Raw genomic sequence first — 57,671 nt, 5'->3', positions numbered from 1 at the left:
TCGAGCCACACGGCCGCGCGTTCGAGCGCCTCCTTCTCGGCGCGGCGATAGGCCGGCGTCGCGAACAGGCCGGGCAGCAGCCCCGACTTCACCTTGCGGTGCTGCGCGACGAGCAGGTTCTCGACGACCGTCAGCGACTTGAACAGGCGGATGTTCTGGAACGTGCGCACCAGGCCCTTCACCGCGATCTTGTGGCTCGGCAGCCCCGCGATCGGGTGGCCGTCGAGTTCGACCGCGCCGCCCGTCGGCTTGTAGAAGCCGCCGACGCAGTTGAACACCGTGGTCTTGCCCGCGCCGTTCGGCCCGATGATCGCGAACACCTCGTCGCGGCGCACGTCGAAATCGATGCCGTCCACCGCGAGCAACCCGCCGAAGCGCATCTGCAGCCCGGCGACCTTCAACAGTTCTGCATTCGTGCTCATTGCGGCAGCTCCACGTGGGGACGGCTCGCGGGCAGCAGGCCCTGCGGACGCCACATCATCATCAACACCATCACGAGACCGAAGATCAGCATCCGGTACTCGGCGAAGCCGCGCGCGACTTCCGGCAGCACGGTCAGCAGGATCGCCGCGAGAATCACGCCGAGCTGCGAACCCATCCCGCCGAGCACGACGATCGCGAGGATCAGCGCCGATTCGATGAAGGTGAACGATTCAGGATTCACGAGACCCTGGCGCGCCGCGAAGAACGCGCCGCCGATGCCCGCGAACGCCGCGCCGAGCGTGAACGCCGACAGCTTGATGCGCGTCGGGTTCAGGCCCAGCGACCGGCACGCGATCTCGTCGTCGCGCAGCGCTTCCCACGCGCGGCCCATCGGCATGCGGATCAGGCGGCTCGTCACGAACAGTGTGAAGCCCACCAGCAGCAGCGCGATCAGGTACAGGAAGATCACCATGTGCTCGCCGCTGTATTCCAGCCCGATCAGTTCATGGAAGGTCTTCGCGCCTTCGACGCTCGCCGAGCGCGCCATCTCGAAACCGAACACCGTCGGCTTCGCGATGCCCGAGATGCCGTCCGGGCCGCCGGTGACGCTCGTCAGGTTGTTCGCGAGCAGGCGGATGATTTCGCCGAAGCCGAGCGTGACGATCGCGAGATAGTCGCCGCGCAGCCGCAGCACCGGGAAGCCGAGCAGGAAGCCGAACGTCGCCGCCGCGATCGCGGCGAGCGGCAGGCATTCCCAGAACGACAGCCCGAAATACTGGTTCAGCATCGCGTACGTATAGCCGCCGACCGCGTAGAACCCGACATAGCCGAGATCGAGCAGCCCCGCGAAACCGACCACGATGTTCAGCCCGAGGCCGAGGATCACGTAGATCAGCGCGAGCGTCGCGACGTCCACCGCGCCGCGCGAGCCGAAGAACGGCCACACGAGCCCGACCGCGAGCAGCACCCACACGACCACGCGCTGCTGCTGCGCGCCCATCGCGGGCATTGCCGGCAGCTTCACTGCCGATTTCGCACGCACGAGCCACGGCTTGAACAACTGGAACAGGAACACGGCCGCGACCGCGATCCACACCGGCCGCCAGTGCGGCGTGAGCACGACCTGGTAGCCGTCGAGCTTCAACTGCAGCCCGAGCACGGGGATCGTGAGGATCGCCGTCAGGAACGCGGCGGCCACGGCATTTTTCAGCGCCTGGCCGAACGATGCGTCGGCGGCCGGGCGGCGAACGGAAATGACTGTACTCATCTGCGTCTCCGTCAAACCTTTTCGATGTCCGACTTGCCGAGCAGGCCGGTCGGGCGGAACAGCAGGATCAGCACGAGCAGGCCGAACGCGACAACGTCCTTGTACTCGGCCGGCATGTAGCCTGCAGCGAAGGTTTCCGCGAGGCCGAGCAGCACGCCGCCGAGCATCGCGCCCGGGATGCTGCCGATCCCGCCGAGCACCGCGGCGGTAAACGCCTTGATGCCCGCGACGAAGCCGATATACGGATTCAGCTTGCCGATCGTCAGCCCGATCAGCACGCCGCCGACGGCGGCCAGCATCGCACCGAGCACGAACGTGAACGAGATCACGCGGTTCGTGTCGATGCCGAGCAGGTTCGCCATCTTCATGTCCTCGGCGCACGCGCGGCACGCCCGGCCCATCCGCGAATGCGAGATGAACAGCGTGAGCGCGATCATCAGCACGAGCGTCACGCAGACGATCATCAGCCGCGAGTACGGAATCGTCACGTCGAAGTCGCCGCCGAGGTGGATGTCGAACGCGCCGGAGATCAGCACCGGCACGGACACGTCGCGTGCGCCCTGGCCGATCTGCACGTAGTTCTGCAGGAAGATCGACATGCCGATCGCGGAGATCAGCGGCACCAGGCGCGGGCCGCCGCGCAGCGGCCGGTACGCCACGCGCTCGACCGCGAAGCCGTACAGGCCGGTGACGATCACCGACACGATCAGTGCGGCGCCGAGCACGAGCGGCAGCGGATAACCGGCGGAGACGCCGATCGCGGTCAGGGTCACGAGGCCCACGTACGCGCCGATCATGTAGATCTCGCCGTGGGCGAAGTTGATCATGCCGATGATGCCGTAGACCATCGAATAGCCGATGGCGATCAACGCATAGATCGCACCCAGCGTCAGGCCGTTGACCAGCTGCTGGGCGAATTGAGGAAAGAAGTCAGTCATGTGCGGGAAGCTCCCGTTGGCGCTGGGTCGCGTGCCGCCGCCGGATCACGGCGTTCGGCCGCGCGCAACGCACGGTGTCGTCTCGGGCCGCCCGCTGGCCGCGCAATGGACAGATGCGCAGCCAATACGCACCCGCCCCGTCCGGGTCTCGGACGGGGCGGATTGCGCGGGCGGGTACTCCGTGTTACTTGGCGGCGGTCTTCGTCGCGTCCTTGTGCCACGTGTAGACGACGAACTTGAACGCCTTCAGGTCGCCCTGTGCGTCATACGCGACCTTGCCGATCGGCGTGTCGAACGTCGTCTTGTGCATGTACGCGGCGACCTTGGTCGGATCGGTCGTCTTCGCGCCCGCGATCGCGTCGGCGATGATCTTCACCGCTGCGTACGACGGCATCTGGAACGGGCCGTTCGGATCGCGCTTCTTGTCCGCGAACGCCTTCACGAGCGCCGCGTTGGCCGGATCGGCCGAGAAGTCGGCCGGCAGCGTGACGAGCATGCCTTCCGAAGCCGGGCCGGCGATCGCCGTCACGTCCTTGTTGCCCACGCCTTCAGGGCCCATGAACGTGGCCTTCACGCCCTGCTCGCGCGCCTGGCGCATCAGCAGGCCCATTTCCGGGTGGTAGCCGCCGAAGTAGACGAAATCGACGCCTTGCGACTTCAGCTTCGTGATGATCGCCGAGTAGTCGGAATCGCCAGCGTTGATGCCTTCGAACAGCACGACCGGGATCTTCGCGGCTTCGAGGTCCTTCTTCACCGACGACGCGATGCCCTGGCCGTACGACTGCTTGTCGTGCAGCACGGCGACCTTCTTCGGCTTCACGTTGTTGATGATGTAATGCGCGGCGGCCGGGCCTTGCTGGTCGTCGCGGCCGATCGTGCGGAAGATGAAGTGACGCTTCTTGCCTTCGGTCAGCTGCGGCGCGGTGGCCGACGGCGTGACCATCACGATGCCTTCGTTCTCGTAGATGTCGGACGCGGGAATCGTCGAACCCGAGCATACGTGGCCGATCACGTACTTGATCTTCTGGCTGACGATCTTGTTGGCGACGGCGACGGCCTGCTTCGGCTCGCATGCGTCATCCATCATCACGACTTCGAACTTGTTGCCGCCCGCGCCGCCTGCCGCGTTGATCTGCTCGATCGCGGTCAGCGCGCCGGCCTTCACCATGTCGCCATACTGGGCGACCGAGCCGCTCATCGGACCAGCGATGGCGATCTTCACGGTTTCCGCTTGCGCGGCGGCGGCGCCCGCGGCGAACAGCACGGCGGCGACGGAAATGGACGTAAGACGGGACAGCGTCATCTGGGAGCTCCTCGATGTTGTTTAGTCATACGGGCAAAGGCGGCATGACTTGCGCAATCGAACAGCACCCGGGGCGAGGACATGGGACACGCCCGAGACACATAGAAGACGGAACTCCAGCGGAATGTTGCGTAGCGGGGCCCGGCTCTTGCAGTCCCCGAAGGGGACGTCTGGTTCGGAAAGACATCGTGATGCGTCTTGCATTGCGCAAGCGTTTCGCCTGCCCCGCTTGCCAAATCGCTTGATCGGAGGGATGGTCCGACAGCCATTGGCAAGGCAGTCGAAATTATATGGGCGTTTTTAAATCGTCTGTCAAAAATGCCGGTCGAGTGAGGGAAAACACGTAGGGATGGGGTGGCGGTCGGTAGCGATGACGGCGCAACCTTGGCAGCGCGGGAACGTTTGCTGGGGGTGCAATTTGGTTGCTATCGGTGAGGGTTTTCTAGCGCTGTGCCTTGTCGGGATTGAGATCAGGTGACAGGCGATCTTGCACGGCTTGTGTCGGGGTGGGTAAAGGGTCGCATCGTCGTGCTTCAATCAACTGATGATTGGGTTGGTGGGCACCATTGCAGTGCGTTGGGCTGAGCGGCTCACGCCTTCCGTTTGCCGACGGTTTTCGTCGATCAGAAAGGTCTTCGTTATTAATATGAAATAATACGAATTCGCCTCTGCAATCCAGCCAGCCTTCCTCCGAGCCGCGTCCGCCGCGCTTCGTAGTCGCTTCAGGGCCGCTTCGACGGCCGTCCGTTGCCCAGCCGCCAGCCAGTGATCTGCCGTTTTTTCAATGCACATCACCTGATTGGGATCGCTGATGAATCATCCTTTCCGTCTTCCTTCCGCCGCCGCGTTTGCGTGTGCGCTTTCTGTTTCTGCTGCCGATGCGTCGGGTCGCGATACGCTGGCCGATCGGTCGGCGGGTGCCAATGTGTTTCGCTCGGAGCGGCGTGCCGCTGCTCGTGATGATGGGCATGCGGCACGTATGAGCCGACGCCGCGTGCAGTATGCCGCGCCCGTGGAGCGAAGCCCGTTCGATACGCCGGATACGCGGCCGCTGCGTGTGTCGGGCGATACGCTTGTGGCACCGCAGCCTTTGTCGGAACACGAACCCGATTGGGTCTTGCCCGCGAATCGCGTCGCGCTCGGCGCGGGTGGCAGCGATAGTCTCGGTCGCGCGTTGCCCGGATACGAGCAGCGCGAGCAGAACTGGAATGAATATCTGCGGGCTAACGGATCGCGACCGGCTGGAAGTGGCGGCTCGTATGCGCCGGCTCGTCCGTACGATGCTGCGCGTGGCCCGCATGGTGCGCCTAATCCGTTTGATCCGTCTGTGCCGCAACCTGAGACGCGCACGTTCTACGACAACGGCGCGGGCACACATTGCACGGCAACGAGCGGTGCGGGGACTTCGCGGTCGTCTTGCAATATCGCGTGGTGATGCGCTGGGGCGGGTGATACAGCTGATAGCCATTGCCCTACCCGGCGCGCTGCGCGACGTCGCGCAGCGCGGCCGCATCCTGCGGCGTCGCTCTTACAACTGCGTGATGATCAGCCTGCCAGGCTCAATATCGATTCGCGCCTTTCGGCCCGGAACAAAACACGCATCGCTGATCAGCCACATTCCACCAATCTTCATGTACGGGTAGAACTTCTCCGGCTTTACGTACGTTTTCGGCGTACCCCACATTTCCTGGATCGTTACGAAACGTTCCGTCTTCGGTGGTCGTGCTTTATGATTCGGCTTAGCCATGGGCAACTCCTGTTCAGTTGGCTGTGGTTAGCGGGTCGTGAGTGTTCCTAGCACTTGCGGCCCGCGCTCGTTTACCGCGGCGTTTTGATGGTTTGGATTCCTCCTTTGTTGGTGGTTTGGTGGGAACGGGGTTCGACGTGTGGATCAGGACGTGCGACGTATCCATCCACGCGCGCGATCATCATCGCTGGACATTGCCTATTAGACAGTGTTCGTTGCTTGGGCGCACGTTAGCCGTTGGTTATAGGCACGCAACGAGGTCAATGCTCACAGCCATTGCGAGCGCTGATGGCGAATGTCGATCTGTCACAGCGAACGATTGATCAGAACTTGACGATTCGAAACAGTTCGATTGGATCGGACGAACTGTATGAGTTCGTCTCGATATGGATGCGACTGCTGCTCAATCTTTGTTGTCGCTCGGGGCTTCAGGATATTGCTGCGGGTTATGTCCGGTTTCAGTATCTCAATCAGACCGATATCGACCCGAAGCGGTTAGCTTGAATGCCCCGAATCATTGGAGCGGGCCAGGCCCTACCCGAGGCAATTGACCACGACGAACCTTGCCGACAACGTTCAAATTTCATTAGACGGGATATGAAAACGTCGAAATCTGGATAAACGGTTGAATTTGCAATTGAAATCCGTAGGGCGGCGTATGTGCATGATCGAAACGCCCTCCGAACAGCCGTGCGGCAGAAAATTCGATATATGTGCGCTTATCTTCTCGGATGACACGTGCCCCTGGACAATCGAGCAGGTTGAGCCGAACAAACGGCTCTGAAACCCCTTCATTCTTAAGCAAGACCTCGACGTCGCAATCGAGCGGCCATATCGTCAGACTCAAGGAAAGAGGCGCTCTCGAAACGAGATACTGATAGTAAATTCCATACTCGCCCACTACCGGAATGGTTTCAAGTGCTTCAAGAAAATCCGACGGTTCCCATGAGAAATTTGGCATAGAGCTTCCTGTTGTATCGCAGCCGGACCTTGTGTGGACTCAACGCCAGCGCATCTGATCCTCGTTTGAAATTCGCCCATCTTTGGTGGATTTTCTGCAATCTCCCCAAAGATGTCGAACGACCGTTTGTGGCTTAACCAGGCCGGCTACCACCGGGGAGGCGGCCGTCCTACGGAAGCCGACCCATTCCTGCCGGTCGACCCGCTGTATCCTCAACGGCCGCTTCCAAGGTACAAAGGCCATACCTTCGGTCCATTGATGGGCCCGGTGTTTGAAAGCGAGTCACTCCGGCCCAAGTTCCAGCCAGTTCGCCTCGTTAACCACCGAGGCGCTCCGCATAGACACGTGCAGTTTGCTGGTTATAAAAGACGATGCCCACGCCCTGGACGGGTTTAGAGACAAGGTGTTGGTCTATTTGACTCTAGTAGTCACCCTTATATTCGGCGAAGCCGTCATCGAAGTTGACAATCAGGAAGGCGATGCGCATCGCATTTCCATCGACGTCGTAGGCATCTTCGCCCCCACTCCATATCAGATGAATTATCAAGTAACACCCAGACTCTTCTGAGTGAGCACATAGAACATCGTCATTACTGATGGCATGCGCTATCACCTTCAGCGCGCACCAATGAAATGGATGACCCGGAGATCCAATCGATCTCTAACCGCCTTCACGGCCTCTTATGCAGCCACAACAACCACATCGCCACATCGCCACATCGAACAGCAAAGCTCATCGCAACAGGCTGTCAACTCATTCGAATATTAGCCCCCTCATCGGAAGGCCCCCAGAAAAACACTCCCAAAATTAAATATCAAAAAACCACTCAATGAATTCGTTGAAATTATTCCAACGAGGATTAATACCACCGCCCATGAATCTTTTCAGGCTACCCCCTAAACCAAGATCAAAAACCTCATCGGTTTCAGTGTTATAGAAATACCCCCGCTCTCCAGAGAACGAATCCAGCGGGATATATGGCTCCGGAACATTAAGAACCTCACGGGTCATTCTCAATCTAATATCATAATCCGAGTTATTTAAAAACCAGCAAATTTGATATATTTCCCCGTTTTTTGATGTGAATGTTGGACCGTCCTCAACGTGCAGATAGAATTGCGAGAAATCCGAAGATATGTCAATCCCCATCCTTAAGAGGGCATCCCTATATGTCGGCTCAACATCGTCAAACCACCAGTTCTTACCTTTGCAAAAAGAGATAATTTTATTTGTTAACGTATTGTCCTCCACATCGCCCAGCAGATTTTCTTCGCTCCACTTCATTAGCAGCACGCTGTTTCCAATATTCCTCTCGATCCGCATTAAATGTATCTCTATTCACCGGGTTCACGGGATGTGCGTTCGGCAAATATGGATGCAGCGCGTTAGTGCCATAGTATCTTTGATGACCATTCGCAACGTTCACGAAGCGGATGACAAATTGCTGCATGAAACACTTTGCTTTTGCCACCCAAGTTGCCCCAATCACCTATCGCATCAAGGCTCTGGATTAACGGGAACCTTTCTTTGGTCACGAATTTCAAAAATCCTCACATAGGCGCCATACGAATAAATCACCTCCGTGTATTCAAGATTTCTTTTTTCGAGCTGAAATACACTAGAAACCTTGCCGCCCACATAATTCAACCGCACAACGCGCGTCAATTGAGAATCAGGATTCTCCCCAAATGCATTTCCAAAATACGTACCGAGTTGCAGCATTCTCCGAGCTCAGTACAATAAGGTTCAATAGAAAGCGGCGCATCAATCCCGTAACCCCATCTTTCGGATTTAGCGCTCTCCTTGGCGCGCCTCAAGAAATTTGGATAAGCACCAGCACTCTCAATTATCAGATTAACAAGCTCACCCTTTCCAATTATTTGATCCATTGGATCAACCTCTTTCCGTCTCACCCTCATACTCAACCACCACCCTTATAGCGCGACCACGATCAGACTAGAATTTTCTGCGAAACATCAACCGATAAAACCGTTTGACCGAGACCAAGCTATAGCCCCCTCACTTTATCCGCACCCCTGCACAGCAACTGGCCGCCGTCATTTATTAAATTAATTTAACCCACCACTCCAGGCAAAATCCAATCAATCTTCCGGCCATTCATCCGAGTCCAAGCTAGAGTCTCGACTCAACTGGTTCATGAACGACTCAAACGAGCTCGCCAGCATGGTCTGCAATACGGCATGGTTCTGTTCTGCACTTAAATCTGAGTCAAAAGCATCCGTCGCGTAAAAAACAACACTCCCGTCATCCAGATTAAGGCAAAAGAAATTACCCCCTGGATCGTGGGCAAATGGAAGCAAATTATTTGGAATCACACTCCGATCAAGCATCGATTTATAGTGTTCAACGAGCAGCGAATCCTTCGTCTCGTAAGCCGCGGTGTTGTATTTGATCGGATAAAATCCCACGACCTCAAAAGGCTCGCCCTCACCCGAATTATCGAACAACGCATTCTCAGGATTCCCCCCATTATTTTTCAAATAATGATCGCGAAATTCCACCGGCAATTTATGCCCTATTTCTTTTTCGATATTTTCAAAATCAATAATGCTGATTTTCGCGGCACAGTTTTCAAATTCGTTGATTTCCATCGCTCCTCTCCTTCAAATGCAACCCACTGGCTTCCTACCCTTAATCCATCCTTTCTGCTCCGCAGCCATTACGCCCTCAGGGCCATACTTCGCGCCCAAGTGCTTTTCAAACTGCTCGACCGAACCAGCATGAGGGTAAGTTGCTTCGTGTGCACTTCGCTTCACCAATTGCATGGTCGTTTTCCCAGTCTCGGGATCAAAATCTCTCACATGATGCCATGTATATCCCGCCGTCTTTGCCGCGGCTGCTTCTTTTGGTGTAAATCCTGCCTGCTGATAAGCAAGCGTAAAGTCGCGACCACGTGTCCCTTGCATCACAATTTGAACGATGTTTGATTGCTTCCCAGTTACTGGAAACAGATCTGGACTACCTGTGAAATCAACTCCCTGGAGAGCAAGGCCCCACGGGTCGATCCAAACAAGTGGGTTAGGACCGTAGGCATAGAAGTTTGATCCCCCCATCAACCCAATCGGGTCGGGGTTGATGAAGCGACCAATGTCAGGATCATAGAACCGGAAAGTGTTGTAGTGCAGACCGGTTTCGCGGTCCAAGTACTGTCCTTGGAAACGAATGTTTTGCGGCCGTGGCACGTGGACAGGCGTCTGCATCACATCGTGCACCTGCCCCCACGCCGGCGGCGGCTGGGACGTCCGCGCAATCCATTCCTCCTGCACCGCGTTGCCCCAAACTTTGTAGCGGGCCTGCCAGATCAATTCGCCGTCGGCGTCGGTTAGTTCTTCCGGCAATCCCGACACGTCGTTGTGGAAGTAGTAGACCGCGCCCCTTGCATCGGCGTCATTCGCCGCTGGCATCCTCTGGTCGATCCGCGCAAGCGGCACATAGCTATTGGCCTCGTACAAGTACGTCAGTGCTTCCTCGCCCTGACGGTCGTGATACGTCTCCTGCACGAGCCGCATGCCATCCCACAGGAAATCCGTACTCGCGTACCCGCCATTGAGCTTACGAATCCGGCGACCGAACGCGTCATATTCAAAATGCGTCGTCGATATGCCAAGGCGGTCCTTCGTTACGACGGTCTTCAGTTGATGCCAGTCGTCGTATTCGAGGTTCAACTCTTTGGCAGGCCCGTGACCGCTGAGCTTGCGAACAAGCCGCCCATATGCGTCGTATTCGAAGCGCTTGTCTTCGAACATCTTGAGCCGGTTGTGCTCCACATAGCCGCCCGGATGATCGCTCGACACAAGGTTCGCCGCCGCATCCCAACGGAATACCTCAGACGGCAACCCCGGTCCCATCGACTGCTCGATACGCCCGGTCGAGTCGTAGCGATAGTTGGTCGTGCCATAGCGCTGGTCGCGCTTCTGGATCACATCTCCAGTCGCATCGTATTGCCACTGCTTGGCGAGCAACGCCTCCACAGCAGCGCCACCCTGCGCAGCAAATCGCGCACGGCGGCCGACCGCGTCATATCCAAACTGGCTGGTCAGTCTGCCCTGCGTGCGCAGCACCTCCCGATGCAGGTCGTCGCGTTCGATGTCGGTGATCGCCGCACCATCGACACGGATCTGGTGCACGTGACCAGAGCCGTAATGCAGCCAGTCGATCGTGCGCTCGCCGGAAATCGTGGTGCTGACGCGATTGCCGAGCTCGTCATAAGTGTGCGCGAGCCAGCCCGTCGGCGTGTACTCCTCAAGTACCTCGCCGCGCGCGTCGTATTTCAGGTTGACCCGATTTTTCAGCGACGGACCACGGGCAGTTAGCGCGTACAGCTCTCCGGACGTAATTCGGCTTGCCTTGTCGTACAGGTATTCGCAACGTTCGCGTCCAGAGACCTTCGCCGCCAACCGCCCGAGCACGTCGCGCTCATAGGTGGTCTGAAGTTTCCCCTCTCTAAGCGCGATGCCCAGTCCACGGGCATCGTACTCATACGAGCGGACGCTACCGTCTAGCCCAACCTCCTCGGTCAGCAGATCACGTCGGTCGTAACGGAAGCGATAGGTTTCCCGATTCTCGTTGGTCAAACTCGCGAGCCTGAACGCATCGTCGTAACCGAATCGCACCACACGATTAGCCGCGTCCGTCCGTGACAGCAGCAATCCACGCGGATTGAGTTCGTAACGCGTGCTGCGCTGGTTCGCGTCAACGACCTCGACCAGACGCCCGGCCGCATCGTATCGGAACATCTGACGCGCGCCATCGGCCGTTCCAATCCCCGTGACCCGCCCCATCGCATCCGCTTCATACACGGTTGACTGGCCCGCCGCATCGGTCACACGCGCGAGCGCGCCACGTGCGTCATACCCGAACCGCGTGACCTTGCCGGAACAATCGGTATACGAAGTCAGCTGCGCACGGCCATTCCACTCGAGGAACTTGTAACCGCCGCGCGCGTCGCGAATCGTGTGCACCAGCCCGCGCTCGTCCCGGTGATACTCGGTCGCAAATCCCGCCGGATCGCGCGTCATCGTCAGGTTGCCGCGATCGTCGTAGCGGTAGATCCAGCGCGAATTAGCCGGATCGGTTTCCGCAACAGGCAGGTCGTAGTAAGCGTTCCACTCGGTCCGCTCAACCTGCCCGAGCGCGTCGATACGCTGGGTCTGGCGCCCCCGCTCGTCATATTCGAAGCGCGTCGTATGCCCGGCCGGATCGGTCGTACTGACCAACTGCCGCATCGCATTCCACTCGAGTTGCCAAACGTGGCCTTCCGCATCCGTATGGCTCGTCGGCTGCTGATCCTCGTTCCACGTCCACTGCGTCACTCGGCCGATCTGGTCGGTGATCGTTACCGTACGCTGCGCAAGATCCGCATTGAACGTGTACGCCTCGCCGTCATCGGTCCAGTGGCGCACGACACGCGCGTCGCGGCCAACGCCCTGCCACGCATAAAAGCACTGCAGTCCGCCGCGCAATGTGTGCTGGACCATCAGCCCGTGTTCGTAGCCGAAGCGTCGCCCGGTGTGGCCACTGCGATCGGTAACAGCCATCAGCTCGCCGGCATCGTTGTACGAATAACGCACCAGCGTGTCGGGTTGCTCACCGTCCACGCCACGAGTCAGCTCGATCGCGGCAATGCGTCGAGCGTTCGATTTATCGTACGCCAGCGTCAGCATGCGCCCGGCGCTGTCGTGCAGCCGAGCCGGCCGCACAACCTCACCAGCCGCTTCTTGCTCCACCTCGATCCAGTTACCGTTGCGATCCTCGAGACGCCACAGCTTGAGCATCTCGGTGTCTGCATTAGTGCGAGCACGACCGAAATCACGATACAGCCCATCGACCGTCTCGACCACGTAGTGCCCGCCGGCAGTACAGATCAGGTAAATGCCTTCGGGAACGCTGAAATGGCTCTCACCCGGCGGCACGGCCGGGAACACGATGTCGCGGCCCTGCTCGTCCCAATACGTGATCGACGTGACCTCGCCATGCTCACGCGCAAGCCGCAATTCGACGCTGATCGGCACGCTCCAACCCGGCCCGAACAAACTGTCAGCACGATCATCATGGCTGCTGTAAAAACGCCGCCACACGATCGGCAGCGGCCCAGGCAATGTGAAGTCGGTATCGTCCGTGCCATCGAGAAACTTGCCGCCGGTAATGACGTTGACCGGGTGACCGGCCGACGGCCTCGCCAAACTGCCGAGCCAAGTACCGAAGGCGCCGGCCGCAAAATTGATCGCGATACAAGGCAGCTTGCCTTTCAGAAACTGCCCCCAGCTCATCTTCCCGCGGCCACAGACCGCCAGCGCAATCCCGAGCGCCGCACCCAACCACCCGAGCCGGCTCGCCGACTTGACGTCCCGCACCCGCTGCGTGCCGCCGCCGATGAAAACGTTGTCGGAACCTTCGGCAATCGTCCCGTCGCAAGTCGTCTTGTCGCCGACGCGCGCGGCCGGGTGATCGTTGATGTAAACGCTCCCCGACCCGTCGGCAATCATCTGCGGCCCGGGATGATCCGTACACGCGACGGTATCGAGATCCCCCGGCCGCGCCGCCCGCGCAGCCGCCTTGTTATTGACATAAACGTTGCCCGAACCGCTGGCGATCTTGCCTTTGATCTCGGGCGGCGCGATCGAATTGGCCAGCGCCTTGGCGCCGTCGTCGATGGCTTCGTTCATGCCGCTCGCTTCCATCAGCGCGCCCGAGCCGACCGCCACGCCCACACCGATCGCGATAACCAGCGGTGTCGCCAGCCCTGCCGTACCGATTTCGAGCGCGGCCAGGCCGACGAACACGAGCCCCTCCATCGCCTCCGCCACCAATGCACCGACAACGGCACCACCGATCACCGACCCGACCGTGCCTGCAAGCTCACCCCAGAACGACGTGTGCTGGATCGGGTCTTCGAAGCGCGCGGCCGCGAAGTGTTCTGCGCTCACGACGCGTCACCCGGGCCGAGCAGGGTTGGTCGAGCCGCGCGCGGCTGGAAACTGGCCAGCATGCGGTCGGCGATCGCCTGCTGCTCTTCGGTCAGCGGTGCCGCGCTGGTCAACGTCATCACCAGCACGCGGCCGGCGTCGTCCGACGGAAACATGGTCTGCAGTTGATGCCAGAGCCGGCCATCCCGCTCGAGCGTGGAATCGATCTGGATGCCCGAACGGCCCGCCACCGTCACAGCCCGGCGTGCCTTCTCGGTGAGCATCTTCGCGTCGCGCGACGCCACTTCCCATTCGCGCGCGACGAACGCGTCGATATCTTCCCCGTCGCGCAGCCGCCCACGGGCGATCACGAGGTTGAGGCCACCGGGGCCGGCGTTCATCACGAGGATGTTGACGGTGCGGTCGAGCGCCGCGTCCGGCAGTTCGAAGGTGCCTTCGTGGATAGCGTAGTGCATGGTTGTGTTCGTGTTATTTGTTGAGATCGATGCGCTGGCCGTTGACCATCACGCCGTCGTCGGTCATCAGGATCACGGAGCCCTTGTGCTCGAGGCGAATGCCTTCGGGCGCGAGCGAGATCGAGCTGTCCTGCACCTTCAGCAGGATGCCGCGCTCGGCCACGTAGACCTGCGTGCCGCCGCCCCCGTCCTTGGCAGGCGTCGTCACCTCGACGGTGGTCGCGGTCGTACTGCGCTTCTCGGCGATCGTCTCGGTCAGGTTGCCCTGCGGAATCTGCTTTTCTTCGCTCCCCGTCGCCACCAGGACGGTACGCATCGGCCCGAGCACCTTGTGCGTCTCGTTGTTCTCGACGACGGTGTTCATGTCCTTCTGCGCGTGCATGAAGAATTCCTGCATGCCGTTCGTGTCGGTCATGCGGATCTCGTTCGACCCCTGCCCCTTGTGCGTCTGACTCTTGATCCCCATCGTCTGGCCGGCAGCCCCGTGGTACGGGTTGCCCTGCTCGCCGTTGAACACGCGGCCCACGATCACGGGGTTGTCCGGATCGCCCTGATTGAACGCGACGAGCACTTCCTGCTTGATCCGCGGAATGGCAGCCGCGCCCCAACCGTCACCCGCCCACGGCTGCGACACGCGCACCCACATCGAGTCGGAGCCGTCCTTCTTGCCGCGCCGGTCCCACGGAAAGTGCACCTTCACGGCACTCCCGTTGGTGTAGATTTCCTCGCCCTTGGGGCCGACGACGATCGCCGACTGCGTGCCGTGAATCACCGGTTTCGGCGTGGCGCGCGGCGCACGATACGGAATCTTCTTCGGCAGCAACGCGAAGCTGTTGCGGTACGGCAGTTTCGCGCTGTGCTGCGTGTAGTCGTTCACCGCCTCGTGACGCACGTGCAGGATCACGTATTCCTGGTTGTTCTCGAGGACCGGGTGATTCGCCACGTTGACGGCGCCGGCGGTAGTCATGCGCCACGCGTAGCCGCCGCCGGTATAGCGATGGGCCTGCGCCTCCTCGGCCTCCATCGCAAAACGCGCGTAGCGGTTGCCGTCGTCGCCGTGGTCGTACAGCGACTGGTGCTCGAACCGCTCGGTCGAGTCGAGCCGCGCATGCTTGAGGTTCTGCGGGCCGGCTTCCACCAGCATCAGCGGTGACGACGGGTTCTGATGATTGAAATCGCGGAACGTGACCTTCCCCACGCCGAAGCGCCGGCCTTCGTGCAACTGGTCGATGCCGCTGTCCTCGCTCGCCTCGGTGGCGGCGAACGGCACAGTTGCCAGCCCGTCGATCGGGCGGAACAGCAAATTCGTGTCGCCGATCACGAGCACGTGCTTGTCCTTCTCGTAGCGGTGCGTCCACACCAGCCCCTCCTGCTCCATCAACCGCGCGCAGAAGTTGTAGTAGGACTCCTGGTACATCACCACGTATTCGAGCGGCTTCTGGCTCGTCCGGATGTCGAACACGAAATCGGAAAATCCGTGCTCCTGGAAAATCTCGGTAAGGATGTCCTGCGCGGTCTTGTTCTGGAAAATCCGGCAGTCGGTGGAGCGCGTCAGGAACCAGAACCACGGCACGGCCGTCAGGTGGTACTGCGTGACATTGCCGGGATTGCCGGCGCGGTCGAACGACGCGACGTAGCCGTCGAAATAACGGTCGTTGTCGCCGGCATTCGATGCAACGACGCGTTCGAGCGTCGACAAGCGCGCCTGCTGATCGAACCGGATCTTGACCTGCTGGCCGATCAGGTCGTCGGGGCGCAGGTCGTGGCGGTGCGACAGCAGGTCGAGGTGGATTTCCGGCAACCGGTTCACGTATTCGTCGACCACGGCGGCGCTGACCAGCAGCACATCCGGGCCGAGCGGCGTGTCGAGCGTGACGTAGCGATTGAGCTGGGTCAGGCGCGCGGGGTTGGCGGCGCCGTTGATCGCTTCGGCTACCGCGCCGGGCGTCTTGTCCATCAGCGAGAAGCCGGTTTGCGCGAGTTGCAGCGCACGCTGGACGGTGTCGACATGCCCGGCCAGGCCCGCGAGCGGGCCGACGCTTCCGGCAACACTCGAGGCGACCGGGCCTGCCAGGCCGCCGAGCGCGCTCAAGGAGCCGAGCGCGCCGCCGCCCAAACCATTGGGAATACCCCCGTTCGGAGCGAAACTCATTCTTGTTCCTTGCGTGTGATCTCAGGTTCCGTGGGCCGACTGGCCGGCCCGAAGCCCCGTTAATGTAGGACAAATTCCGACCGCGCGAAAGGCACCCGCAAACGTTTACGTTCGCGCCCCGAAAATCGAAAAAAACAGGCCGGCGGCTGGACGCCGGGGCAGGGTTGGCCACGGCGTAGCGGCGCGGCCGGTTTGCGCTGAAAACAGCACAATCTGCACGAAACTTGTTACAGGAACGTAGGGGGCGAAGCATCTCTCGAGCACGTGCGCGGGTCCGCCGAGACTGAAGCCGGCGAAACACTGTTCATCGACCACCCATAGCACTTCGAGCCCCTGCACGAACGCCGACGCAGGCTTGCCGGGCATCCAGCGCCGAACGCTCACGGCCGACAACGAGACGAGCGCATCGAAGCGCCGCCCGGCGTCGACCGAGGATTCCGCCCAGCGGGCGCAGAGCCGCGTCAGTTGGATCAGTCCCGGTCCGACACTACGGAACAGGTCCGCATCGGAAGTCTGACGAACCGTGTCGACACTGACAACCGACCGCAGCGTGACATCCCGGTATCGGCATTTTCAGCGACGGGGTGAGCGGCTCGCTTGTCGGCGGACGACGCCCCCCCTCACCGCGGCGAAACCACGATCGCCGCCCGCCGATTCTGCGCCCGCCCGGCCGGCGTCTGGTTATCCCCTACCGGATCGCTTTTCCCTTTCCCGGCGATCACAATGCGCTTCGGATCCAGCCCGACATCGACAAGCTCGATCGCCACGACCTCGGCCCGCCGTCTCGACAGTTCGAGGTCGTAATCAACCGCCCCTTCCTGATCCGAGTACCCATAGACCCGTACCCCGTTAATCCCCGCCGACCTGAGCGTCCGCCCGATCCTTTCCACGATCCGCCGCACGTCGGGCTTGAGGTTATACCGATCGAAGTCGAACAAAATCGGCCCGGTCGAACCGAACTCGAACCCTGCTCCGGTTTCCTGGAAACCGGCCGACTTGAGCACCGTGACCTGCGTCTGCGTCAGGCCGCGGTGAAGCGGCGGCGCCTTGCAGCCCGCGAGCAGCATGCACAGCAGCAGCGTGCTGCCGATGCCTATCCGCCCCATGCTCACAGGAAACGCGTTTTTCATCATCGACCCCTTCGAGGGCGCCCGCATTGCGTGCGCATTTTTTCATTGAACCGCCGCGGCCTCGCCCGCAGCGGGAATCGACAAACATCAGGCCGACCCGACCACCCCTTCAGCCAACTGCCACGACCCCGGCCGCGCACGCTTGGCGCGGTACATCGCGGCATCCGCCGCACGCAGCAGGCCGCCTGCGTCCGACGCGTGATCGGGATACAGCGCAACGCCGGCACTCATCATGGTGGCCACCATGCGGCCGTCGGACAGCTCGATCGACGGCGCCATGCCGGAAAGAATCTCGTCGGCGACACGACACACGCTACCCGCTTCGCGCACCGCCGGCAGCATCACCGCGAATTCGTCGCCGCCCAGGCGCGCGACCAGATCGGTCTCGCGCACCTGCTTGCGCAGCCGCGCCGCGACGCCGATCAGCACCGCATCGCCGGCGTCGTGGCCGTGACAGTCGTTGATCTCCTTGAAGCGGTCGCAGTCGAGATACAGGATGGCGACGCGCTGGCCCGTCACCCCGGCTTCGCGAAGCGCCAGCGCGAGGCGCGACTCGAACTGCATTCGGTTGGGCAGGCCCGTGAGCGCATCGTGCGTCGCCTTGTGTTCGAGCGACGCGTTCTCGTCACGCAGCGTGTTCTGCCAGCCTTCGAATTCGTCGAGCAACGCATTGAAATCGTCGCCGAGCTGGTTCAGTTCGGCGATCGCAACGGGCTCGACCCGCTGCGCGAACGCACGCTCGCGCCGCACGGCGTGTGCCACGCTGGCCAGCGCGCGCAACGGCGAAACGATGTTGCGCAACAAGCGCTTCGAGCTGACGTACGCGCCGAGCACGCTGACCGCCAGGCAACCGAGAATGCCGCCAACGCCGCCGAGCAGGAAACCGAAGAACTGATGCCCGCGGCCGCGCACGACGACGTGGCCGACGACGATGCCGTCATGCATCACCGGAACCGTCACGGGCCCGGGCAACGCAAGGTCGGCGACGCCGCGCTCGAGCCGGGCGATCCCGTTTCCGGCGGGCAGTTGCCACGTCGCGAACGGCTGGCCCTTGCTGTCCGTGACCACCACCTGCGCGACGTCCTCGTCGCCGGCGATCAACCCGATCGCCTCGCTCGCCGCGTCGCGGTCGCCAAACACGAGCGCCGCCTCGACCGTATAACCGAGCGAGCGCGCCAGCAGGTTCAGGTTGTTGCCGGCATACGCACGCAATGCGATCACGGCGACGACGATCAACGATACGGCGGCCATCGTGACGGCAACGAACGCAAGGCGCAGGTGCGCGCGACGCAACACGCTTTGCAGCGTCGGGCGCGCTACCCGCGAAGGGGAAAAGTGAGGCGCAAACCGTGTCATGGCGCCCCCTGCCGTCGCGCGAGATTGAGTACGTTCGGATGCACGCGCACACCGCTGCGCGCCACGGCGTCGAGATTGATGTCGAACGACACGCGTTCGCCGTCGACATTGAGGCAGAACATGCTGCCTGCGGTGCAGGACGGATCGTGTTCCGCGATCGTCAGGACCGGATGGCCGGCCACCGCGGCTCTCACCCGCGTTCTCTCGTCGTTGCCCAGGGCGCCGAGATAGACGACGTCGCAGGCGATGCCGAGCGACGGATCGTCGAAGCGAACGCGCTGCACGTCAAGTAGCGTCGAGCCTGCCTGCAGCGTATCGGTCAGGCCGCGCGCGTAGTCGGGCCGGCCCGTCACGCACAAATGCAGGCGCACGGGCGTCGTCGGCCAGCGCGTGAAGCTGATGATGCCCAGCACGACCTGACGCACGGCGGAGTCATGTGACAAAACGGCGGAATCGGGAGGATCGGCAGGGCTCGCGGCGGCGACGACACGCACGGTGTCGGCCGCATCCTCCGCGTCTGCCTGCGCCCCGGCGAGTACCGCCGGGGCCGCACCCAATGCGCAAACGATTGCCAACAGCGCGTGGCGCAGCCAGGCGGTACGGCCGGATCGTACCGTCTTCCGCGCGGCGATGAGCGCCGCACCCGTCGGCATCGTTGCAGTCGCAAGACTACCCGCCGCCGCGCACACTTTCGCATCCATGATGGCAACATCCGCTGGCGTTGCTCCGGCGCTGCCTCCTGCCTCCCTCCGTGCGCGAGCAGGCACCGTATCACGCGCACGATTGCTTCATCTTAGGTAAAAATTCGCATGACCAACCAGTGGGAAACACCCGCGAGAACGGTCTGAAAGTATGCGGAATCGGTCCTCGCGTCAGCGGGTGTCGATGCAGCCTCGACGCCGGTGGATTGATCAGCGGATTGGACGGGTGCGCACGTCAAACTTCATACGTTCTTCAGCGGCGCGCGGGATCGCTTTCCAGTGCGCGCCGCTTGCGCACGAGCATGAGCACGACGGCCGCGCTCACGAAACACACGCACGCGACGACGGTCACGACCATCACGAACACGACGACAGCGTGTCGTCGGTCGGTATCGAAGTCGATGCGGACGTCGATCTCGACGCGCTCGAAACGTGGCTCGGCGAACTGCGCCGCGCCGACACCGCGAAACTGTTCCGGATGAAGAGCATTCTCTTCGTGCAGCGCTACGTGCCGCAGGACGCGCACGGCGTGATCGAACTGCGCACCACACAAGCGTGGGGGTGCGAGCCGCGCTCGGCGCGCCGGTGTTCGCAATCGTGCCGGTGCTGACGATGGTCGTCGTGATGATCGTGCAGATGGTCGAGTAGCTGGCGGCCGGGATCGCGGCCGACGACACGGTGTCGACCGCCGTGTGGAACACGCCGAGGATGGCGGGCGTCGATACACGCGTGCTGGCACAGTAGGGAGCGCTGTTCTCGATGAGTTGATGCGCGCTGTGCCCACCGCGGGTATGCTTGTGCTTCGAACGCTCTCCAACTCCAACACGCGGCGGCACGGCGAACACAAAACCGATGCTCCGCCAACCGTCATTCACCACCCTCGATGGATTTCGACGTCATCGTTCTCGGCGCAGGCATCGTCGGCGTCTCCGTAGCCCTCCACCTGCAGGATCGCGGGCGCAAGGTCGCCCTCGTCGATCGCGGCGCGCCCGGCGAAGGCACGAGCTTCGGCAACGCGGGGCTGATCGAGCGCTCGTCGGTCGAACCGTATCCGTTCCCGCGCAGCCCGTTCACGCTGATGCGCTATGCACTGAACCGCTCGACCGATCTCTACTGGCACAGCGCGTCGCTACCGGCGTTCGCGCCATGGCTTGCACGTTTCTGGTGGGAATCGGCGCCGCTGCGCCACGCGGCGGCGTCGCGCGACATGCTGCCGCTGATCGAGCGCTGCATCGTCGAGCACGACGCGCTGATCGCGCGGGCCGGCGCCGGCGAGCTCGTCCGCGCGAACGGCTGGCTGGAAGCGTTCCGTACGCCGGCCGCATTCGAACGCGGCGTGGCAGAGGCCGGACTCACCGCCCGCCGCCACGGGCTCGGCATCACGCCGCTCGATGCGGCCGCGCTGGCCGCGCACGAACCGAGCCTCGCCCCCGGCTTCTGTGGCGCGCTGCACTGGCTCGACCCGAAAAGCGTCGTCGACCCGTCCGCGCTCGTCAAAGCGTATGCACACCTGTTCGTGCAAGGCGGCGGCACGCTGCTGGCGGGCGACGCCGCGAGCCTCGACGCACTGTCGCCGGGCTGGCAGGTCAGGACGCAGGACGGCATGGCCGCCGCACCGGCCGTGGTCGTCGCGCTCGGGCCGTGGTCCGACACGGTGTTCGGCAAGTTCGGCTACACGATCCCGCTGCGCGAGAAGCGCGGCTATCACATGCACTACGCGCCGTCCGCGCGCGGCGTGCCGTCGGCGCCGATCGTCGATCGCGAATACGGTTACGTGATCGCACCGATGAAGCGCGGGCTGCGGCTGACGACCGGCGTCGAGATCGCGCGGCGCGGCGTGCCGCCGACCGGCGTGCAGCTCGAACGCGCGGAACGCGTCGCGCGCCCCGTGTTCGGTTTCGGCGAACGGCTCGATCCGCAACCGTGGCTCGGCTTCCGGCCGTGCACGCCCGACATGCGCCCGGTGATCGGCCCCGCGCCCGCGCATCGCGGGCTGTGGTTCGCGTTCGGGCACAACCATCACGGGCTGACGCTCGGCCCCGTCACGGGCCGCCTGCTGGCCGAGATGATGACGGGCGAAGCACCGTTCACCGATCCGGCGCCGTATCGGGTGGATCGTTTCTGACCAGGTCGTGCATCACGGCGCGCTCAATCGAGCGCGCGCCCGAAGATGCGGATCACTTCGTCGAGATGCTCGGCCATCGCGCGGCGCGCGGCGTCCGGATCGCGTGCGCGGATCGCATCGAGGATCGCGCGGTGCTCCAGTTCCGAGCGGTGCGGCATGTCGTCCGGCATGTACAGCGATTGCAGCCGCTGGAACATCAGGTCGTACTTGTGCGCGAGCAACTGCTTGATCATCAGCGCATACGCGGCGTTGTCGCTCGCCTCCGCGATGCGGATATGAAACAGCCGGTCGCCCGGGTGCGTGAGCGAACCGCTGCGGTTGTCTTCCTGGTTGCGCAGGAACGCCTCGTGGATCCCTTCGATCTGCTCGTCCGAGCCGTGCCTCGCGGCCAGCGACGCCGCTTCCGGCTCGATCAGCCGGCGCGCCTGCAGCAGCGCGAACGGCGGGATTTCAGTATCGAGATCGAGTGCGATGCCGAGTTCGGGATCGATCTCGACGATCGTGAACGGCGCGGCTTTCGTATCGGGTTCGGGTGCCGCTGTGGCTTCAGGATGACGCACCTTCACGCCGTCGCCGACGCGCACGCTCACGAGCCCGCTCACTTCGAGCGCGATCAGCGCCTCGCGCACCGACGTGCGCGACACGCCGAACTGTTCGGCGAGTTCGCGCTCGGGCGGCAGATAGCTGCCCGGCGGAAAATCGCCGGACGCGATCATCGCACTGAGCTTGTCGGCGATCTGCTGGTAGAGGCGGCGGTTCTGAATCGGCTGGATGGACATACGTTGATGCAGGTGATCGGTTTCGTTCCGGACGGTCTGACGAATCGAACAGACCGTTCGCGCCTATTCTATATGCCGCGCTTCGCCGCACCCGGCACCGCATAGCAACGCGCGGCGGTGCCGCCCCACAGCGCGTTGCGCTCGGCCGCCGACAGCCGCGATTCGGCCCAGCGCTCGACGATCGACGCGACTTCGTCATACGACGCGGCCAGCAGGCACACGGGCCAGTCCGACCCGAACATGAGCCGCTGCGGGCCGAACGCGTCGAGCGCCGCGTCGAGACACTGCTCGATATGCCGGACGTCCTTCCCGCGCAGGCCGCGCTTCCAGTCGGCTTCGGTCACGAGCCCCGACAATTTGCACGCGACATGCGGCAGCGCGCCCAGCTCGCGCAACGCGGCGCGCCAGCGCGCGAGCGCGGTGTCGTCGTGCTCGAAGTCGGCGAGCGCGGGCTTGCCGACGTGATCGAGCACGAGCCAGTGCGCGTCGTGCCGCGCGCAGAACGCATGCACGTCCGGCAACTGGCGCTCGAACACGAGCACGTCGTACACGTAGCCGTTCGCCTGCAGCCACGCGACGCCGCGATTGAAGCCAGGCTCCGCGACGAACGCGCCGGCATCGGCTTCGTCCTGCACCTGGTGACGGAAGCCGCGCAGCTTCGGGCTGTGCCATTCGGCGACACGCTCGGCAAGCTCCGGCGCGGCGAGATCCTCCCAGCCGACCACCGCCGCGATGCGCGCATCGTCGCGCGCGAGATCGAGCAGGAACGCCGTCTCGTCGCGCCCGGCGCGCGCCTGCACCGCGATCGACGCGCCGATCGCCTGCGCATGCATCAGCGGCCAAAGCGCATCGGGCAGGTAGTCGCGCGCGAGCACCTCCATCCCGGCGCCGATCCACGGGTAGTCGGCGGCGCGATAGCGCCAGAAGTGCTGATGGGAATCGATACGCACTGCGCCCATGATGCCCTCGTGTTCGGTCGGCGCGGCGGCGGCGGCGCGGGCCACCGCCGCTCGAAGCAACGCTCAGTCGTACAACACCGCCGCGATCTTCGGATCGTCGATATTGGTCTTGTCGTACCAATAGAAACCGGTATCGATGACCTTCGGCAGCTTCTCGCCCTTGATCGCCTTCACGGCCGCCTCGACCGTCTTGTAGCCGATTCCGATCGGGTTCTGCGTGATTGCGCCGGCCATCAGCCCGCTGCGGATCGCGTCCTTCTGCTGCTTGCCGGAATCGTACCCGACAATCACGACCTTGCGCTTCATCTCGCGCACGCCGTTGACCACGCCGATCGCCGAGCCTTCGTTGGTGCCGAACAGCCCCTTGAGCTTCGGATACGCCTGCAGGATCGACTTCGTCACCTCGGTCGACTTCAGCTGGTCGCCTTCGCCGTACTGAACGGTCACGACCTGCACCTTCGGATGCGCCGACTTCATTCGTTCGAGAAAGCCGTCGCGACGGTCGATGCCGGTGCGGCTCGTCTGGTCGTGCGCGACCACGGCCACCTCGCCTTCGTCGCCGATCAGCGCGGCAAGCTTGTCGGCCGCGAGCGACGCCGCGGCCTTGTTGTTGGTCGCGGCCGTCGTCACCGGGATGTCGCTGTCCACGCCCGAGTCGAACGCGATCACCGGGATCTTCTCGGCCTGCGCCTTCTTCAGCAGCGGCAGCGCGGCCTTGCTGTCGAGCGCAGCGAAACCGAGCGCGGCCGGCTTCTTCGCGATCGCGGCCGACAGCATGTCGATCTGCTTGTCGACCATCGCTTCGGTTTCGGGGCCTTCGAACGTCACCTTCACCTTGTAGTCCTTCGCGGCCTGCATCGCGCCCGCTTTCACGGCCTGCCAGAACTGATGCTGGAAGCCCTTCGAGATCAGCGGGATATAGGTTTCCTGCGCCTGCGCGCCGGCCGTGACGCCGACGGCGAACGTCAGCCCGACGATCGCGCTCAACACCTTGCTCCTGATCACTTCGCGTCTCCTTTTTTCGTATCGACTGGAACGACTGGGACGCCGGCCGGAACCGGCGATGAAGCACATGCCTGCTTGAACGCGTACGTCAGCGGCGCCGCCGGCGCAGGATATCGACGTAGACGGCGAGGATGATGATCACGCCCGTCACAACCGTCTGCCATTCCTGCGCGACCGACATGATGCGCAGGCCGTTCGTCAGCACGCTCATGATGAACGCGCCGATGATCGTGCCGACGATGCTGCCCGCGCCGCCCGACAGCGACGTGCCGCCGATCACGACGGCCGCGATCGCATCGAGCTCGTAGCCCTGCCCGAGCGCGGGCTGCGCGGAATTGAGCCGCGATGCGATCAGCAGCCCGGCGATCCCGCACACCGCGCCGCTGAACGTGTAGACCGCGATCTTCCACGCATCGACGTTCACGCCCGACAGCCGCAGCGCCTCCTCGTTGCTGCCGAGCGCGAACGTATAGCGGCCGAAGATCGTGCGGTTCAGCACGATCGACGCGCCGATCGCGACGAGGAACAGGATCAGCACCGCGTTCGGAATCGGCAGCGCCGGGATCAGGTTGCCGATCAGCGAATCCTGCGCGATCGACGTGAAGCCCGGCGTGTCGTTGAAGTAGATCGGCCGCGTGCCCGAGATCACGAGCGACAACCCCTTGAGCAGCATCATCATGCCGAGCGTCGCGATGAACGGCGGCACCTTCATCTTCGCGATCACGAAGCCCGACACGCAGCCCGACAGCGCGCCGAAGAACAGCGCGGCCAGGATCCCGAGCGGCAGCGGCATGCCCCAGTTCGTCAGCACGACGCCCGCCATCACCGCGCAGAACGTCATCAGCGTGCCGACCGACAGGTCGATGCCCGACGTGATGATCACGTAGGTACAGGCGACCGCCAGCACGCCGTTCACCGCGGTGGCCTGCAGGATCGCGACGAGGTTGTCGACTTCGAGGAAGTTCGGCGATGCGATGCTGAAGAACACGATCAGCAGCACGAGGCTCGCGAACGCGAGCAGCTTCTGGCGCGCGGCCGGGTTGAAGAAGCGGGCTCGGAAGCCGGGTGCGCCGGCCGGCGTGTCGCCGGAGGCGAGAGGCGGAACGGGATGCGTATCGTTGGACATGATCGTAGGGGGCTGAATCAGGACAATTCGGTCGACTCGCGCTGCGTCGCGAGCTGCATGATCTTTTCCTGCGTGGCGTCGGCCGCGCGCAATTCGCCGGTCACGCGCCCTTCGCACATCACGAGAATCCGGTGGCTCATGCGCAGTACTTCCGGCAACTCCGACGAGATCATCACGATCGCCTTGCCGTCGGCGGCAAGCGCGTCGAGCAGCTTGTAGATCTCGCTTTTCGCGCCGACGTCGATGCCACGCGTCGGCTCGTCGAAGAACAGGATGTCGCAGTCGCGCAGCAGCCACTTCGCGATCACGATCTTCTGCTGGTTGCCACCCGACAGCAGCCGCGCCGGCTGCGTCACCGACGGCGTGCGGATCGCGAGCTGCCGCACGTACGCCTGTGCGGTGTCGCGCAGCGCACGCGCATCGAGAAACACGCCGCGGCGCACGAAGCGGCGCATGCTCGACAGCGCGATGTTGTTCTGCACGTCCATCCCGACCGCAAGCCCGAAGTGCTTGCGATCCTCGGACAGGTAGCCGATGCCGTGCTTCACCGCATCGGCCGGCGTGCGGATCGTCACGGTCTTGCCGTGCACGCGGATCTCGCCCGCGTCGACCGAGTCCGCGCCGAACACCGCGCGCGCGACCTCGGTGCGGCCCGCGCCCATCAACCCGGCGAAGCCGAGAATCTCGCCGCGCCGCAGCGTGAAGCCGACATCGCGAATCGCACGGCCGCGCGACAGCCCGCGCACTTCGAGCGCGACATCGTTCGCGGACGTATCGGGCGGCGTGCGGCATTCGGTTGCGAGCTGGCGTCCGACCATCATCGCGATGATCGCGTCCATCGACGTGTCCGCCATCGGCACGGTCGCGACATACTTGCCGTCGCGCATCACGGTCACGCGATCGGCGATCTGGCGCAGCTCGTCCATCTTGTGCGAGATGTAGACGATGCCGACGCCGTGCGCGCGCAGATCGCGGATGATGCGGAACAGCTCGGCGATCTCCGCGTTGTTGAGCGCGGCGGTCGGCTCGTCCATGATCAGCACGCGCGAGTCGAACGACAGCGCCTTCGCGATCTCGACCATCTGCTGCTTCGCCACCGTCAGCCGTCCGACCGGCGTACGCGGGTCGAGATCGAGCCGCATCCGCGCGAAGATCGCGGCCGCGTCGCGGTTGAGTGCCGCTTCGTCGACGAACACGCCGAAGCGGCCGCGCGGCTCGCGGCCGATGAAGATGTTCTGCGCCACGCTCAGGTGATTCATCAGGTTCAGCTCCTGATGGATGATGCCGATCCCGAGCGCCTGCGCGGCACGCGGGTCGGCGATCTCCACCGCGCGGCCATCCATCCGGATCTCGCCGCCGTCGCGCGGGTAGACGCCCGCGAGAATCTTCATCAGCGTCGACTTGCCGGCGCCGTTCTCGCCCATCAGCGCATGCACTTCACCGGCACGCAGGTCGAAACGGCAATCGTCGAGCGCCTGCACGCCCGGGAAGCGCTTGCCGATACCGGTCAATGCGATCAACGGCGGCGCGGTGTTCGGGTTCAGGTCGGGTTGCATGGCGCACGGCCCTCAGCTGATCGCACGATCGAGGTGCGTATAGCCGCCGTCGACGAACAGCCACTGGCCCGTCGTGTGCGATGCGCGCGCCGACAGCAGGAACACGGCCGTATCGGCGATTTCGTCGGCCGTCGTGAAGCGTTTGCCGAGCGGCACCTTGCCCGCGATGCCGGCCAGCTTCGCGTCGGGGTCGTCGAAACCGGCAAGCCAGCTCCGGTAAAGCGGCGTCATCACCTCGGCCGGGATCACCGCGTTCACGCGCACGCCGTCGTCGCGCAGCGCGACGGCCCATTCGCGTGTCAATGCGAGCTGTGCGCCCTTCGATGCGCAATAACCACTGGTGTTGCCCTGCCCGGTGACGGCCGTTTTCGACGAGAGGTTGACGATCGCGCCGCGCGTCGCCTTCAGGTGCGGCACGCAGTAGTGCGCCATCACGTAGTAGTGGATCAGGTTGCGTTCGAGCGACGCGACGAACGCGTCGCGACCGGCATCGAGGCCGATGCTGTCGTTGACGCCTGCGTTGTTGACCAGGCCGTCGAGTCGGCCGAAGCGCGCGATCGTTTCCGCAACCGCGTCGCGGCATTGCGCATCGTCCTGCAATTCGACCGAGATGCACGCGGCACGCGACTGCTTGCTCACGAGTGCGCGCCAGAACGCATCGTCGGGCGCGTGGCGCGCGAACACCACCGGAATTGCGCCTTCTTCGGCAAGCCGCATCGAAATCGCGGCGCCGATGCCCGACGCGCCGCCGGTCACGATCACGATCTTGTCTTGCAGATTCAAATCCACTTCGCGTCTCCGTCGTTCATGTTGTCGGCACGCTCGACGCGTGTCAGCCGCGGAACCGGTATTGCTCCAGCGATTCGGGCTTCATCTCGATCGAGAAGCCGGGCGCCGTCGGCGGCATGTACGCCGCGCCGCGCACGACGCACGGTTCGACGAAATGCTCGTGCAGGTGATCGACGTACTCGGTCACGCGCCCTTCCTTCGTGCCGGCAATGCAGATGTAGTCGATCATCGACAGATGCTGCACGTACTCGCACAACCCGACGCCGCCCGCATGCGGGCACACGGGCAACCCGTACTTCGCGGCCATCAGCATCACCGCGAGAATCTCGTTCACGCCGCCGAGCCGGCATGCATCGATCTGCACGACGTCGATCGCACCGCGCGCGATGAACTGCTTGAACAGCACGCGGTTCTGGCACATCTCGCCGGTCGCGACCTGCACGGGCGCGATCGCCTCGCGGATCTTGCGATGCCCTTCGACGTCGTCGGGGCTCGTCGGCTCCTCGATGAACCACGGCCGCGCGAACGCCAGCTCGCGCACCCAGTCGATCGCCTCGTCGACTTCCCATACCTGGTTCGCATCGATCATCAGCTGGCGGTCCGGGCCGATCACCTCGCGCGCGATCGTCACGCGGCGGATGTCGTCTTCCAGGTTCGCGCCAACCTTCAGCTTCACGTACTCGAACCCGGCCTCGACGGCTTCGCGGCACAGCCGCCGCAGCTTGTCGTCGCTGTAGCCGAGCCAGCCGGCCGACGTCGTGTAGCACGGGTAGCCGTCGCGCTCGAGCATTGCGATCCGTTCCGCCTTGCCCGGCGCCTGCCGGCGCAGCAGGTCGAGCGCTTCGTCCGGCGTCAGGCAGTCGGTCAGGTAGCGGAAGTCGATCGCACGCACCAGTTCCTCCGGGCTCATGTCGGCGACGAGCCGCCACAGCGGCTTGCGTTCGGCTTTCGCCCACAGATCCCATACCGCATTGACGACGGCCCCCGTCGCCAGGTGAATCGCGCCCTTGTCGGGGCCGATCCAGCGCAACTGGCTGTCCGACGTGACGTGCCGCCAGAAGCGGCCCATGTCGGCGCGGATCCAGTCGAGGTCGAGGCCGACGACGAGGTGACGCATCGCGTCGATCGCCGCGCAGCAGATCTCGTTGCCGCGCCCGATGGTGAACGTGAGCCCGTGACCTTCGAGCCCGTCGCGGTCGGTCTCGAGCACGACGTAGGCGGCCGAATAATCGGGGTCCGGATTCATCGCATCTGAGCCGTCGAGCTGGCGCGAGGTCGGGAAGCGCACGTCGAGGACGCGCATCGATCGAATGATAGGCATGACGAATCGTCCGCGAAAGGAAATCAGGCCTGCACGGTGCGCTGGCGTTGCTCGCCGAGCCCGTCGATGCCGAGCGTGATCACCTGCCCGGCGCGCAGATAAACGGGCGGTTTCTGCCCGAGACCGACACCCGGCGGCGTGCCGGTCGAGATCACGTCGCCCGGCTGCAGGCTCATGAAGCGGCTCAGGTAGCTGATCAGGTGCGGCACGCGGAACACCATCGTCGCGGTCGTGCCGTTCTGGTAGCGATGGCCGTCGACGTCGAGCCACAGCCGCAGCGCATGCGGATCGGGCACTTCGTCGGCCGTCACGAGCCACGGGCCGAGCGGCCCGAACGTATCGTTGCCCTTGCCCTTGTCCCACGTACCGCCGCGTTCGAGCTGGAATTCGCGCTCCGATACGTCGTTCACGACGCAGTAGCCGGCGACGTGCGACAGCGCATCGGCTTCCGCGATATAGCGGCCGCCCTGGCCGATCACCACGCCGAGTTCGACTTCCCAGTCGGTTTTCTCCGAGCCGCGCGGAATCTCGACGTCGTCGTTCGGCCCCGAAATCGCACTCGTCCACTTGCCGAACACGACGGGCTCCTTCGGCACTTCCATCCCCGATTCGGCCGCGTGGTCGGAATAGTTGAGCCCGATGCAGATGAACTTGCCGACGCGACCGACGCACGCGCCAAGCCGCGGCGTGCCTTCGACGAGCGGCAGCGACGACGGCGGAATGTCGCGCAGCCGCGCGAGCGACGCCGGCGCCAGCACATCGCCGGCGATATCGTCGATCACGCCGGACAGGTCGCGAATGTGGCCCTGCGCATCGAGCAGGCCCGGCTTTTCATGGTGCTTGTCGCCAAATCTCAGCAGTTTCATGTCGTCTTGAGCGGAAACGGAACGTGTAGGGGAACGCGCGGTCAGTTCGACCAGCCGCCGTCGATCAGGTGAATCGCGCCGGTCGTAAACGACGCTTCGTCGGACGCGAGGTACAGCGCGAGCGCGGCCACTTCTTCCGCGCGGCCGATGCGGCCGATCGGCTGGCGCGCGACGAATGCCTGGCGCACCTCGTCGGTCGACACGTGGCGCGTGCGCGCCTGGTCCGCGATCCGCTGCTCCAGCGACGGCGATTCGATCGTGCCCGGGCAGATCGCGTTGCAGCGGATGCCCCGCTCGACGAAATCGGCGGCCACCGCCTTGGTCAGCCCGATCACGGCCGCCTTGGTCGTGCCGTAGACGAAGCGGTTGGGCACGCCCTTCACGCTCGACGCGGCCGACGCCATGTTGATGATCGACGCGCCGCCGGCCTCGAGCATCGCGGGCAAAAGCGCGCGGATCAGCCGGTACATCGACGTGACGTTCAGGTTCAGCGAGAACGCCCATGCTTCGTCGTCGCAGTCGAGGATCGAGCCGTGGTGCACGAAGCCCGCGCAGTTGAACAGCACGTCGAACGCACGCTCGCGCCCGGCGAGCGCGGCAACGTCCTGCGCATCGGTGACGTCGAGCCGCCGCGTGGTCAACCGGCCGCCCGCGCGTTCGGCATCGGCCTCCAACCGCACGAGCGCGGCTTCGTTGATGTCGGTCGCCAGCACGTCGGCGCCCTCGCTCGCGAACCGCAGCGCGGTCGCGCGGCCGATGCCCTGCCCGGCCGCCGTCACCAGCGCGCGTTTGCCCTGCAATCTCATGAGCACCTCCCGAAAAAGCCGGCCACCCGTCGGCCGATTGGCACAAAGGACTAAAGGTCCAACCAATCATAGGAAGGGATGGCGCGTTTGTCACGGAATCGGGATTCAGTATTTACCCGAGCGGCGAAATCGGGCGATTGAGCCAGGATTCGATGCTCGATGGCGCCAGGGGGGATGTCCAGCAACCCGCGCAGCCTCAGTACCGGCGGGCCTTCCGGACGGTTTAACGCACGCATCCGGGCGCGGCATCTCGTCAAACTGACAAAAAAGTCATGTTCACGTCAGGGTCTCAACGGGATGCGCGCGCCATCATGGCTACCGGACTGCGCTTCCGGTCCATCGCCACCCCGCCCGCGTCCGATCCCTGCGGGCACCTCCGTCCCCCGGCGATGGGCTCCGTGACTGGGCGAGCAGACACGGCGCGCAGGCCGATTTCCCGCCCCGGACTTCGCGTCCGGGGCGTTTTTGTCTGTGGTTTCCAAGAAAATAAGCGTGGATTGTTTCTAAATCGGCAAAAGGTAATTTGAGCCAGACAGGATGTTTTTTCCGGTCACAGACGCTTACATTTAGCGCACCACTCATGGAAACCGCTACGGATTCGCCATCGGGCAGTGACATCCACTGCCAAGGCCGAAACCGCACGAGCTTTAGGAAACGGCAAATGAAGGCCTCCAAATCCCTGCCTGCGCTCGATCCCGCCGACGTCCACGTCGAAATCCTCGAACAGTCCGATACGCTGCTCGTCGTCCGCTGGGTCGAACCTGGCCGCTGTCACTACGGTGAACAGCGCTGGCGCCGCCGCTTCGCGCAACGCACCGGCACCTGCGCGCTGTCGCGCCAGGTCATCCACCGCGGCGACGAAGTCTTCCGTCCGGCCGAACGCCCGGCGCCCGCGAACGCGGCCGCGATGATCTCCGCCGCCGAAGTACTCGCGCTGGCCGGCGGCAGGTAAATCCTGCCGGCGTAGCGTCACGGCACGCGTCGCCACACGATGCGCCGGCCGTAGAAGCGCCGGCCTAATTCCCCCGCTTGTCTGCCACGCCTGCGCGCACTATCGTTACACCATTCAATGTAATGATTACGCACCGCGGCCGCCCGGTCGCGCCGATGGAGGCAGACATGCATGCATGGAGCGCGCGCCACGTCCCGGCGCAAGGCGGCAAGGTCGCGGTCGTGACCGGCGCCAACAGCGGGCTCGGCTGGCAACTGGCGGAAACGCTGGCCGCGAAAGGCGCGACGGTCGTGATGGGCTGCCGCGATGCGGCCCGCGCCGCCCAGGCGGCCGATGCGATCCGCCAGCGCCATCCCGATGCCCGCGTCGAAGTCGACGCGCTCGACCTCGCCGATCTCGCGTCGATCGCACGCTTCGCGGCCGAGGTGGCCGAACGCCATGGCCGCGTCGATATCCTCTGCAACAACGCCGGCGTGATGTTCCTGCCGCTGCGCCATACGCACGACGGCTTCGAGATGCAGTTCGGCACCAACCACCTCGGCCATTTCGCACTGACCGGCCACCTGCTGCCCGCGCTGCGCGCCGCGCGCCGGGCGCGGGTCGTGACGATGTCGAGCGGCCTCAACCGCGGCGGCCGGATCCGCGTCGACGACCTGCGCGCCGAGCACCGCTACAACCGCTATCTCGCCTATTGCGACAGCAAGCTCGCGAATCTCGTATTCGCGATCGAACTGCAGCGCCGTTTCGAGCGCGCGGCGTTCGCCGGGATCAGCGTGGCCGCGCATCCGGGCTACGCGGCGACCAACCTGCAGTTCGCCGGCCCGGCGATGGACAGCTCGCCCGCCCGTGCCGCGCTGATGCGCGCCGCGAACCGTTATCTCGCGCAAGCGGCCGACCAGGGCGCGCTGCCCGCAATCCATGCCGCAACCTCGCCCGATCTCGCCGGCGGCGCGTATATCGGGCCGTCCGGCTGGTTCGAGTCGCGCGGGCTGCCGGCGCCCGCGAGCGTGCCGCGCGCGGCGCGCGACGTGGCCTCGGCGGCGCTGCTGTGGGAAGCATCGGAAGCCGCGACGGGCGTGCGCTTCCTCAGTTCGGGCGCGCCGGCCGGACGCTCGCCGGGCCGGCCGTTCGATACGGCGGCCGAGGCGCGCTGAACCGCCCATCGCCGTCCGCAATAGTCTTCCCACTTGTTGCGCCAACCGATAAGAAAGCTGGTTGAAAGACTGATTCGGCGCGTTACTGTTACCGCCCAGGAAACAATCTATCGTCAAAACCAGCGTTTACCCTGAACCTTCCGATGACTAAGATTTGATCAATCGCTTAAGACATGGTGTCGAGAGCGAACTCAATAAAACACCGGAGGTCATCATGAAATCGCTCGTTTCCGCAGTCGTTGCCGCTGCCGCCCTGTCCGCTTCGTTCGGCGCATTCGCCCAAAGCACCGTGACCCGCGCGCAAGTGAAGAACGAACTGGCCCAGCTCGAACAAGCCGGCTATAAGCCGGGTGTGTCGAGCCCGTACTACCCGAACGACATCCAGAGCGCCGAAGCGCGCGTTCATGGTGCCGACGCCAGCGGTTACGGCGCGCAACCGGCTCCGCTCGTCCACTCGGGCGCCCCGGCTGCCGCAGCGTCGTCGAACGCTCGCGACTCGATCTTCTTCGGCCAGTAAGCCGATGCGCCCTCGACGGGCGCCGCGCGTCGCGCGATGAAGCAGGAAAGTCCGGACGAGCCCCCTTGCGGGGCTCGTCCTTTTTTATGAAACGCATACCTCCGCCGCCCGGCAACGGGTGGCTTCGCCCGGGCGCCTGGCGGCCGGGCGCTTTTTCATCTGCGAGGTACGCGTGCGGACATGATGAAGCCGGGCGCGCCCGTCAGCGCGGCACAGCGGCCGCAGCAACCGCCGACCGCGACAACACCCGCCACCGCGACAAAAGCTCATCGCGATCGACGTAACAGCCCTGCAGATGCCGGCGGCCCGTCGACGGATCGAACTCGGTACGCGCATGCAGCACGCGCCGGTTGTCGAACGCCCACATGTCGCCCGCCCGCAGCCGGCGCTGCACGCGAAAGCGCGGCTCGCGCGCCAGCGCGAGGAACCGCCGGTACGCGCGATAGACGGCCGCGACCGAGCCGGCCGGCGCATCGAGCGGCCCGCGCAGGAAGTTCGCGACGCGCACCTCGGTGACGTTGCCGCGCGCATCGAGCCCGATCACCGGCGCCGAGCAGCGGTAGTCGCTGTTCGCACTCTTGTTCCAGAACTCGAACGGCGTCGACGCGAGTTGTTCAAAATCGGCCGGATGCTCGCGCCGCAACGCATCGGCAAGCGCGAAGCCGTCGAGAAACACGCTGTCGCCGCCGGTGGCGTCATTCGCGAGGCAATGCAGGAACTGCACGCCCGGCTGCAATTCGCGGGTCGGCAGATCGGTATGCGGCGGCAGGTTCAGCGACGTATACGCATTGCTGTCCGGGCGCGGCTTCGATTCGACGTCGAACAGCACGCCGAAATTGCTCTCCCGGATCAGGCCGACCCGGCGCGCGATCTGGTCGACACGGCCACGCTCGGCCGGCACGCCTTCGACGAGCGTCAGCCCCGTGCGTTGCAACGCGGCAAGCCACGCGAGCAATGCGCCGTCATCCTCCATCACGTCGCGCCACGCGAACACGCCGATGGCCGTCGCATCGTCGCCGGCCCACACGTGCCGACCGTGCGCGGCCTGGCGCTCCGCGCGCGACGCGTCGTCATATGCATGCGCACGCAACCAGCCCGGCGACCACGCGCTGCGATGTCCGTCGTTCCACTCGACATGCAGCGCGCCGTCGGTTTCGACGTGCACCGCGAGCGCGGCGAGATCGTCGCGCGCATCGGCGATCTCGAACACCTGTTCACGCGTGACGGCGTGCACGCACGCGGAACACGCGCAGTTGTCGCGCAGCCAGTCGAAATGAAACGGCGATCGTCGCGTGTCGCTCCATTCGACGTCCACCGCGCCGTCGCCAATCGTCGCCGCCGCAATGGCCGCGTCCGCCGAAAACGTCCGCCAGTCCTCGATACGCTGTTGCGCTGCCTGCATCGTTGCCTCCCGGAAACGCCCGCTACGCGTGTGGTGCGAGCAGAAACCCGCCGACCGTCCGGTGCAGCCGCGCCGCCTGCGGACTCGTCCCGAGCGCGCGCCAGCAGCCGTGCACCAGCCCCTCTCCCATCCAGTAGTGCGCCACACCGCCGGCCGCGCGAATCCGTTCGACGTACACGCGCGCATCGTCACGCAGCGGATCGTGTTCCGCGCCGATCGCGAGCACGGGCGGCAGGCCGTCGAAACGCGAAGCCGCGAGCGGCACCGATGCGCGCAGCAGCGGGTTGCCGTCTCCCAGCGCATCGGACAGGCCGCCGTCCCAATACAGCGCGCGATAGCGATGGACGTCGTCGAGCGTCAGCATCGGCGCATGCGCTTCCGTTTCGCGCGCGGGCGATTGCGGTTCGAACCCGAGCATCGGATAGACGAGCGCGATGCCGTCGACACCGCCTTCGCCCGCATCGCGCAACGCGGTGGCCGCGGCCGCCGCAAGCATGCCGCCCGCGCTGTCGCCCGCGAGCGTCAGCGGATGCACGCACGGCCCGAACGGCCAGCGCGCGTCGCGCGCGGCGCGCGTGACCTCCAGGCAATCTTCTAGCGCGGCCGGCGCGCGATGCTCGGGCGCGAGCCGGTAGTCGACCGCGATCACGTCGAGCCCCGTATCGGCCGCCAGTTGCGCGGTGATCAGCGCATGACTGTCGAGCGAGCCGACGACGAAGCCGCCGCCATGAAAGAACAGCACAGTGCCGCGCGGCGCGCCGTGCGCCGACGTGTAGCGCCGCAACGCGATCGCGCGGCCGTCGGGCGCCTGCCAGACGGCGTCCTGCTGCACGATGCCGGCCGGCAGCGCAGCCGGGGTCCATTCGGCCGCGAAGCGGTCGTACAGGCGGCGCTGCTCGCCGGGCGAGCGCGCGGCCGCATCGGCCGGATACCACGCGTCGACGGCTGCAACGAACGTCGCGATTTCCGGTTCGAGCATCGTGTGCGCTCCGCGATTGAAGATTCGCGCCGGCTAACGGCGCGGCGGCAGCGCGATCACGCGGCCCGCATACGCGGGCGCCGCGCCATCGCGCTGCAACGCATGCAGCTCGGCCACGCGCGCAGCCACGTCGTCGTCGAACGGCGCCGATTTCGCGCCATCGCGCGTATCGACGTGCAGCAGCATCTGCTCGCTCGCCGCGACCGCATCGTCGTGCCCGGCCGCGAACAGCTCGAGATACAGGTGCAGCCGCTTCGCGTCGTGCGCGAGCACGCGCGCGTCGACGCGCACCTGCGTGCCCTCCTTGATCTCGTGCAGGTAGTTCACGTGCGCTTCGAGCGTATAGACCGAGCGGCCCCGCTCACGGCGCGCGGCGTCATCGAGGCCGATGCGATCCAGCAGCGCATCGGTCGCGAAGCTGAAGATCAGCAGATAGAACGCATCGCGCAGGTGGCCGTTGTAGTCGACCCATTCGGGCCGCACCGCGTCGCGGTAAATCGTCAGCGGGGTATCGCCGGTCATCGTCTCTCGTCCTCAGTCTTCGAATCGCATCCCGTGCCGCGCCTTCACCGCGGCGATCGACTTCAGCACCTCGGTGATGCACTCGTCGCGATAGCGTTCGAGTTCCTTGATGCTGCGCGTGCCCTGCTGTTCGGTCGTGCCTTCGACGACGCTGTCGATCAGCGCGTCGGTCAACGTAGGCGCAACCAGCTTCGTCCACGGCAATTCGAGCGCGGGGCCGAACTGCTGCATGAAGTGTCGCATGCCCGCGTCGCCGCCCGCGAGCGTGTAGGTCAGGAACGTGCCCATGAACGACCAGCGGATGCCCGCGCCGAATCGGATCGCGTCGTCGATCTCGCCGGTCGTCGCGACGCCTTCGTTGACGAGGTGCAGCGCCTCGCGCCACAACGCTTCGAGCAGCCGGTCGGCGATGAAGCCCGGCACTTCCTTGCGCACGTGCAGCGGCCGCATGCCGAGCGCGCGATAGATCTCCATCGCGCCTTCGACCGCTTCCGGCGACGTACGCGCGCCGCCGAGCACCTCGACGAGCGGCAGCAGGTAGACGGGATTGAACGGATGGCCGACCACGCAGCGCTCCGGATGCGTCGCCCTTGCGTAGAAATCCGTCGGCAGCAGCCCCGACGTCGACGACGCGATGATCGCGTCGGGCTTCGCCGCGCGGCTGATCTGCTCGTGCAGCTCGAGCTTCAGCACCTCGCGCTCGGGCGCACTTTCCTGGATGAAATCCGCATCGGCGACGCATGCCTCGATCGTCGCCGCGAAACGCAGCCGCGCGGGATCGGCGCCCGGCGCGAGGCCGACGCGTTCGAGCGCAGGCCACGCGTTCGCGACGTTCGCGCGCAGCCGCTCTTCCGCGCCCGGCGCGGGGTCCCACACGACCACGTCGAGACCGTGCGCGAGCGCGCGGGAAATCCATCCGCTGCCGATCACGCCGGTGCCGATGGCGGCAAACGTCTTGATGTCGGTCTTCACAGCCATGTCAACGCATCCTTCAAATCAGGGGAAATCGGCGGGCGGCCGCGCCCGTGCGTGCCGCCGCGTCGTATCAATCAGTCGGGGAAAAACTCACGCGAACTCGGCGAGCGCACGGCGTTCGAGCGGACGCTCGCCGCGTGCCGGCAAGCCGAGCTTGCGGCGCCCTTCGGCCGGCGTCAGCACGCGGCCGCCGAGTCGCTCGACGATCTCTCGCGCGCGTTCGACGAGCGTGCCGTTGGTCGCATGCACGCCGCGATCGAGCCAGATGTTGTCTTCGAGGCCGACCCGCACGTGGCCGCCGAGCAGCATCGCCTGCGCGACCATCGGCATCTGCATGCGGCCGATCCCGAAGCCGGCCCAGTGCGCGCCCGGCGGCAGGTTGTCGACCATCGCCTTCATCGTGCCCGTGTCGGCCGGGGCGCCCCACGGAATGCCGAGGCACAGCTGGAACAGCGGCGGATCGTCGAGCAGCCCTTCCTTCAGCAACTGCTTCGCGAACCACAGATGGCCGGTGTCGAAGATCTCCAGCTCCGGCTTCACGCCGAGTTCCTGGATGCGCTTCGCGCCGGCGCGTAATTGCGCGGGCGTCGACACGTAGATGTAGTCGCCATCGCCGAAATTCAGCGTGCCGCAGTCGAGCGTGCAGATTTCGGGCAGCAGTTCCTCGACGTGCGCGAGACGCGTGAGGCCGCCGACCAGGTCGGTCCCCTTGCCGAAACGCATCGGGTCTTCGCCGGGGCCGATCTCGAGATCGCCGCCCATGCCGGCCGTCAGGTTGATGATCACGTCGACGTCGGCCGAGCGGATGCGGTCGACCACTTCGCGGTACAGGTTCGGGTCGCGGCTGCCGCGCCCCGTCTGAGGGTCGCGCACGTGGCAGTGCGCCACCGTCGCGCCGGCCTTCGCGGCCTCGATCGCGGCGGCCGCGATCTCCTTCGGCGTGACCGGAATCGCCGGATGCTTGCCGACCGTATCGCCCGCGCCGGTGACGGCGCAGGTGATGATGACTTCGTGGTTCATGCTGGTTGCCTCGCTTGAATCGGGTTGTGTCGCATTGCGGGTGTTTCGTCGGGGCGCACCGGTGGATGCGCGCAGGCCGTCACAGGCCGAGATATGCCTTCACGGCCGGCAGCCCGTCCTTGCCGTCGAACGTCTTGACGCCCGCGAGCCACGGATCGAGCACCTGCGGGTTCTTCTTCAGGTACGCCTTCGCGGCTTCGGCCGGCTTCGTCTTGTTCATCACCGACTGCATCAGCTGGTTCTCGAGCTGCGTCGAGAAGCGCAGGTTCGTGACGAGCTTGCCGGCATTCGGGCAGCGTGAAATGAAGTCCGGCGCCGTGAGCGTGTACACGCGCGCTTCGCCGTAGTTCGGCCCGAACGACGCGTCGCCGCCGGAGAGATAGTTCATGCTGAGCTGGATGTTCATCGGATGCGGCTCCCACCCGAGGAAGACGACCCACTTCTTCTCGCGGATCGCGCGCTCGACCGTCACCAGCATCCCGGCCTCGCTCGATTCGACGAGCTTGAAGCCGCCGAGCCCGTACTGGTTCGTGTCGATCATCTTCTGGATCGTCGCGTTCGCGCTGCTGCCCGGCTCGATCCCGTAGATCTTGCCGTCGAGTTCCGCGCGGTGCTTCGCGATGTCCTCGAAGGTCTTCAGGCCGGCCTGGTATTCGTAGCTCGGCACCGCGAGCGTCGCCTTTGCGCCCGACAGGTTCGGCGGCTCGACGACGTTGATCGACTTGCTGTCGAGGAACGGCTGGAGCTGCTTCTGCTGCACGGGCCACCAGTAGCCGAGCGATATGTCGAGCTGCTTGCTCTTCAGGCCGGCGAACGAGATCGGCACCGACGCGATCGTCGTGGTCGGCTTGTAGCCGAGCGCCTCGAACACGGTCGACGCGAGCGCCGTTGTCGACGTGATGTCGGTCCAGCCGATATCCGCGAAACGCACGGTGCGGCAGGTCGCGGCATCCGTTTCGGCAAGCGCCGCGTGTGTGAACGCGCCGGTCGCCAGCACGGCCGCGGCAAGCGCGGCGATCTTCGTCGACTTCATGGTTCGTTTCCTCCCGGTGGGACTCGCGGCAGCCGGTGCGCGGGGTGTGCCCGGCCTGCATCGTGGGAGTAAAAGTAACGAGCCATATTGGCCGCGAGAAGACCGGCGGCGACCTGTTCTTGACTGTTTGCGACTATGAGTGGAAACCACTAGGTTTCCCGAGAGACTTGGTGGGCGGGGTTTTCACGCGCATTTCCGATGGATTCGGCTTGTCCGCATGCGGCGCGATGCTGGTGGGGGAGGACTGGACAAAACCAAGGATGGCTGCCCTACAGCCTTTTCATCCCACGCAGATACAGCGCGAATCTCTCGTACCGGCTTTCCCGCCGGTTCTTTCATTTGGTGCCAGGTTGCCGATCGCGCCCCGTGCACCCGGCACTTTGTCGCTTTTACAAGACAAAGACGCGGGTGTTAGCGGCCCTCTCAGGCCGCTCAGTTTGCGAACACAGGGCGTACGCTCCAAAGTACCGCCTCGGCCGATATCGGTTTCAGCGAGAATTTAATTTTGACGACAGCGATGTTTAGTATCGATAAATCGAATATTTCGCTTCTGTCGCGCCGGAGAAACCCACCTATGTCACCAATAAAAAATAGGCAATAATTTTCATCGTTAAAATATTCTAAAAATATTTTAGCCTTATTTCGTATGAGCAATGCAGAATTCGAGCGCTGCACAATTGATTTTACGCGCCAACTGCGGAATGCATCCGTAACCTTTCGTTATTATAAATGAAATTCTTGGCGATCATCAAATCCCACATAGTGTGACGGGGATTGATGCATTCCGCCTGCGCAGGCGAATCGCGATGGAGACACGTGAAGTAATCGACCGACTAAAAAACATGAATGATTTCAGCCTGGACAGGTGGGCCGCGCTACGTGATCTAATTGAGTCGAAATGCATATTTCGCGCGCCGAAACACAAGCTTGTATCGTCGAGCGGAAAGTCCCTTAAATGGCTTATCGATTTGCGGCCAATCCTCCTTTCTACAGAAGGGCTCGATACACTTGCGGATTTATTCTGGAATCGTTATGCAGATCAATTGCCGTTTCAGGTCGGCGGCATGGAAATGGCCGCTGTCCCGCTCGTGGCTGCGATTCTTATGGCCGGCGCACGAAAAGGGCACAACCTCGGCGGCTTCATCATTCATAAAGAGCGTAAGCGTTACGGCCGGATGAACGCGATCGAAGGCGAGGTTTCGGATGCGCCCATTCTGCTCGTGGATGATATTTTCAACAGCGGCGCCAGCATTGAACAATCACGCGTTGTATTAGCGGAAATTGGTCGCCCGATCTGGAAAGCATGGAGCGTGATCGACTACCAGTCCAATACGGGTGAGGACTGGCAAAAGCGACATGGCGTTACAGTAGAATCTGCATACGTTCTCGGTGATTTCGACCTGAAACTGTCAATTCCGAAGAGCCATTCGACGCAGCTTTCGTTCCTCGTGCGCTGGCTCAGTAAAGCGGCCTCTGCGAATCACCACTATGTCGTACCGAAATCCGCACCGCGCGCGCAAGGCGGCCTGATCTATTTCGGAACCGACAGCGGCGAAATGCGTTGCATCGATGGCGCAAGCGGCGAAACGCGCTGGAATTTCAAGATCGAGGCGGCGCGCTCGAAAGGGATTTGGTCTACGCCGTACGTGACGCCCGAGCGCGTCTTCTTCGGCGGCTACGACGGTAACCTGTACGCGTTGTGTGCCCAAAGCGGCCGGGAAATCTGGCGATACGTCGAACCCGATTGGATTGGCTCTTCACCGGCCTATGCATCCGACCTGAATCTGGTCTTTATCGGCGTTGAATACGCCAGTCCGACGCGAGGCGGCGGCATAGCCGCGATCGACGCTGAAACCGGTCACAAGGTCTGGGAATGCCCGGTCCGTTGCTACGTCCATGGCTCCCCGCTCTATGCCGCTGATGGTTCGCTGGTGCTCTGCGGCACGAACGACGGCGCCCTGCTGGCGCTCGACGCACGTACCGGCGCACTTCGTTGGCAGTTTCAGACGAACGGCGCGGTCAAGCATGCGCCCGCATTCGATCCCGATCGCCGGCAAGTCGTGTTCGGATCGTTCGACGGCGGCATTCGCGGCGTGAGCCTCGATAGCGGCGAACTGAAATTCTGCATCCAGACCGGCAACGCCGTCTACACAACACCGCTGATCGACGGTGCTCGCGCCTACTGCGGCTCTACGGACAAATACCTGTACGTGATCGATTTGGCGACCGGCGAAGGAATCGCCAAGATCGGCGCACACTCGAAGATTTTTTCGTCGCCTGCCCGCATCGGCCCATGGATTTGGTTCGGAAGCACGAACGGGCGCGTACGCGCAATCGATCCTCAAACGTTTGCGCTCGCAGGCGTATTCCAGCTTCCTGATGCCGTGACAACATCCGTCGAATACGACGCGGTCAATCAGATACTCACGGTTGCGACGACGGCTAATCGCCTATACGGCGTGTCTGTGACGCCGCCAGTCATGCGCGAACCAGCACAAGACGCGCAGTCGCCGGTTGACGTGACCGCATTACAGCTTGCACGGCTTGCTGTCGATGCAATTGCGAATCGCTCCGCTCTGCCTGATCCGCGAGGATACAAATTGACCGGAACACGCCCGCAAGGTGGTGTCTTCGTGAGCCTGCGAAATCGCGCGACCTTGCAGCGCATCGGGCGCGGCGGTCAATGGACGTTCGACCCACGCGACCTATCACCGGAGTTGTCTGTCATCGTGGCGGTGACGAAGGCGTGCGCGAACCTGGCCGTCGATTCGCTGCGCGATACCGCCGTTAGCGTGAGCCTGTTCGGACCGCTTGAGCAAGTCACAGTCGACCAGTTGGATCACGAAAAATTCGGAATACTCGTGCGCGCAACGGCAGGCGGCAAGCACGGCGGCGGGCTGCCGAACTCCCCTGAATATAGCAACGAACACGGCCAATATCTGCACGCGCTGCGCAACGCCAGACTGACGCCCAGCGAAGGGCACACGCTTTACCGCCATACCGTTGAACGACAGACAGATGATATGTCGTGGCCGGCCTATGGTGTTCCGCTTCCATACGACGCGACGGCGCTAACGCGCTTCGTGTCGCGGTTGCTCGATCCACGAAAGCAGGACGAGCTGGAAGATTCGTTCTCGGGCGTGGTAGATCGACTTTCTGCTCTGGCCGTCACTCGGTACGTGGATACAGAGTTCACCACACAGCTTGTGCCGGCGCCCAAGATGGCGAATTTTCATGATCTGCAACAGTCCCTGTCTGACCAATGTACCGGTGCGTCGCGCGTGTTCCTGTCGCTGATATTCAAAGGCCGTCCTGTCGATCGCACGCGCTATCGCGGTCACTTCCGTATGGATCGGGATGCGCTGATCTGCCGAAACGGAAATCAGGTACAAGCTTTCTTGCCTGTATTGACATTGCATCAGTGGACGGACGAAGAGTCGTTCATCGCGGCGCTGCCGGATATTCCGGCCTCAACGTGGGAAGTCGCTCCTTGCCTGACCTGGGCGATAGCGGACAGTGCAAATCCCCTTCCAGTGCGCGGCGCATTCACCGAACAGACGCACACGCAACCGCCGTCGCAAGTGCTGCAACGCTCGGAATCCTGACGCACGACCTTTGTTTCGACAACCGATTGAGAATCAATGGCTGCGCGGGTGCCATTGTGGATGTACACGTCAAACCCGCTTATTTCAGGAGTGGATCACATGCAAACGATTGACGATCTGGATTTGCTGCGCTACGTGGCCGGTGGTGATGGTGATGGCGGCGGTGACGGCGATGGTGATGGTGGCGGATACGGCGATGGCGATGGCGATGGTGACGGCGACGGTGATTCCGCCGCCGATTCGGCAGTAGGCAGCGACGCGACGTCGTTGGCCGACGCAGGCTTCAATTCCGATGCCAACGATTCCATCGGGCAGGCTGAAAACAACGGCCAACTCGCGGAAGCCACGAAGGGCTTGCAGGACGAATCAATGTCTACGTGGGGCGGCGCGGCCGTTGCCGGATATGACGCCGCGCAACAGGGTCTTTCGTTGGGTCAGGCTGAAACTGCCAACCTCACCTCCTTCCAATCTTCTCCGATCGGCTTCGCCGCAGGATACGCGGTTGGCGCTGCCGCACACGGGCTCGGCATCGGTGGCGGCGGTCACAACCACTAAGCAGCGCCCTGATGTACAGGCTATGAACCCAGCCTGATCGATGAATGACGGCGCGCTACTGGTCCCGCGACTGGACGTCTGATCTTCATCGGTATGGCACCACACAGCACACCGCAATTGCGTTGCTAAAAGCAAGCAACCGTTGTTTCACTCGATCAGCATTCCATGAAAACCAAAGACGATATAACGCGTGCGTTTATTGATCTTGCCAAGCTGGGCCGGACTGATTGGCGAGCAACCGCATCGACGATCCTTCTTAGCGCGCTCGTGAGTATCATCGGCACGCTTGGGATCCTGATGTTTTCGGGCTGGACTCTGTATTTCAAGAATTTTGATGCCGCTCGCGCAGCTATCTCGCTGTACACCAATACAGCCAGCACCACGGGCATCATAGGCTTCTGGCTTGCATGCAAGATCGTCTTGCGACGCCCGTACCTCTCCCTGATTTCCGTCGACCTGCGTTTCAGACTTCGGCGTTGCCTGTTCGGCGCGGTTCTTTATCTGCCTGCCTTCGTGATATCGGCCGCAGTCATGTCCATCTATACGTCGATTCGAATTGGCACATGGACGCTTCCGTTCGGGCATCTTCAACCGCTGCAGGACATTCCAGGTTTCGGTCGGATTCTCGGGATGCTCGCCGCGTGGCTCGGCATTCTCGTTCTCGCGTTCGCCGAGGAATTGTTTTTCCGTGGGTGGTTGACGCAAACGCTCGGGCAATATGTGCGTTCCCCGCTCATTGTCGTCGCAATCGTTGCCGCCCTCTTCGCGATCTACCACACACAGTACGACTGGCCCATCAAAACGACATTGTTTTTTTGCTCGCTTGGGTTTTCTGCATTGAGCTTACGCGATCAACGACTGGAACTGTCGATCGGTGCACATACGATGATGAACATCTGCGCAATGATGCTGCCGATCCTGTTCACCCACGCGCAGCCACATGCGCAAATTTCAACGTCCGGATTCGTAAACAATCCAGGCCTGATAGCTGATGCGGTTGTCTTTGCCATTCTCAAAGGTGTCCTGCCTTTCGCTTTGATGTATTGGCTTTTGAAGAAGACGAACGGCTGGTTTGTGTCTAAAGAAGCCGCAAGCGCCGTCGGTGCTCAGCGCGTGTGATCATCCGCTGACCGCAAGATAAGCATGAGCGAGATATCGACCGCCCCCAGCGCAGAGCAGCCTGAAGAGGAACAGCCACGGCAAAGTAAGCGTGCGTTGCTGTTCCGCCCCGCTGCGCTCGAATTTCGTCAGCATCAATGGCTCGGCGAGGTCGTTCTGACAGGTTCGGCACGCAGCCTCACGACTAGCATCGTGTTCTTCGCAATCGCGACCGCCGTGGTGTTGTTCCTGATCTTCGGCGAGTACACGCGCAAGGAAGAGGTACAAGGCAGGGTCATGATCGACAACGGCGCGGCAGAAATATTCGCGCCGACGGTCGGCACGGTTATCCGCGTGCTCGTCAACGAAGGGGACGTTGTCAATGTCGGCCAACCTTTGGTCGTCGTGTCCACAGAGCGCACTATCGCGGGCGGCAACGCGCGGCAGCAGATCGGCGTTGAACTGAATGCGCGGCGCTCCAGCCTGGAAAGCGACTCGCGGCATATACAAAGCATCTTCGAACAGAACATTGCGATGCTCCGGGCGAAGGCCACCGAACTGAGCGCAGGTATTCAGCATCTGGATACGGAAATCACGACGCTTGACGCGCGATCGAAGCTTGCCGAAATCGACAGCGCGCGGTTCGCACAATTGCGGCGTGACGATGTGGTGTCCCAATCCGAATTCGAGCAGCACGAGCAAAGCATGTTGACGAGTCAAGCGCAACTCGAAGACCTGCGAAAGCAACGCACGGCCTCTCACGCGGAACTCGCACAGGTGAAGGCCGATCTTCGAAATGCACCGCTTGATGAACAAAACCAACTAGGCACGATCCACCGGCAGATGCTACAGGTGGACGGCGAAATCGCCGACAACGAATCCAACCGAGAAATCACGATACCGGCGCAAATCGCAGGCACCGTTACGGCCCTGCTCACTCGTCCCGGTCAGTCGGTCAACGGATCAACGCCTTTGATGTCGTTGCTGCCGCAAGGTGGACGCCTCGACGTGAAACTGTTTGCGCCGAGCAAGGCAGTCGGTTTCGTCAAGATCGGCGCGCCCGTCGAATTGCGATACGAAGCGTTCCCGTATCAGAAATTCGGGGCCTACGCGGGCAAGGTCACGCAGATCGCTCGCACCGCCTTGAGCCCGTCGCAATTGCAGACCGCAACCGAAACGGGTGATGCCGACAGATCCGAGAACCTGTATCAGATCACGGTTGCGCTCGATTCACAGACCATCAACGCCTACGGCGAGTCGATTCCCTTGCAGGACGGGATGCGCGTCGACGCAGACGTAGTGCTCGATACGCGCAAGCTGTACGAATGGGTACTGGAACCGCTGTACACGCTCACCCGCCGCTCGCCCTGACCGCAGTTCACGCTTCACCTAACCAAAGCAACCATGAACCGCCAACTTCAATTCGGATTTCGGCGCAGTATTGACGTGCATTTGCAAACCGAAGCAACGGAATGTGGACTAGCCTGCATCAGCATGATCGCAACGTTTCACGGCTACGACACCGATCTGCCAACGTTGCGACGGCGCTTTTCGCCATCACTCAAGGGGCTTACGCTGCTCGATCTTGTCAAGATCGGCGCATCCCTCGATCTTGCCGGGCGCGCGGTTCGGCTGGAACCGGAAGAGCTTCACCTGCTGCGCCTGCCGTGCATTCTGCATTGGGATTTTCGGCATTTTGTCGTCCTCGAACGTGTTGGCCGCGATCATGTGATGTTGGTTGACCCCGCGCTCGGCGCGCGGCGCATGTCGCTCAAGGAATTGTCGCTGCATTTCAGCGGCATGGCATTGGAACTCGTGCCGACGCCGGCCTTTCAGCCTCGCCGGGATAAGCAGGAAATCGGTCTGCGGTCCCTGATGGGGCGTGCAAGTGGTGTCGGGCGTGGGTTGCTCAGAGTCTTCTTGCTCGCCCTTGCGCTTGAAGTCTTCACCATTGTTGCGCCCTTCTATCCCGAGTGGGTCACTGACCAAGCCATTACAACTGGCGATCGACACCTGCTTCTGATTTTAGCGCTGGGTTTCGGGTTGGTGCTGGTGATCCATATCGCGACAGAGGCAATGCGATCGTGGGCTGTAACGACGTTCAGCACGGTCGTGAATGTGCAATGGTTGGCGAACGTGTTCCGCCATCTGCTGAATCTGCCGCTCGACTATTTCGGAAAACGCCACATTGGCGATATCGTTTCCCGCTTCGATAGCGTCAATACGATCCAGCAAGCGCTGACGGTCGGCTTCGTTGAATCCGTGCTCGATGGTCTCATGTCGATCGGCACCATCATTATCATGATCGTCTACAACGCCCGGCTATCGCTTATCAGCGTGGTTGCCGTCGTGCTCTACGCGATCTTGCGCGCCTGCATTTATGGTGCGCTGCGCATGTCGAATCAGAAGCAGATCGTTTTCGCTGCACGAGGCAAAAGTCTGCTCATGGAATCGGTCCGGGGCATTCAGAGCGTGCGCCTTTTCGGTAAGGCGGAGGACCGGCTGGCCCGCTGGCTGAACGTGATCGTAAGCGAGAAGAACGCCGACCTGCGAACGCGACGGCTTCAACTGATCGCGACCACAAGCAATCATTTCATCTTCGGGCTCGAGGCGATTCTAGTGACCTACTTCGGCGCGCTTGCCGTCATCGACAGGTCGCTCTCGCTCGGGATGCTGTTCGCCTTCCTGTCTTATCGTGGGCAGTTCACCGCACGCTTTACTGCGCTGATCGACAAAGTGTACGAGCTGAGAATTCTCAAACTTCACGCGGCGCGGCTGGCGGATATCGTGCTCTCGAAACGGGAGCCGGATGAAGTGATGCGAGCGCCGGACGTGGATGAATTTGTGCCGACGCTCGAAGTCAAGAAATTGTCATACAGCTATTCGAAGAACGGGCAGAGGATCATCGATAACCTGGATCTGCGTGTTGAGGCGGGCGAAGCCGTCGCAATTGTCGGGCCCTCCGGCCAAGGCAAAACGACGTTGCTGAAACTGCTCGCAGGCTTGTTGGCACCTCATTCGGGGGAAATTATCGCAGGCGGCATGCCGATTCGGCAAATGGGTCTTGCGAACTATCGCTCCCTGATCGGCGTCGTGATGCAGGAGGATCGACTATTCGCGGGATCGATTGCCGAGAACATCAGCTTCTTCGATCCAACGCCCGACTTCGCGTGGATCACGGAATGCGCGGAAACGGCTTCCGTCCATGCCGATATTCGTGCGATGCCGATGGGCTACTACACCTACATCGGCGACATGGGGTCTGCCCTGTCCGCAGGTCAGCGGCAACGCGTGATGCTCGCACGCGCCCTTTACCGCCGTCCGAAACTGCTCCTGCTCGATGAGGCGACGAGCCATCTTGACGTGAACAACGAACGCGCCGTGAACTCAGCGATGCGCAAGCTGAATATCACACGGATCATTGTCGCGCACCGTCCTGAAACCATCGCATCTGCTGATCGCGTCATCGATCTTGGGCATGTGCGGGAAACGGCATGAGAAAGAAGAATGTCGCGCTTCGAACGCTTTCATACCGTTGTGCGCTCGTTGTTGCCTGCCTCGCGGTCGCCGGGCTCGTCGTTCCGCTGACGCATGCGCAACTGGATCCATTTTCGACACGAAGAGGACTGGAAGATGTATCGCCCGATTTGAACCGGATGGCACGCACTACAGGCGCCTGTAGTGAGGCGAGCCTTCATTCGCCTGTTTCCCTGTATGACGCAGTCAGTCGCGCTCTGTGTAGCGATCCGACCGTGCGCGAAAGCTGGGCGAACATGGTCTTGAACGCGGCTCAGGTGGGTGTCGCAAAATCTGCGTGGTTGCCGACGCTAGATGCCAGTGGCACACGTTCGCGTACGGTTGAAACTGAAACCCTATCTGGTCCGACACTGCCTGATGCGATGGGCCGCGCATCGGATCGTTATGGTGAGTTACGGCTGTCGTGGGTGCTCTTCGATTTCGGAAGGCGCGACGCGAACCTGGCCTATTACAAGGGGCTTCTCGAGCTTTCCAAGGCGAGCCATACCGAAGCACTGCAATCTGTGTTCGAACAGGCTGCAGCCGCGTTCTATGCGGTCTGGACTGCACAAAGCACACTTGATGCGGCGAACAACGCCGAGGCGAATGCCGAACGAAGCTTTCAGATTGCCCGGCACAAACACCTTGCGGGCGCCGGTACATTGAACGATGAATTGCAGGCTAAGGCCGCATGGCAGGAGGCAATTTACACACGCGTAAACGCGACGGGTGCGCTCAAGGCCGCGCAAGGCACCTTGTGTCTACGCATGGGAATTCCCGTCGATACTGCCATTGAAGTTGATGTGAGCGCGGGGGCTCAACCGGACGTGAATTTTACGTCTTCGATTGCTGATCTGCTGGCGCTGGCAAAAGCAGTCAATCCGAAGTTGCGCGAGGCGCAAGCACTGATCGAAGCTGACGAAGCGAACGCGAAACTTGCGCGCAGGGAGGAGTTGCCCACGATTTCCTTGTCGGGCACGTTGAGCAACGACAAGTCATTAGGCGCATTTCCACGCGACACGCGCACGTACCGCAAATATGTAGGAATTCAGATCAGCATCCCCATCTTTTCGGGGTTTGGTCAGGAGTATCACCATCAGGCATCGCAGGCTCAGGTTGATATCGACCGCGCAAGCCTGCATAAAGCCGAGCTGGAAGTCGCGTCGGCAGTATGGCGCAGCTATCAGGACGTGATAACGAAAATGGCGAATCTACAGGTTGCCTCGTCGACACAGGAAAGCGCGCGGGAAGCGTACGACGTAGCGAGCAGACGCTACAGTGCCGGCGTCGGTCCCCTGCTCGATGTCCTGAACGCACAAACCACCCTCGCAACGGCGCAACGTCAGGTGGTGCAATCACAGGCTGATTGGCGTGTGTCGAGGCTCGTGCTGGCGTTTTCAATTGGGACGCTCGACGGTCAGCGTTGGACGCCGCACGCTGAAGCGCCGTGACGATATCTCCGCGCGAAGTGACGGTTTCGATACGCATCCGTTCGCGAGGCGCGGGGCTCACGGCCAGACGTAGACGGCCCCCCCCTCAATGCGTGCATGGCACGCCCATCGCTACGTGGTCGCGTTACTTGCACTATTCGTCCGTCGCAAAGCCTCGGCGCTAAGGGGGTTCAGGGCTCATATCCGGATCTAACCGAAAGCAACAGCCAGCGCGGCTTCGGTTCAGCGCCGCTCGCACCGCCCCGACGAACGGGTGTCACGGGCGCGTGTGAAGCTGGCCTGATCTCCAGCAGCCGAAAGCGCGTTTCGTATCGCGAAATTCGCGCCGAATTCCCGCGCCGACACCTTTTCGCCGCTTGAAAACTTGTTTTGCATTGCAAAAATCTCTGCGTAACTTGTTGAAAATAAACAAAAAATAATGTCTTATGTCTTATATAAGACATTACCAAAAGCTCGGCGGGCGGCGTTACTATTTATCCCATGCAGTTCGCTTCGACAGACGCAGCGGGCACGCTCAACCAGTTACTCAAACGCGCTTTGCTCCCAGGAGATTGACATGGCCCAGTATCAAGACGACATCAAGGCAGTTGCCGGTTTGAAAGAAAACCACGGCAGCGCGTGGAATGCGATCAACCCCGAGTACGCCGCCCGCATGCGTGCCCAGAACAAGTTCAAGACGGGCCTGGACATCGCCAAGTACACCGCGAAGATCATGCGCGCCGACATGGCCGCCTACGACGCCGACCCGACCAAGTACACGCAGTCGCTGGGTTGCTGGCACGGCTTCATCGGCCAGCAGAAGATGATCTCGATCAAGAAGCACTTCAACAGCACCGAGCGCCGCTACCTGTACCTGTCCGGCTGGATGGTTGCCGCGCTGCGCTCGGAGTTCGGCCCGCTGCCGGACCAGTCGATGCACGAAAAGACCTCGGTCAGCGCGCTGATCCGCGAGCTGTACACGTTCCTGCGCCAGGCCGACGCCCGTGAACTGGGCGGCCTGTTCCGCGAGCTGGACGCCGCCAAGGATGCTGCCGCGAAGGCCGCGATCCAGGACAAGATCGACAACCACGTCACGCACGTCGTGCCGATCATCGCCGACATCGACGCCGGTTTCGGCAACGCGGAAGCCACGTACCTGCTGGCCAAGCAATTCATCGAAGCAGGCGCATGCTGCATCCAGATCGAAAACCAGGTGTCCGACGAGAAGCAGTGCGGCCACCAGGACGGCAAGGTCACCGTGCCGCACGAGGACTTCCTCGCGAAGATCCGCGCGATCCGCTACGCATTCCTGGAACTGGGCGTGGACGACGGCATCATCGTGGCCCGTACCGACTCGCTGGGCGCCGGCCTGACCAAGCAGATCGCCGTGACCAACACGCCGGGCGACCTGGGCGACCAGTACAACTCGTTCCTCGACTGCGAAGAACTGTCGGCCGACCAACTGGGCAACGGTGACGTCGTCATCAAGCGCGACGGCAAGCTGCTGCGTCCGAAGCGCCTGCCGAGCAACCTGTTCCAGTTCCGCGCCGGCACGGGCGAAGCGCGCTGCGTGCTGGATTGCGTCACCGCGCTGCAAAACGGCGCCGACCTGCTGTGGATCGAAACCGAAAAACCGCATATCGCACAGATCGGCGGCATGGTCAGCGAGATCCGCAAGGTCATCCCGAACGCGAAGCTGGTGTACAACAACAGCCCGTCGTTCAACTGGACGCTGAACTTCCGTCAGCAGGCGTACGACGCGATGAAGGCCGAGGGCAAGGACGTGTCGGCCTACGACCGTGCGCAGCTGATGAGCGTGGAATACGACGAGACGGAACTGGCCAAGCTGGCCGACGAGAAGATCCGCACGTTCCAGGCCGATGCATCGCGTGAAGCAGGCATCTTCCATCACCTGATCACGCTGCCGACGTACCACACCGCCGCGCTGTCGACCGACAACCTGGCCAAGGAATACTTCGGCGACCAGGGCATGCTGGGCTACGTGGCCGGCGTGCAGCGCAAGGAAATCCGCCAGGGTATCGCCTGCGTGAAGCACCAGAACATGTCCGGCTCGGACATCGGTGACGATCACAAGGAATACTTCAGCGGCGAAGCAGCGCTGAAGGCGGCAGGCAAGGACAACACGATGAACCAGTTCTGATACTGGTCATCGCCGAAGCGAAACGCCAACCCGGCCGGGTTGGCGTTTTTTTTGTCCGGCGAGTCGTGCCGACGAACCGCCGTCGGCCACCGTGCGCCGGGCCGGGCGCGCCGCGAAAACACGCCGTCGACGCGCAAAACCCGCGATAATCCTCCGCTGACGCCGACCGTTCGGCGCCTGCGAGCCGGCCGCGGCGCGTGCCCGTCGGTTCGCCATCGCGTGCCAGACGCGACGACCACCGGAACCCATCCCCTGCCCCGATGCCCGAGGATTTCCACTTCCTGCTGCTGCCCGGCTTCTCCGCGCTCGGCTTCATGTCCGCGGTCGAACCGCTGCGCGTCGCGAACCGCTTTCGCGCCGAGCTCTATCGGTGGCACGTGATCAGCGCCGACGGCGCGCCCGTCGCCGCGAGCAACGGCATTCCGGTCGCCGCCGAAGCCGCGTGCGCGGAGGTCGACGACGTCGATACGGTGTTCGTCGTCGCGGGCTTCGATCCGCTCGTGTGCTACACGCGCGCGATCGGCGACTGGCTGCGCCGCCAGCACCGTCATGGTGCAACGCTCGGCGGCATCGATACGGGCAGCTTCGTGCTCGCGGAAGCCGGGCTGTTCGACGCGTCACAACCGCTCACGCTGCACTGGGAAGCGCTGGCCGCGTTCCGCGAACGCTACCCCGGCCTGAACGCGACGCAGGAGCTGTTCGAGATCGACGACCGGCGCATCACGTGCGCGGGCGGCACCGCGTCGATCGACATGATGCTCGACCTGATCGGGCGGCGGCACGGCGCCGATCTCGCAGCAGCGATCTCCGAGCAGTTCGTCGTCAGCCGGATCCGGCAGCGCTCCGACAGCCAGCGGCTCGAGATCGCCGCGCGCTACGGCGTGCACAACCGCAAGCTGATCCAGGTGATCGGCACGATGCAGCGGCACATGGAAAACCCGCTCGGCTCCGATGCGCTCGCGCAAGAGGTATCGATTACGCGCCGCCAGCTCGAACGGCTGTTCAGCGCGACGCTGAACGACACGCCGACGCATTTCTACCTGAACCTGCGCCTCGATCGCGCACGCGAACTGCTGCAGCAGACCGACATGAGCATCACATCGGTGTGCGTCGCGTGCGGGTTCGAATCGCCTTCGCATTTCTCGCGCACGTATCGCACGCGATTCGGGTTGAGCCCGCGCAACGACCGGCGCGCGACACGTTGATTGCCGCCGGTTTCAAGCACAATCCAGCGCGGTATTGCACGTTCCGGCAGCGTTTCCCGCCGCTCGCTGAACAATTCAGGCGATTGATCGACGAACCGAAGCGGTCATCGAAAATAAATTGGAATGTCGCTGAAAATATTCTGTAACATACCAAAAAAAGTTAGATAGGTAGCCTAACGACATGCATGCTTCGTCCAGACGCGCATCGCACTACGCGGGCTATCGACCGATATCGATCCGATCCGAGGGGTATGACATGACGATGCTCGATTCGCCGTCGCCGCACCTGCCTGCCGTTCGCTTCTTCGTCCGCTCCCCCCGCTCTTCGCCCGCCTGTTTCTTTTCGACCTGACATTTAGTATTCCTTAGTCAGTCGACACCCCCAACACCGCTTCGCCGCGCCGGTTCCATCGAATCGGCGCGCGGGCCGTGTCGTGCCTGCGCGCCACGAACGCGCGGGCGTGTCCAACCGTTGAGATGAGGATCACGTATGCAGACATCACGCAAAGCACTGCCGCTCGCCCTGGGTCTCGCGCTCGGTTTCGGCATCGTCGGCGGCACGGCGGCCGATACGAAAGTCTCGAATCCGCAAGCAACGAGCCTGCGCGAAAGCCTGACGCGCGGCGTCGCGCCGCCGGCCGCCAAGGCCGACACGGCCGCCGGGCAGTTCCGCCCGGACGGCGTCGCGGTCACGCTGTACAACCCCGCGTATCGCGCGAAGAAAGCCGCCACGACGCCTGCCGCCACCGCGCGCGACTTCGTCGCGTCGCAGGCCACGCAGCTCGGGCTCGACGCAACCGCGCTCGCGAGCCTCGTCGTCACGTCGGAGCGCAACGATGCCGACTTCACCGTCGTGCGCCTGCAGCAGCAGGCGGCCGGATTGCCCGTGTACGGCAGCGATATCGCGGTGACGGTCGCGAAGGATGGCCGCATCCTGTACGTCGCGAGCAACACGATCAACGGCGTGGTGGCGACGTCGCGCAAGTCGCAGGCCGTCGACCAGCAGCAGGCGCTCGACCGCGCACGCGCGTATCTCGGCGTGAGCGGCTTCACGAACCTCGATGCACAGCTCGTCGCGTTCGTCGACAAGACGGGCACGCATACCGCGTGGAAGGTGCGCGGCCGCCCGAACGACGGCCCGAAAGGCGACTGGGAACTGCTGATCGACTCGGGCAGCGGCGAAGTGCTGCGCGCCGAGGACAAGGCGTTCTACGCGACCGACGGCACGGGCTTCGTATTCCGGCCCGATCCGCTATCGCCGACCAGGAGCAGCTACGGCAGCACCGGCTACAAGGACAGCAGCGACGCCGATTCGTCGCAGCTCACCGCCGCACGCGTACGCGTGACGCTGAAGGATCTCGCGCAGTCGGGCACGCGCTACTCGCTGTCGGGCCCGTACGCGGTATGCGTCGATTTCGATGCGCCGCTCGACAAGGCATGCCCCGTGCAATCGACGCCCGCGTTCGAGTTCACGCGCGGCAACCTGTATTTCGAGGCCGTGAACGCGTACTACCACATCGACACGTTCCTGCGCTACGTGAACCAGACACTCGGCATCAAGGCGCTGCCGTACCAGTACACGGGCGGCGTGCAGTACGATCCGCACGGCGAATCGGGCGACGACAACTCGTCGTACTCGTCGAGCAGCGGCCGGCTGACCTTCGGTCAAGGCGGCGTCGACGATGCGGAGGATGCGGACGTCGTGATCCACGAGCTCGGCCACGGCATCCACGACTGGGTGACGAACGGCGGCCTGTCGCAGCAGGAAGGGTTGTCCGAAGGCACCGGCGACTATCTCGCCGCCGCTTACAGCCGCGACTTCAACCAGTGGAGCCCGTCGGATGCGCAGTACCACTGGGTCTACAACTGGGACGGCCACAACGAGTTCTGGGGCGGCCGCGTGACCAACTGGAACGTCGGGCGCACCTATGCGCAGGCGCGCGGCGCGGAGATCCATACGGCCGGCCAGTACTGGGCCTCGTGCAACCTCGTCGCGCGCGACGCGATCGGTGCGCAGGCGATGGACAAGGCGTTCCTGAAAGGGTTGTCGATGACCAACAGCTCGACCAACCAGAAGGCCGCCGCGCAGGCCGTGCTGACCGCCGCATCCGCGCTCGGCTACAGCAACGCGCAACTCACCGCGATCGGCAATGCGTACAACCAGAGTTGCACGTACGGCGTGACCGTACCGAAGAAGTCGTAATTCCGCAGCAGGCGGGGGCGCATCGCACGGCCTGCGGCACGCCCTCTTCCTCGACATCGCCATCCTCACGAGATCGAACATGCCTACTCTGAAACTGACCCGCCTGAGCGTCGCACTGGGCGGCATGCTGCTGACCGCCGCCGCGCATGCGACGCCGGTGTGGATCACACTCGGTGACGCCGCGTTCCGCCAGCTGCAACGGATCGACGCCGGCGCCGCCGCGCAATACAGCACGACGGTCGACGCCGGCAAGACGGCCGACGGCGCGGCTCGCCGCGAAACCGTTCACGTCGTCGAAATCGACGATTCGCGACTCGGCGAGCTCGCCCACGCCGTTCACCATACGCGCGGCCACGGGCCCGGCTATGTCGTGCATGCGTCGTTCGACGAAGCGCGCCAGGCACTGCAGCCGTTGCCGCCGACGCTCGCGAAACAGGCCACCGCCGCCGTGTACAAGGTATCGAACGCGCCGCAGATCGGCACGTGGATCCAGCAGCTGCAAGCCAGCAACATCGTCGGCACAATCACGTCGCTGTCCGGCTTCACGAACCGCTACTACACGACGTCGCACGGTGTCGCCGCATCGGACTGGCTCGCACTGCAGTGGAAGCAACTGGCGGGTTCGCGCGCCGACGTCACCGTCGAACAGTTCGCGCACACGGGCTTTCCGCAGAAATCCGTGATCCTGACGATCCGTGGCAGCGATCCGGCCGCGGGCACCCTCGTGCTGGGCGGCCACCTCGATTCGACGGTCGGCCGCACGACGGAGAACACGCGCTCGCCCGGCGCGGACGACGATGCGTCGGGTATCGCGAGCCTGACCGAGGCGCTGCGCGTGCTGCTGGCGAACAACTACAAGCCGAAGCGGACGATCAAGTTCGTCGGGTACGCGGCCGAGGAAGCCGGGCTGCTCGGCTCGAAGGCGATCGCGAAGCAGTTCCGCGCGCAGAATGCGAACGTGGTCGGCGTGCTGCAGCTCGACATGACGAACTACAATGGCGATCCGAAGGATATCTACCTGATCACCGACTACACGAACGCGGCGCAGAACACCTACCTGACGAATCTGGCGAAGACCTACCTGCCGGAACTCGCGATCGGCACGTCGCAGTGCGGGTATGCGTGCTCGGATCACGCGTCGTGGAATGCGCAAGGGTATCCGGCGTCGTTCCCGTTCGAGGCCGACCAGAACGACAGCCCGTATATCCATACCGTGAACGACACGCTGGAGAATTCGGATCGCCAGGCGAACCACGCGCTGAAGTTCGGCAAGCTGGCGCTCGCCTATGCGGTCGATCTCGGTGGGGATGGCGGTACGGTCGTGAAGCCCTGACGGCGCGTCGCCGCTCGTTCGTCCGTCGATCGGTACGGAAATGAAGGAAGGGCGTGCGCGTCGTTCGCACACGCTTCCTTCCCGACGATGCCGGTCTGCGCCTCGTGGAGACGCATGCAAAAACGACCGCTACGGAAGCTTCATCGCGCGTGACGTGCCGCGCGATCGACTCGATCGAACCGGGCACGCGCGCGCATCCGGATAGAATCGTCACTCGACCACTCCGCTACACGCCTGCCGCCATGACCGACACCTCCCGCTCCATCGACGACCTGTCGCCCGCTCGCGTCACGACCGCCTTCGACCTGCCCGGCCATACGACCGTCCGCTCGCTCGGCGTCGCACAGGGCATCATCGTGCGCTCGCGCTCGATCGTCGGCTCGTTCGGCGCATCGCTGCAGACGATCTTCGGCGGCAACATCACGCTGTATACGTCGCTGTGCGAGAAAGCTCGCCAGCAGGCATTCGACAAGATGCTCGACGATGCGCGCAAGCTCGGCGCGAACGCGATCGTCGCGATGCGCTACGACTCGACCGAGATCGGCGCGGGCGTGACGGAAGTCATCTGCTACGGCACGGCCGTGCGCGTGACGCAGGACGCGTGATGCGCGTCAGACGTCGCGCTCGAGCGACTTCATGTTCGTGAGCTGCGGAAACAGCCGCATCCAGGCGAGCGCAACCGCGATCGTCGCGGCGCCGCCGACGACGATCGCCGTCGGCGCGCCCCACCACGCGGCCGTCACGCCCGATTCGAATTCGCCGAGCTGATTCGACGTGCCGATGAACAGCGAATTGACCGCGCTCACGCGTCCGAGCATGTCGTCGGGCGTGCGAAGTTGCACGAGCGACAGGCGCACGACGACGCTAACCACGTCCGATGCGCCGAGCGCGGCCAGCGCGACGAGCGACAGCGCGAAGTGCCGCGACACGCCGAACACGATCGTCGCGATGCCGAACGCGATCACGCCGCCGAACATCGCGCGGCCCGGCCGCCCTTTAAGCGGAAAACGCGTGAGCCACAGCGTGCCCGCGAGCGCACCGACCGCGGGCGCCGCGCGCAGCGCGCCGAGCCCCCACGGGCCGACCTGCAGGATATCGCGCGCGTAGATCGGCAGCAGCGCGGTCGCACCGCCGAACAGCACCGCGAACAGGTCGAGCGACAGTGCGCCGAGAATCGCCGGCTCGCGCCGGATGAATGCGATCCCGGAAAACACCGAGCGCAGCGTGACCGGCTCGCGGGCGGGCGGCGCGCTGCGCAGCGGAATCGTGCCGCTCAGCATCGCCGCGATCGCGAATGC

At 63.3% G+C, this 57,671-nt stretch carries 48 protein-coding genes and 1 pseudogene (2 of these 49 cut by a window edge); 17 read left to right on the top strand and 32 right to left on the bottom strand.

Annotated features, from left to right (window positions below; all coding sequences use genetic code 11):
• The 4 genes from livG to HWX39_RS32040 all read right to left on the bottom strand — a co-directional run.
• A protein-coding gene (gene livG / locus HWX39_RS32055) for a high-affinity branched-chain amino acid ABC transporter ATP-binding protein LivG (protein ID WP_175971610.1) crosses the window boundary here: on the bottom strand, nucleotides 1-422 show its 5' portion. It extends 352 nt beyond the left edge of the window; the window shows 422 of its 774 coding nt (coding positions 1-422); it begins with the start codon at nucleotides 420-422; its stop codon lies beyond the left edge, outside the window.
• Nucleotides 419-1,690: a high-affinity branched-chain amino acid ABC transporter permease LivM gene (locus HWX39_RS32050; RefSeq protein ID WP_175971609.1), complete on the bottom strand. Its 1,272-nt coding sequence runs from the start codon at nucleotides 1,688-1,690 to the stop codon at nucleotides 419-421. The genes livG and HWX39_RS32050 overlap by 4 nt, the downstream gene beginning before the upstream one ends.
• A gap of 11 nt (nucleotides 1,691-1,701) precedes the next feature.
• Nucleotides 1,702-2,628 (bottom strand): high-affinity branched-chain amino acid ABC transporter permease LivH, encoded by a 927-nt coding sequence (gene livH, locus HWX39_RS32045; protein ID WP_175971608.1) that lies wholly within the window; start codon nucleotides 2,626-2,628, stop codon nucleotides 1,702-1,704.
• 184 nt (nucleotides 2,629-2,812) lie between these two features.
• Nucleotides 2,813-3,931: a branched-chain amino acid ABC transporter substrate-binding protein gene (locus HWX39_RS32040; protein WP_059584440.1), complete on the bottom strand. Its 1,119-nt coding sequence runs from the start codon at nucleotides 3,929-3,931 to the stop codon at nucleotides 2,813-2,815.
• Nucleotides 3,932-4,742: 811 nt separating this feature from the next.
• On the opposite strand from HWX39_RS32040, the gene HWX39_RS32035 reads away from it, so the two are divergent.
• Complete coding sequence (locus tag HWX39_RS32035) at nucleotides 4,743-5,366, top strand: hypothetical protein (RefSeq protein WP_175971607.1); 624 nt, start codon at nucleotides 4,743-4,745, stop codon at nucleotides 5,364-5,366.
• A gap of 93 nt (nucleotides 5,367-5,459) precedes the next feature.
• Here the strand turns inward: HWX39_RS32035 and HWX39_RS32030 are convergent, their stop codons facing one another.
• The 12 genes from HWX39_RS32030 to HWX39_RS31975 form a co-directional block, all read right to left on the bottom strand.
• Nucleotides 5,460-5,678 carry a hypothetical protein gene (locus HWX39_RS32030; protein WP_175953161.1) on the bottom strand — a complete coding sequence of 73 codons (219 nt, stop codon included), beginning with the start codon at nucleotides 5,676-5,678 and terminating at the stop codon, nucleotides 5,460-5,462.
• A gap of 586 nt (nucleotides 5,679-6,264) precedes the next feature.
• A complete protein-coding gene (locus HWX39_RS36495; RefSeq protein WP_244135133.1) occupies nucleotides 6,265-6,639 on the bottom strand; it encodes a hypothetical protein in 375 nt (124 codons plus the stop codon).
• An 808-nt stretch (nucleotides 6,640-7,447) separates the two neighbouring features.
• The gene (locus HWX39_RS32020) at nucleotides 7,448-7,933 is read right to left on the bottom strand and encodes a hypothetical protein (RefSeq protein WP_208458861.1); all 486 of its coding nucleotides are present in this window, start codon (nucleotides 7,931-7,933) and stop codon (nucleotides 7,448-7,450) included.
• Nucleotides 7,934-8,137: 204 nt separating this feature from the next.
• A complete protein-coding gene (locus HWX39_RS32015; protein WP_175971606.1) occupies nucleotides 8,138-8,362 on the bottom strand; it encodes a hypothetical protein in 225 nt (74 codons plus the stop codon).
• A 380-nt stretch (nucleotides 8,363-8,742) separates the two neighbouring features.
• Nucleotides 8,743-9,252, bottom strand: a complete 510-nt coding sequence (locus HWX39_RS32010; RefSeq protein WP_175971605.1) for an SMI1/KNR4 family protein — start codon at nucleotides 9,250-9,252, stop codon at nucleotides 8,743-8,745.
• A gap of 12 nt (nucleotides 9,253-9,264) precedes the next feature.
• Nucleotides 9,265-13,587, bottom strand: coding sequence for an RHS repeat-associated core domain-containing protein (locus HWX39_RS32005; RefSeq protein ID WP_175971604.1), 4,323 nt, complete (start codon nucleotides 13,585-13,587; stop codon nucleotides 9,265-9,267).
• Nucleotides 13,584-14,042: a DUF1795 domain-containing protein gene (locus tag HWX39_RS32000; protein ID WP_175944116.1), complete on the bottom strand. Its 459-nt coding sequence runs from the start codon at nucleotides 14,040-14,042 to the stop codon at nucleotides 13,584-13,586. The genes HWX39_RS32005 and HWX39_RS32000 overlap by 4 nt, the downstream gene beginning before the upstream one ends.
• 13 nt (nucleotides 14,043-14,055) lie before the next feature.
• Nucleotides 14,056-16,194 (bottom strand): type VI secretion system tip protein TssI/VgrG, encoded by a 2,139-nt coding sequence (gene tssI, locus HWX39_RS31995; protein WP_175971603.1) that lies wholly within the window; start codon nucleotides 16,192-16,194, stop codon nucleotides 14,056-14,058.
• 105 nt (nucleotides 16,195-16,299) lie between these two features.
• Nucleotides 16,300-16,659: a type VI secretion system baseplate subunit TssF gene (locus HWX39_RS31990; protein WP_244135134.1), complete on the bottom strand. Its 360-nt coding sequence runs from the start codon at nucleotides 16,657-16,659 to the stop codon at nucleotides 16,300-16,302.
• A gap of 155 nt (nucleotides 16,660-16,814) precedes the next feature.
• Nucleotides 16,815-17,324, bottom strand: coding sequence for an OmpA family protein (locus HWX39_RS31985; RefSeq protein ID WP_175971622.1), 510 nt, complete (start codon nucleotides 17,322-17,324; stop codon nucleotides 16,815-16,817).
• 87 nt (nucleotides 17,325-17,411) lie between these two features.
• Nucleotides 17,412-18,680: a diguanylate cyclase gene (locus tag HWX39_RS31980; RefSeq protein ID WP_175971602.1), complete on the bottom strand. Its 1,269-nt coding sequence runs from the start codon at nucleotides 18,678-18,680 to the stop codon at nucleotides 17,412-17,414.
• Nucleotides 18,677-19,381, bottom strand: coding sequence for a YfiR family protein (locus HWX39_RS31975; RefSeq protein WP_175971621.1), 705 nt, complete (start codon nucleotides 19,379-19,381; stop codon nucleotides 18,677-18,679). The genes HWX39_RS31980 and HWX39_RS31975 overlap by 4 nt, the downstream gene beginning before the upstream one ends.
• A gap of 343 nt (nucleotides 19,382-19,724) precedes the next feature.
• Here HWX39_RS31975 and HWX39_RS36490 point away from each other — a divergent pair.
• Nucleotides 19,725-19,964: pseudogene (locus tag HWX39_RS36490) on the top strand (GTP-binding protein); the annotation flags it as partial.
• A 300-nt stretch (nucleotides 19,965-20,264) separates the two neighbouring features.
• On the top strand, nucleotides 20,265-21,506 hold the full coding sequence (locus HWX39_RS31965; RefSeq protein ID WP_175971600.1) for an FAD-binding oxidoreductase: 1,242 nt from the start codon (nucleotides 20,265-20,267) through the stop codon (nucleotides 21,504-21,506).
• A gap of 23 nt (nucleotides 21,507-21,529) precedes the next feature.
• Here the strand turns inward: HWX39_RS31965 and HWX39_RS31960 are convergent, their stop codons facing one another.
• The 9 genes from HWX39_RS31960 to HWX39_RS31920 all read right to left on the bottom strand — a co-directional run bounded on the left by HWX39_RS31960 (nucleotide 21,530) and on the right by HWX39_RS31920 (nucleotide 30,713).
• Nucleotides 21,530-22,285, bottom strand: coding sequence for a FadR/GntR family transcriptional regulator (locus tag HWX39_RS31960; protein ID WP_175971599.1), 756 nt, complete (start codon nucleotides 22,283-22,285; stop codon nucleotides 21,530-21,532).
• 68 nt (nucleotides 22,286-22,353) lie between these two features.
• Nucleotides 22,354-23,244 carry an amidohydrolase family protein gene (locus HWX39_RS31955; RefSeq protein ID WP_175971598.1) on the bottom strand — a complete coding sequence of 297 codons (891 nt, stop codon included), beginning with the start codon at nucleotides 23,242-23,244 and terminating at the stop codon, nucleotides 22,354-22,356.
• A 63-nt stretch (nucleotides 23,245-23,307) separates the two neighbouring features.
• Complete coding sequence (locus tag HWX39_RS31950; RefSeq protein WP_175971597.1) at nucleotides 23,308-24,249, bottom strand: ABC transporter substrate-binding protein; 942 nt, start codon at nucleotides 24,247-24,249, stop codon at nucleotides 23,308-23,310.
• An 88-nt stretch (nucleotides 24,250-24,337) separates the two neighbouring features.
• Complete coding sequence (locus tag HWX39_RS31945; RefSeq protein ID WP_175971596.1) at nucleotides 24,338-25,375, bottom strand: ABC transporter permease; 1,038 nt, start codon at nucleotides 25,373-25,375, stop codon at nucleotides 24,338-24,340.
• 17 nt (nucleotides 25,376-25,392) lie between these two features.
• Nucleotides 25,393-26,931, bottom strand: coding sequence for a sugar ABC transporter ATP-binding protein (locus HWX39_RS31940; protein WP_175971595.1), 1,539 nt, complete (start codon nucleotides 26,929-26,931; stop codon nucleotides 25,393-25,395).
• A 12-nt stretch (nucleotides 26,932-26,943) separates the two neighbouring features.
• Nucleotides 26,944-27,720, bottom strand: a complete 777-nt coding sequence (locus tag HWX39_RS31935; RefSeq protein WP_175971594.1) for an SDR family oxidoreductase — start codon at nucleotides 27,718-27,720, stop codon at nucleotides 26,944-26,946.
• A gap of 43 nt (nucleotides 27,721-27,763) precedes the next feature.
• Nucleotides 27,764-29,041: an L-fuconate dehydratase gene (locus tag HWX39_RS31930; protein WP_175971593.1), complete on the bottom strand. Its 1,278-nt coding sequence runs from the start codon at nucleotides 29,039-29,041 to the stop codon at nucleotides 27,764-27,766.
• Between the two features lie 23 nt (nucleotides 29,042-29,064).
• Nucleotides 29,065-29,907, bottom strand: coding sequence for an ureidoglycolate lyase (locus HWX39_RS31925; RefSeq protein ID WP_069252330.1), 843 nt, complete (start codon nucleotides 29,905-29,907; stop codon nucleotides 29,065-29,067).
• A gap of 41 nt (nucleotides 29,908-29,948) precedes the next feature.
• Nucleotides 29,949-30,713 (bottom strand): SDR family oxidoreductase, encoded by a 765-nt coding sequence (locus HWX39_RS31920; protein WP_175971592.1) that lies wholly within the window; start codon nucleotides 30,711-30,713, stop codon nucleotides 29,949-29,951.
• A 661-nt stretch (nucleotides 30,714-31,374) separates the two neighbouring features.
• On the opposite strand from HWX39_RS31920, the gene HWX39_RS31915 reads away from it, so the two are divergent.
• From HWX39_RS31915 to HWX39_RS31905, 3 genes are all read left to right on the top strand, one after another.
• A complete protein-coding gene (locus tag HWX39_RS31915) occupies nucleotides 31,375-31,665 on the top strand; it encodes a DUF3331 domain-containing protein (protein ID WP_175953142.1) in 291 nt (96 codons plus the stop codon).
• A 167-nt stretch (nucleotides 31,666-31,832) separates the two neighbouring features.
• Nucleotides 31,833-32,819 carry an oxidoreductase gene (locus tag HWX39_RS31910; RefSeq protein WP_175971591.1) on the top strand — a complete coding sequence of 329 codons (987 nt, stop codon included), beginning with the start codon at nucleotides 31,833-31,835 and terminating at the stop codon, nucleotides 32,817-32,819.
• A 214-nt stretch (nucleotides 32,820-33,033) separates the two neighbouring features.
• Nucleotides 33,034-33,336: a DUF4148 domain-containing protein gene (locus HWX39_RS31905; RefSeq protein ID WP_175971590.1), complete on the top strand. Its 303-nt coding sequence runs from the start codon at nucleotides 33,034-33,036 to the stop codon at nucleotides 33,334-33,336.
• Between the two features lie 202 nt (nucleotides 33,337-33,538).
• Here the strand turns inward: HWX39_RS31905 and HWX39_RS31900 are convergent, their stop codons facing one another.
• The 6 genes from HWX39_RS31900 to HWX39_RS31875 form a co-directional block, all read right to left on the bottom strand.
• Nucleotides 33,539-34,738, bottom strand: a complete 1,200-nt coding sequence (locus HWX39_RS31900) for a TauD/TfdA family dioxygenase (protein ID WP_175971589.1) — start codon at nucleotides 34,736-34,738, stop codon at nucleotides 33,539-33,541.
• A 22-nt stretch (nucleotides 34,739-34,760) separates the two neighbouring features.
• A complete protein-coding gene (locus HWX39_RS31895; RefSeq protein ID WP_175971588.1) occupies nucleotides 34,761-35,717 on the bottom strand; it encodes an alpha/beta hydrolase in 957 nt (318 codons plus the stop codon).
• 33 nt (nucleotides 35,718-35,750) lie between these two features.
• Nucleotides 35,751-36,239: a thioesterase family protein gene (locus tag HWX39_RS31890; RefSeq protein WP_175971587.1), complete on the bottom strand. Its 489-nt coding sequence runs from the start codon at nucleotides 36,237-36,239 to the stop codon at nucleotides 35,751-35,753.
• Nucleotides 36,240-36,251: 12 nt separating this feature from the next.
• The gene (locus HWX39_RS31885) at nucleotides 36,252-37,217 is read right to left on the bottom strand and encodes an L-carnitine dehydrogenase (protein ID WP_175971586.1); all 966 of its coding nucleotides are present in this window, start codon (nucleotides 37,215-37,217) and stop codon (nucleotides 36,252-36,254) included.
• A gap of 87 nt (nucleotides 37,218-37,304) precedes the next feature.
• A complete protein-coding gene (locus HWX39_RS31880) occupies nucleotides 37,305-38,234 on the bottom strand; it encodes a 3-keto-5-aminohexanoate cleavage protein (RefSeq protein WP_050012324.1) in 930 nt (309 codons plus the stop codon).
• A 79-nt stretch (nucleotides 38,235-38,313) separates the two neighbouring features.
• The gene (locus tag HWX39_RS31875; protein ID WP_069260569.1) at nucleotides 38,314-39,267 is read right to left on the bottom strand and encodes a choline ABC transporter substrate-binding protein; all 954 of its coding nucleotides are present in this window, start codon (nucleotides 39,265-39,267) and stop codon (nucleotides 38,314-38,316) included.
• A gap of 806 nt (nucleotides 39,268-40,073) precedes the next feature.
• Between HWX39_RS31875 and HWX39_RS31870 the strand changes: the two genes are divergently transcribed.
• The 11 genes from HWX39_RS31870 (at nucleotide 40,074) to HWX39_RS31820 (ending at nucleotide 56,978) form a co-directional block, all read left to right on the top strand.
• Nucleotides 40,074-42,872 (top strand): PQQ-binding-like beta-propeller repeat protein, encoded by a 2,799-nt coding sequence (locus HWX39_RS31870; protein ID WP_175971585.1) that lies wholly within the window; start codon nucleotides 40,074-40,076, stop codon nucleotides 42,870-42,872.
• A 99-nt stretch (nucleotides 42,873-42,971) separates the two neighbouring features.
• Complete coding sequence (locus HWX39_RS31865) at nucleotides 42,972-43,427, top strand: hypothetical protein (RefSeq protein WP_124578534.1); 456 nt, start codon at nucleotides 42,972-42,974, stop codon at nucleotides 43,425-43,427.
• 165 nt (nucleotides 43,428-43,592) lie between these two features.
• Entirely contained in the window at nucleotides 43,593-44,546 is a 954-nt protein-coding gene (locus tag HWX39_RS31860) for a CPBP family intramembrane glutamic endopeptidase (RefSeq protein WP_175971584.1), read from the top strand.
• 24 nt (nucleotides 44,547-44,570) lie between these two features.
• Complete coding sequence (locus HWX39_RS31855) at nucleotides 44,571-45,896, top strand: HlyD family efflux transporter periplasmic adaptor subunit (protein WP_175971583.1); 1,326 nt, start codon at nucleotides 44,571-44,573, stop codon at nucleotides 45,894-45,896.
• Between the two features lie 33 nt (nucleotides 45,897-45,929).
• Entirely contained in the window at nucleotides 45,930-48,023 is a 2,094-nt protein-coding gene (locus HWX39_RS31850; RefSeq protein ID WP_175971582.1) for a peptidase domain-containing ABC transporter, read from the top strand.
• Nucleotides 48,020-49,492 (top strand): TolC family protein, encoded by a 1,473-nt coding sequence (locus tag HWX39_RS31845; RefSeq protein ID WP_175971581.1) that lies wholly within the window; start codon nucleotides 48,020-48,022, stop codon nucleotides 49,490-49,492. Before HWX39_RS31850 ends, HWX39_RS31845 begins: the two co-directional genes overlap by 4 nt.
• A gap of 556 nt (nucleotides 49,493-50,048) precedes the next feature.
• Nucleotides 50,049-51,632, top strand: coding sequence for an isocitrate lyase (locus HWX39_RS31840; RefSeq protein ID WP_175971580.1), 1,584 nt, complete (start codon nucleotides 50,049-50,051; stop codon nucleotides 51,630-51,632).
• A 260-nt stretch (nucleotides 51,633-51,892) separates the two neighbouring features.
• Nucleotides 51,893-52,837, top strand: a complete 945-nt coding sequence (locus HWX39_RS31835; RefSeq protein ID WP_175971579.1) for a GlxA family transcriptional regulator — start codon at nucleotides 51,893-51,895, stop codon at nucleotides 52,835-52,837.
• A gap of 490 nt (nucleotides 52,838-53,327) precedes the next feature.
• Nucleotides 53,328-55,040: a M36 family metallopeptidase gene (locus HWX39_RS31830; RefSeq protein ID WP_175971578.1), complete on the top strand. Its 1,713-nt coding sequence runs from the start codon at nucleotides 53,328-53,330 to the stop codon at nucleotides 55,038-55,040.
• A 79-nt stretch (nucleotides 55,041-55,119) separates the two neighbouring features.
• Nucleotides 55,120-56,373: a M20/M25/M40 family metallo-hydrolase gene (locus HWX39_RS31825; protein ID WP_175971577.1), complete on the top strand. Its 1,254-nt coding sequence runs from the start codon at nucleotides 55,120-55,122 to the stop codon at nucleotides 56,371-56,373.
• Nucleotides 56,374-56,615: 242 nt separating this feature from the next.
• Complete coding sequence (locus tag HWX39_RS31820; protein ID WP_175971576.1) at nucleotides 56,616-56,978, top strand: YbjQ family protein; 363 nt, start codon at nucleotides 56,616-56,618, stop codon at nucleotides 56,976-56,978.
• A gap of 6 nt (nucleotides 56,979-56,984) precedes the next feature.
• Here HWX39_RS31820 and HWX39_RS31815 read toward each other — a convergent pair whose 3' ends face one another.
• Nucleotides 56,985-57,671 carry the 3' portion of an MFS transporter gene (locus HWX39_RS31815; protein WP_175971575.1) on the bottom strand. 564 nt of this gene lie beyond the right edge of the window, so 687 of the gene's 1,251 nt are visible here — the last part of the coding sequence; its start codon lies off the right edge, out of view — the gene reads right to left on this strand; it ends in the stop codon at nucleotides 56,985-56,987.

The sequence above is a fragment of the Burkholderia sp. BCC0322 genome, from assembly GCF_902833045.1.
Taxonomy (GTDB): Bacteria; Pseudomonadota; Gammaproteobacteria; order Burkholderiales; family Burkholderiaceae; genus Burkholderia.
This window is presented reverse-complemented; position numbering and strand designations above follow the sequence as displayed.

What these genes read in the sequence shown, in the direction of transcription:
- HWX39_RS31880 (WP_050012324.1), bottom strand. Translation starts at nt 38,234, where the DNA reads ATGAACCACGAAGTCATCATCACCTGCGCCGTCACCGGCGCGGGCGAT.
- HWX39_RS31965 (WP_175971600.1), top strand. Translation starts at nt 20,265, where the DNA reads ATGGATTTCGACGTCATCGTTCTCGGCGCAGGCATCGTCGGCGTCTCC.
- HWX39_RS31940 (WP_175971595.1), bottom strand. Translation starts at nt 26,931, where the DNA reads ATGCAACCCGACCTGAACCCGAACACCGCGCCGCCGTTGATCGCATTG.
- HWX39_RS31865 (WP_124578534.1), top strand. Translation starts at nt 42,972, where the DNA reads ATGCAAACGATTGACGATCTGGATTTGCTGCGCTACGTGGCCGGTGGT.
- HWX39_RS31895 (WP_175971588.1), bottom strand. Translation starts at nt 35,717, where the DNA reads ATGCTCGAACCGGAAATCGCGACGTTCGTTGCAGCCGTCGACGCGTGG.
- HWX39_RS31905 (WP_175971590.1), top strand. Translation starts at nt 33,034, where the DNA reads ATGAAATCGCTCGTTTCCGCAGTCGTTGCCGCTGCCGCCCTGTCCGCT.
- HWX39_RS32035 (WP_175971607.1), top strand. Translation starts at nt 4,743, where the DNA reads ATGAATCATCCTTTCCGTCTTCCTTCCGCCGCCGCGTTTGCGTGTGCG.
- HWX39_RS32010 (WP_175971605.1), bottom strand. Translation starts at nt 9,252, where the DNA reads ATGGAAATCAACGAATTTGAAAACTGTGCCGCGAAAATCAGCATTATT.
- HWX39_RS32030 (WP_175953161.1), bottom strand. Translation starts at nt 5,678, where the DNA reads ATGGCTAAGCCGAATCATAAAGCACGACCACCGAAGACGGAACGTTTC.
- HWX39_RS31835 (WP_175971579.1), top strand. Translation starts at nt 51,893, where the DNA reads ATGCCCGAGGATTTCCACTTCCTGCTGCTGCCCGGCTTCTCCGCGCTC.
- HWX39_RS31945 (WP_175971596.1), bottom strand. Translation starts at nt 25,375, where the DNA reads ATGTCCAACGATACGCATCCCGTTCCGCCTCTCGCCTCCGGCGACACG.
- HWX39_RS31850 (WP_175971582.1), top strand. Translation starts at nt 45,930, where the DNA reads ATGAACCGCCAACTTCAATTCGGATTTCGGCGCAGTATTGACGTGCAT.
- HWX39_RS31825 (WP_175971577.1), top strand. Translation starts at nt 55,120, where the DNA reads ATGCCTACTCTGAAACTGACCCGCCTGAGCGTCGCACTGGGCGGCATG.
- HWX39_RS32015 (WP_175971606.1), bottom strand. Translation starts at nt 8,362, where the DNA reads ATGCTGCAACTCGGTACGTATTTTGGAAATGCATTTGGGGAGAATCCT.
- HWX39_RS31855 (WP_175971583.1), top strand. Translation starts at nt 44,571, where the DNA reads ATGAGCGAGATATCGACCGCCCCCAGCGCAGAGCAGCCTGAAGAGGAA.
- HWX39_RS31840 (WP_175971580.1), top strand. Translation starts at nt 50,049, where the DNA reads ATGGCCCAGTATCAAGACGACATCAAGGCAGTTGCCGGTTTGAAAGAA.
- HWX39_RS31910 (WP_175971591.1), top strand. Translation starts at nt 31,833, where the DNA reads ATGCATGCATGGAGCGCGCGCCACGTCCCGGCGCAAGGCGGCAAGGTC.
- HWX39_RS31820 (WP_175971576.1), top strand. Translation starts at nt 56,616, where the DNA reads ATGACCGACACCTCCCGCTCCATCGACGACCTGTCGCCCGCTCGCGTC.
- HWX39_RS31930 (WP_175971593.1), bottom strand. Translation starts at nt 29,041, where the DNA reads ATGCCTATCATTCGATCGATGCGCGTCCTCGACGTGCGCTTCCCGACC.
- HWX39_RS31925 (WP_069252330.1), bottom strand. Translation starts at nt 29,907, where the DNA reads ATGAAACTGCTGAGATTTGGCGACAAGCACCATGAAAAGCCGGGCCTG.
- HWX39_RS31920 (WP_175971592.1), bottom strand. Translation starts at nt 30,713, where the DNA reads ATGAGATTGCAGGGCAAACGCGCGCTGGTGACGGCGGCCGGGCAGGGC.
- HWX39_RS31830 (WP_175971578.1), top strand. Translation starts at nt 53,328, where the DNA reads ATGCAGACATCACGCAAAGCACTGCCGCTCGCCCTGGGTCTCGCGCTC.
- HWX39_RS31875 (WP_069260569.1), bottom strand. Translation starts at nt 39,267, where the DNA reads ATGAAGTCGACGAAGATCGCCGCGCTTGCCGCGGCCGTGCTGGCGACC.
- HWX39_RS36495 (WP_244135133.1), bottom strand. Translation starts at nt 6,639, where the DNA reads ATGCCAAATTTCTCATGGGAACCGTCGGATTTTCTTGAAGCACTTGAA.
- HWX39_RS32040 (WP_059584440.1), bottom strand. Translation starts at nt 3,931, where the DNA reads ATGACGCTGTCCCGTCTTACGTCCATTTCCGTCGCCGCCGTGCTGTTC.
- HWX39_RS31975 (WP_175971621.1), bottom strand. Translation starts at nt 19,381, where the DNA reads ATGGATGCGAAAGTGTGCGCGGCGGCGGGTAGTCTTGCGACTGCAACG.
- HWX39_RS31860 (WP_175971584.1), top strand. Translation starts at nt 43,593, where the DNA reads ATGAAAACCAAAGACGATATAACGCGTGCGTTTATTGATCTTGCCAAG.
- HWX39_RS31980 (WP_175971602.1), bottom strand. Translation starts at nt 18,680, where the DNA reads ATGACACGGTTTGCGCCTCACTTTTCCCCTTCGCGGGTAGCGCGCCCG.
- HWX39_RS32050 (WP_175971609.1), bottom strand. Translation starts at nt 1,690, where the DNA reads ATGAGTACAGTCATTTCCGTTCGCCGCCCGGCCGCCGACGCATCGTTC.
- livH (WP_175971608.1), bottom strand. Translation starts at nt 2,628, where the DNA reads ATGACTGACTTCTTTCCTCAATTCGCCCAGCAGCTGGTCAACGGCCTG.
- HWX39_RS31900 (WP_175971589.1), bottom strand. Translation starts at nt 34,738, where the DNA reads ATGCAGGCAGCGCAACAGCGTATCGAGGACTGGCGGACGTTTTCGGCG.
- HWX39_RS31870 (WP_175971585.1), top strand. Translation starts at nt 40,074, where the DNA reads ATGGAGACACGTGAAGTAATCGACCGACTAAAAAACATGAATGATTTC.
- HWX39_RS31955 (WP_175971598.1), bottom strand. Translation starts at nt 23,244, where the DNA reads ATGGGCGCAGTGCGTATCGATTCCCATCAGCACTTCTGGCGCTATCGC.
- HWX39_RS31845 (WP_175971581.1), top strand. Translation starts at nt 48,020, where the DNA reads ATGAGAAAGAAGAATGTCGCGCTTCGAACGCTTTCATACCGTTGTGCG.
- HWX39_RS31915 (WP_175953142.1), top strand. Translation starts at nt 31,375, where the DNA reads ATGAAGGCCTCCAAATCCCTGCCTGCGCTCGATCCCGCCGACGTCCAC.
- HWX39_RS32000 (WP_175944116.1), bottom strand. Translation starts at nt 14,042, where the DNA reads ATGCACTACGCTATCCACGAAGGCACCTTCGAACTGCCGGACGCGGCG.
- HWX39_RS31885 (WP_175971586.1), bottom strand. Translation starts at nt 37,217, where the DNA reads ATGGCTGTGAAGACCGACATCAAGACGTTTGCCGCCATCGGCACCGGC.
- HWX39_RS31960 (WP_175971599.1), bottom strand. Translation starts at nt 22,285, where the DNA reads ATGTCCATCCAGCCGATTCAGAACCGCCGCCTCTACCAGCAGATCGCC.
- tssI (WP_175971603.1), bottom strand. Translation starts at nt 16,194, where the DNA reads ATGAGTTTCGCTCCGAACGGGGGTATTCCCAATGGTTTGGGCGGCGGC.
- HWX39_RS31985 (WP_175971622.1), bottom strand. Translation starts at nt 17,324, where the DNA reads ATGAAAAACGCGTTTCCTGTGAGCATGGGGCGGATAGGCATCGGCAGC.
- HWX39_RS31890 (WP_175971587.1), bottom strand. Translation starts at nt 36,239, where the DNA reads ATGACCGGCGATACCCCGCTGACGATTTACCGCGACGCGGTGCGGCCC.